At 47.2% G+C, this 57,671-nt stretch carries 53 protein-coding genes and 1 other RNA gene (1 of these 54 only partly in view); 34 read left to right on the forward strand and 20 right to left on the reverse strand.

Translation table 11 applies throughout. The features are described 5' to 3' along the window. Positions 1 to 4 precede the first annotated feature (4 nt). The 8 genes from ffs to RUMAL_RS06455 form a co-directional block, all read right to left on the reverse strand. An RNA gene (ffs, locus tag RUMAL_RS21250) (signal recognition particle sRNA small type) lies at positions 5 to 104 on the reverse strand. Between the two features lie 263 nt (positions 105 to 367). Next, complete coding sequence (locus RUMAL_RS06425) at positions 368 to 1,822, reverse strand: S1C family serine protease (RefSeq protein ID WP_013497954.1); 1,455 nt, start codon at positions 1,820 to 1,822, stop codon at positions 368 to 370. 572 nt (positions 1,823 to 2,394) lie between these two features. Beyond that, the gene (locus tag RUMAL_RS06430) at positions 2,395 to 3,504 is read right to left on the reverse strand and encodes a Ger(x)C family spore germination protein (RefSeq protein ID WP_013497955.1); all 1,110 of its coding nucleotides are present in this window, start codon (positions 3,502 to 3,504) and stop codon (positions 2,395 to 2,397) included. 1 nt (position 3,505) lies between these two features. Next, positions 3,506 to 4,573 (reverse strand): GerAB/ArcD/ProY family transporter, encoded by a 1,068-nt coding sequence (locus tag RUMAL_RS06435; RefSeq protein ID WP_013497956.1) that lies wholly within the window; start codon positions 4,571 to 4,573, stop codon positions 3,506 to 3,508. A gap of 67 nt (positions 4,574 to 4,640) precedes the next feature. After that, positions 4,641 to 6,110 carry a spore germination protein gene (locus tag RUMAL_RS06440; RefSeq protein ID WP_013497957.1) on the reverse strand — a complete coding sequence of 490 codons (1,470 nt, stop codon included), beginning with the start codon at positions 6,108 to 6,110 and terminating at the stop codon, positions 4,641 to 4,643. Positions 6,111 to 6,220: 110 nt separating this feature from the next. After that, on the reverse strand, positions 6,221 to 7,651 hold the full coding sequence (locus tag RUMAL_RS06445) for an NAD(P)(+) transhydrogenase (Re/Si-specific) subunit beta (RefSeq protein WP_013497706.1): 1,431 nt from the start codon (positions 7,649 to 7,651) through the stop codon (positions 6,221 to 6,223). After that, on the reverse strand, positions 7,648 to 7,956 hold the full coding sequence (locus RUMAL_RS06450) for an NAD(P) transhydrogenase subunit alpha part 2 (protein ID WP_013497705.1): 309 nt from the start codon (positions 7,954 to 7,956) through the stop codon (positions 7,648 to 7,650). The genes RUMAL_RS06445 and RUMAL_RS06450 overlap by 4 nt, the downstream gene beginning before the upstream one ends. A 58-nt stretch (positions 7,957 to 8,014) precedes the next feature. Next, complete coding sequence (locus tag RUMAL_RS06455; RefSeq protein WP_013497958.1) at positions 8,015 to 9,142, reverse strand: NAD(P) transhydrogenase subunit alpha; 1,128 nt, start codon at positions 9,140 to 9,142, stop codon at positions 8,015 to 8,017. A 253-nt stretch (positions 9,143 to 9,395) separates the two neighbouring features. On the opposite strand from RUMAL_RS06455, the gene RUMAL_RS06460 reads away from it, so the two are divergent. The 14 genes from RUMAL_RS06460 to RUMAL_RS06525 all read left to right on the forward strand — a co-directional run bounded on the left by RUMAL_RS06460 (position 9,396) and on the right by RUMAL_RS06525 (position 22,164). Next, positions 9,396 to 10,649: a hypothetical protein gene (locus RUMAL_RS06460; protein ID WP_013497959.1), complete on the forward strand. Its 1,254-nt coding sequence runs from the start codon at positions 9,396 to 9,398 to the stop codon at positions 10,647 to 10,649. A 23-nt stretch (positions 10,650 to 10,672) separates the two neighbouring features. After that, complete coding sequence (locus RUMAL_RS06465) at positions 10,673 to 11,527, forward strand: tetratricopeptide repeat protein (protein WP_013497960.1); 855 nt, start codon at positions 10,673 to 10,675, stop codon at positions 11,525 to 11,527. Beyond that, complete coding sequence (locus RUMAL_RS06470) at positions 11,527 to 12,012, forward strand: COG2426 family protein (RefSeq protein WP_013497961.1); 486 nt, start codon at positions 11,527 to 11,529, stop codon at positions 12,010 to 12,012. Before RUMAL_RS06465 ends, RUMAL_RS06470 begins: the two co-directional genes overlap by 1 nt. A gap of 112 nt (positions 12,013 to 12,124) precedes the next feature. Next, positions 12,125 to 12,475, forward strand: a complete 351-nt coding sequence (locus RUMAL_RS06475) for a hypothetical protein (RefSeq protein WP_013497962.1) — start codon at positions 12,125 to 12,127, stop codon at positions 12,473 to 12,475. 61 nt (positions 12,476 to 12,536) lie between these two features. After that, positions 12,537 to 13,409: a tRNA lysidine(34) synthetase gene (locus RUMAL_RS06480; RefSeq protein ID WP_013497963.1), complete on the forward strand. Its 873-nt coding sequence runs from the start codon at positions 12,537 to 12,539 to the stop codon at positions 13,407 to 13,409. A 215-nt stretch (positions 13,410 to 13,624) separates the two neighbouring features. Further along, positions 13,625 to 13,882, forward strand: a complete 258-nt coding sequence (locus RUMAL_RS06485; RefSeq protein WP_013497964.1) for a hypothetical protein — start codon at positions 13,625 to 13,627, stop codon at positions 13,880 to 13,882. Between the two features lie 787 nt (positions 13,883 to 14,669). Beyond that, positions 14,670 to 15,314 (forward strand): HAD family hydrolase, encoded by a 645-nt coding sequence (locus RUMAL_RS06490; RefSeq protein WP_013497965.1) that lies wholly within the window; start codon positions 14,670 to 14,672, stop codon positions 15,312 to 15,314. Between the two features lie 21 nt (positions 15,315 to 15,335). Further along, the gene (locus tag RUMAL_RS06495) at positions 15,336 to 17,018 is read left to right on the forward strand and encodes an AMP-binding protein (RefSeq protein WP_013497966.1); all 1,683 of its coding nucleotides are present in this window, start codon (positions 15,336 to 15,338) and stop codon (positions 17,016 to 17,018) included. Positions 17,019 to 17,170: 152 nt separating this feature from the next. Further along, a complete protein-coding gene (locus RUMAL_RS06500; RefSeq protein WP_028504334.1) occupies positions 17,171 to 17,803 on the forward strand; it encodes a MotA/TolQ/ExbB proton channel family protein in 633 nt (210 codons plus the stop codon). Continuing rightward, entirely contained in the window at positions 17,790 to 18,380 is a 591-nt protein-coding gene (locus RUMAL_RS06505; protein ID WP_013497967.1) for a hypothetical protein, read from the forward strand. Before RUMAL_RS06500 ends, RUMAL_RS06505 begins: the two co-directional genes overlap by 14 nt. 15 nt (positions 18,381 to 18,395) lie before the next feature. Then, positions 18,396 to 18,926 carry a hypothetical protein gene (locus tag RUMAL_RS06510; RefSeq protein ID WP_013497968.1) on the forward strand — a complete coding sequence of 177 codons (531 nt, stop codon included), beginning with the start codon at positions 18,396 to 18,398 and terminating at the stop codon, positions 18,924 to 18,926. Between the two features lie 3 nt (positions 18,927 to 18,929). After that, complete coding sequence (locus tag RUMAL_RS06515) at positions 18,930 to 19,778, forward strand: patatin-like phospholipase family protein (protein WP_013497969.1); 849 nt, start codon at positions 18,930 to 18,932, stop codon at positions 19,776 to 19,778. Positions 19,779 to 19,837: 59 nt separating this feature from the next. After that, positions 19,838 to 20,725 (forward strand): metallophosphoesterase, encoded by an 888-nt coding sequence (locus RUMAL_RS06520; RefSeq protein WP_013497970.1) that lies wholly within the window; start codon positions 19,838 to 19,840, stop codon positions 20,723 to 20,725. Between the two features lie 137 nt (positions 20,726 to 20,862). Then, entirely contained in the window at positions 20,863 to 22,164 is a 1,302-nt protein-coding gene (locus RUMAL_RS06525) for a M20/M25/M40 family metallo-hydrolase (protein ID WP_013497971.1), read from the forward strand. 311 nt (positions 22,165 to 22,475) lie between these two features. Here RUMAL_RS06525 and RUMAL_RS06530 read toward each other — a convergent pair whose 3' ends face one another. From RUMAL_RS06530 to RUMAL_RS20630, 3 genes are all read right to left on the reverse strand, one after another. Beyond that, a complete protein-coding gene (locus tag RUMAL_RS06530) occupies positions 22,476 to 24,212 on the reverse strand; it encodes a LacI family DNA-binding transcriptional regulator (protein ID WP_013497972.1) in 1,737 nt (578 codons plus the stop codon). A gap of 12 nt (positions 24,213 to 24,224) precedes the next feature. Then, positions 24,225 to 26,828, reverse strand: coding sequence for a bifunctional diguanylate cyclase/phosphodiesterase (locus RUMAL_RS06535; RefSeq protein ID WP_013497973.1), 2,604 nt, complete (start codon positions 26,826 to 26,828; stop codon positions 24,225 to 24,227). Between the two features lie 226 nt (positions 26,829 to 27,054). Further along, complete coding sequence (locus tag RUMAL_RS20630; RefSeq protein WP_013497974.1) at positions 27,055 to 30,402, reverse strand: EAL domain-containing protein; 3,348 nt, start codon at positions 30,400 to 30,402, stop codon at positions 27,055 to 27,057. Positions 30,403 to 30,910: 508 nt separating this feature from the next. On the opposite strand from RUMAL_RS20630, the gene RUMAL_RS21255 reads away from it, so the two are divergent. From RUMAL_RS21255 to RUMAL_RS06555, 3 genes are all read left to right on the forward strand, one after another. Beyond that, positions 30,911 to 32,680, forward strand: a complete 1,770-nt coding sequence (locus tag RUMAL_RS21255) for an aldo/keto reductase (RefSeq protein WP_013497975.1) — start codon at positions 30,911 to 30,913, stop codon at positions 32,678 to 32,680. 546 nt (positions 32,681 to 33,226) lie between these two features. Next, positions 33,227 to 33,421: a hypothetical protein gene (locus RUMAL_RS22040; protein ID WP_161635469.1), complete on the forward strand. Its 195-nt coding sequence runs from the start codon at positions 33,227 to 33,229 to the stop codon at positions 33,419 to 33,421. Between the two features lie 254 nt (positions 33,422 to 33,675). Continuing rightward, positions 33,676 to 34,665 carry a diaminopimelate dehydrogenase gene (locus tag RUMAL_RS06555; protein ID WP_013497976.1) on the forward strand — a complete coding sequence of 330 codons (990 nt, stop codon included), beginning with the start codon at positions 33,676 to 33,678 and terminating at the stop codon, positions 34,663 to 34,665. Positions 34,666 to 35,474: 809 nt separating this feature from the next. Here RUMAL_RS06555 and RUMAL_RS06560 read toward each other — a convergent pair. Further along, complete coding sequence (locus RUMAL_RS06560; protein ID WP_013497977.1) at positions 35,475 to 36,710, reverse strand: hypothetical protein; 1,236 nt, start codon at positions 36,708 to 36,710, stop codon at positions 35,475 to 35,477. An 86-nt stretch (positions 36,711 to 36,796) separates the two neighbouring features. Then, entirely contained in the window at positions 36,797 to 37,138 is a 342-nt protein-coding gene (locus tag RUMAL_RS06565) for a hypothetical protein (protein ID WP_013497978.1), read from the reverse strand. A gap of 364 nt (positions 37,139 to 37,502) precedes the next feature. Here RUMAL_RS06565 and RUMAL_RS06570 point away from each other — a divergent pair, with 364 nt between their 5' ends. The 11 genes from RUMAL_RS06570 to RUMAL_RS06615 all read left to right on the forward strand — a co-directional run bounded on the left by RUMAL_RS06570 (position 37,503) and on the right by RUMAL_RS06615 (position 45,057). Beyond that, positions 37,503 to 38,000: a terminase small subunit gene (locus RUMAL_RS06570; protein WP_013497979.1), complete on the forward strand. Its 498-nt coding sequence runs from the start codon at positions 37,503 to 37,505 to the stop codon at positions 37,998 to 38,000. 8 nt (positions 38,001 to 38,008) lie between these two features. Beyond that, the gene (locus RUMAL_RS22685; protein ID WP_013497980.1) at positions 38,009 to 38,134 is read left to right on the forward strand and encodes a hypothetical protein; all 126 of its coding nucleotides are present in this window, start codon (positions 38,009 to 38,011) and stop codon (positions 38,132 to 38,134) included. Continuing rightward, positions 38,085 to 39,314: a PBSX family phage terminase large subunit gene (locus RUMAL_RS06575; protein WP_013497981.1), complete on the forward strand. Its 1,230-nt coding sequence runs from the start codon at positions 38,085 to 38,087 to the stop codon at positions 39,312 to 39,314. Before RUMAL_RS22685 ends, RUMAL_RS06575 begins: the two co-directional genes overlap by 50 nt. Positions 39,315 to 39,332: 18 nt before the next feature. After that, positions 39,333 to 40,502 (forward strand): phage portal family protein, encoded by a 1,170-nt coding sequence (locus tag RUMAL_RS06580; protein WP_013497982.1) that lies wholly within the window; start codon positions 39,333 to 39,335, stop codon positions 40,500 to 40,502. Beyond that, the gene (locus RUMAL_RS06585; RefSeq protein ID WP_013497983.1) at positions 40,499 to 41,347 is read left to right on the forward strand and encodes a hypothetical protein; all 849 of its coding nucleotides are present in this window, start codon (positions 40,499 to 40,501) and stop codon (positions 41,345 to 41,347) included. The genes RUMAL_RS06580 and RUMAL_RS06585 overlap by 4 nt, the downstream gene beginning before the upstream one ends. A gap of 189 nt (positions 41,348 to 41,536) precedes the next feature. Then, positions 41,537 to 42,508 carry a phage major capsid protein gene (locus RUMAL_RS06590; RefSeq protein WP_013497984.1) on the forward strand — a complete coding sequence of 324 codons (972 nt, stop codon included), beginning with the start codon at positions 41,537 to 41,539 and terminating at the stop codon, positions 42,506 to 42,508. A gap of 67 nt (positions 42,509 to 42,575) precedes the next feature. Beyond that, positions 42,576 to 42,941 (forward strand): hypothetical protein, encoded by a 366-nt coding sequence (locus RUMAL_RS06595; RefSeq protein ID WP_013497985.1) that lies wholly within the window; start codon positions 42,576 to 42,578, stop codon positions 42,939 to 42,941. Between the two features lie 12 nt (positions 42,942 to 42,953). Then, positions 42,954 to 43,403: a hypothetical protein gene (locus tag RUMAL_RS06600; RefSeq protein WP_013497986.1), complete on the forward strand. Its 450-nt coding sequence runs from the start codon at positions 42,954 to 42,956 to the stop codon at positions 43,401 to 43,403. Beyond that, positions 43,403 to 43,765 carry a hypothetical protein gene (locus tag RUMAL_RS06605; RefSeq protein WP_013497987.1) on the forward strand — a complete coding sequence of 121 codons (363 nt, stop codon included), beginning with the start codon at positions 43,403 to 43,405 and terminating at the stop codon, positions 43,763 to 43,765. The genes RUMAL_RS06600 and RUMAL_RS06605 overlap by 1 nt, the downstream gene beginning before the upstream one ends. Before the next feature lie 21 nt (positions 43,766 to 43,786). Continuing rightward, positions 43,787 to 44,740, forward strand: a complete 954-nt coding sequence (locus RUMAL_RS06610; RefSeq protein ID WP_242837739.1) for a hypothetical protein — start codon at positions 43,787 to 43,789, stop codon at positions 44,738 to 44,740. After that, entirely contained in the window at positions 44,740 to 45,057 is a 318-nt protein-coding gene (locus tag RUMAL_RS06615; RefSeq protein ID WP_013497989.1) for a hypothetical protein, read from the forward strand. Before RUMAL_RS06610 ends, RUMAL_RS06615 begins: the two co-directional genes overlap by 1 nt. Before the next feature lie 272 nt (positions 45,058 to 45,329). On the opposite strand, the gene RUMAL_RS06620 is transcribed toward RUMAL_RS06615, so the two are convergent. From RUMAL_RS06620 to RUMAL_RS22690, 4 genes are all read right to left on the reverse strand, one after another. Next, a complete protein-coding gene (locus tag RUMAL_RS06620) occupies positions 45,330 to 46,727 on the reverse strand; it encodes a WG repeat-containing protein (protein ID WP_013497990.1) in 1,398 nt (465 codons plus the stop codon). Positions 46,728 to 47,089: 362 nt separating this feature from the next. After that, complete coding sequence (locus RUMAL_RS06625; protein ID WP_013497991.1) at positions 47,090 to 47,629, reverse strand: helix-turn-helix domain-containing protein; 540 nt, start codon at positions 47,627 to 47,629, stop codon at positions 47,090 to 47,092. 164 nt (positions 47,630 to 47,793) lie between these two features. Continuing rightward, complete coding sequence (locus RUMAL_RS06630; RefSeq protein ID WP_028504332.1) at positions 47,794 to 48,267, reverse strand: hypothetical protein; 474 nt, start codon at positions 48,265 to 48,267, stop codon at positions 47,794 to 47,796. Positions 48,268 to 48,674: 407 nt separating this feature from the next. Then, complete coding sequence (locus RUMAL_RS22690; RefSeq protein WP_272868101.1) at positions 48,675 to 48,806, reverse strand: hypothetical protein; 132 nt, start codon at positions 48,804 to 48,806, stop codon at positions 48,675 to 48,677. A gap of 230 nt (positions 48,807 to 49,036) precedes the next feature. On the opposite strand from RUMAL_RS22690, the gene RUMAL_RS06635 reads away from it, so the two are divergent. After that, positions 49,037 to 49,435 carry an Hpt domain-containing protein gene (locus tag RUMAL_RS06635; protein ID WP_013497993.1) on the forward strand — a complete coding sequence of 133 codons (399 nt, stop codon included), beginning with the start codon at positions 49,037 to 49,039 and terminating at the stop codon, positions 49,433 to 49,435. A 312-nt stretch (positions 49,436 to 49,747) separates the two neighbouring features. On the opposite strand, the gene RUMAL_RS06640 is transcribed toward RUMAL_RS06635, so the two are convergent. Together RUMAL_RS06640 and RUMAL_RS06645 are read right to left on the reverse strand one after the other, a co-directional pair. Further along, on the reverse strand, positions 49,748 to 50,512 hold the full coding sequence (locus RUMAL_RS06640; RefSeq protein ID WP_013497994.1) for a type III pantothenate kinase: 765 nt from the start codon (positions 50,510 to 50,512) through the stop codon (positions 49,748 to 49,750). Between the two features lie 112 nt (positions 50,513 to 50,624). Then, positions 50,625 to 51,251, reverse strand: a complete 627-nt coding sequence (locus tag RUMAL_RS06645) for an ECF transporter S component (protein ID WP_013497995.1) — start codon at positions 51,249 to 51,251, stop codon at positions 50,625 to 50,627. A 735-nt stretch (positions 51,252 to 51,986) separates the two neighbouring features. Here RUMAL_RS06645 and RUMAL_RS06650 point away from each other — a divergent pair. Beyond that, a complete protein-coding gene (locus RUMAL_RS06650) occupies positions 51,987 to 53,315 on the forward strand; it encodes a family 43 glycosylhydrolase (protein WP_013497996.1) in 1,329 nt (442 codons plus the stop codon). 423 nt (positions 53,316 to 53,738) lie between these two features. Next, positions 53,739 to 54,569: a CPBP family intramembrane glutamic endopeptidase gene (locus RUMAL_RS06655; protein ID WP_013497997.1), complete on the forward strand. Its 831-nt coding sequence runs from the start codon at positions 53,739 to 53,741 to the stop codon at positions 54,567 to 54,569. Positions 54,570 to 54,797: 228 nt separating this feature from the next. Here RUMAL_RS06655 and RUMAL_RS06660 read toward each other — a convergent pair whose 3' ends face one another. Continuing rightward, the gene (locus RUMAL_RS06660; RefSeq protein WP_013497998.1) at positions 54,798 to 55,262 is read right to left on the reverse strand and encodes a divergent PAP2 family protein; all 465 of its coding nucleotides are present in this window, start codon (positions 55,260 to 55,262) and stop codon (positions 54,798 to 54,800) included. Positions 55,263 to 55,475: 213 nt separating this feature from the next. On the opposite strand from RUMAL_RS06660, the gene RUMAL_RS06665 reads away from it, so the two are divergent. The 3 genes from RUMAL_RS06665 to RUMAL_RS06675 all read left to right on the forward strand — a co-directional run. Continuing rightward, entirely contained in the window at positions 55,476 to 56,231 is a 756-nt protein-coding gene (locus RUMAL_RS06665; protein WP_013497999.1) for an N-acetylmuramoyl-L-alanine amidase, read from the forward strand. A 206-nt stretch (positions 56,232 to 56,437) separates the two neighbouring features. Then, positions 56,438 to 57,535, forward strand: coding sequence for a serine hydrolase (locus tag RUMAL_RS06670; RefSeq protein ID WP_013498000.1), 1,098 nt, complete (start codon positions 56,438 to 56,440; stop codon positions 57,533 to 57,535). A gap of 62 nt (positions 57,536 to 57,597) precedes the next feature. Next, positions 57,598 to 57,671, forward strand: the beginning of a protein-coding gene (locus tag RUMAL_RS06675; protein WP_013498001.1) for a hypothetical protein. 1,369 nt of this gene lie beyond the right edge of the window; only the first 74 of its 1,443 coding nucleotides appear in the window; its start codon is at positions 57,598 to 57,600; its stop codon lies off the right edge, out of view.

Consider the following 57,671-nt stretch of genomic DNA (forward strand, 5'->3'; position numbering starts at 1 on the left):
TATAGGCGTGCAGGCGAAACTGTAACACACGAAACAAACCGCTTAATGCTGCTCGGTTCCCCGCCTGACATGGTTCACAGCGTTTCATTGTACAGGACCCGCACACCCATATCTCGGATCGAATCCACGTCCGGATATCTGTTTCTAGTCTTTTTCCGCCGAGGCTTTATATACTTCGTCGGAGTACTTGTATATTATACCACACTTCTTTAGAAATTGCAAGTGTTTTTGTGATTTTTTTTCAAAAATATTTTTTTCAGTCTTTAAATACTGTTATACACTAATAAAACAGCCGCGCACAAGGGGAGGGAGCGCGGCTGTATATATGGTGAAGTGTATTTGCAATAGTTTACTGCAGGCTGAATTATCAGCCGATACCGAAGTACTCAAAGGGGTCTATGCCGCCGAATTCGTCGCCGTAGCCGTACTGATAGTTTCCGCGGCCGTCCATGTTTCCACGTCCGTCCATGCTGCCCTGATCCTGAGTATCCTCGTTTTCTTCTTTTTCTTCCTCGGGCTTTGTCTCGTCAACTACTACACTGAGGGTCTTGTATTCGCCCTGTCTGTATACAGTTACATCGATAGTATCGCCCTTGGTGGTCTTTCTGATGGCAGCTACCATATCGGTAGAGGACTTTATCTCGGTATCGTTTATCTTGGTCACGATATCGTTCTCCTGAATGCCTGCCTCCTTAGCAGGGGAGTCGTCATTTACAACTCTTACCACAGCACCCTCGGGTATACCGTAGGACTGCATATCGCTGTTTACTGTCTCAACTGATACACCGATGTAAGGCTTAACAACATAGCCGTTCTCGATTATGCTGGTAACTATATCCTTTACAGTGTTTATAGGTATAGCAAATCCGATGTTGTCGATAGAAGCCTCAGTGCTTGAATTGCTTGAATATTTAGCGTTTGTAACGCCAACTACCTCACCGTACATATTGAACAGTGCACCGCCCGAGTTGCCGGAGTTTATAGCACAGTCAGTCTGTATCAGGTTCATCATAACTGAATTGGAGGTGGTTATCTGTCTGTCCATAGCACTTACTATGCCTGAGGTAAGTGTGAAAGTGAGTTCACCCAGAGGGTTGCCGATAGCTACTACGTTATCACCGACACTGAGGGCTTCGGAATCTCCGAGAGTAACAGTTTCAAGATCCTTTGCGTCTATCTTCAGCACTGCGATATCGTTGCTCTCGTCGCTTCCGACTATCTCAGCATCGTAGGAGGTGTTATCGTATGTAGTTACCTTTACCTTGTTAGCGCCTTCGATAACGTGGTGGTTGGTAACTATGTATCCGTCATCGGTGATAATAAAGCCCGAACCGCTTGCTGCGGCAGTGGTCTTGTAGCCGAAGTAGTTAGTGGTTATCTCAGTGGTTATGCCGACAGTTGAGTTTACGTTCTTCTTGTATACCTCAGAAGCGGTCAGCTGATTTCCGTCTGTCTTAACTGTCTGTAAAGAAACAGCCTTCTCACCTGATTCAGCAGTCTTGATAACAGCCTTGGCAGGTTCTGAACTGCTTTCTGTACTGCCTGATCTCTCGGTATCAGCCTTAACTGATTTTGACTGCGAAGAAGCAGCGTCATTTCCGAGATACTTGAGTGCCGCAAATGTGCCGCCTGTACCGAGTGCACCGCCCAGCAGGCTGAAGCTTATAGCAAGTGCTGCTATGCGGAGCTTGCTGTTGTTCTTCTCGCGGGGCACAGCCTGTACTGCAGGTGAAGTGTATCCTGCGGTGTTGTAAGTGCTCTCGCTGTTTATTTTTTCGTTATCGTTTGGTGTGTAAACATTTTTGTTTTCCATGTTATCCATAAGACATACTCCTTTATGATCCTGCGGTCATCGCCGCTGTTTGTTTTCTATGGTTATTAGTATATTTCATTAACTTTAAAACTACTTTAAGCTACAATGAAAATGATTTGAAAGAATCTGAAAGTATCTATCACATATCTTTCATTTTACCACTTAATGTGAAAGCTGTGTGAAGATGCTGTCACCCGATGATGAAAAACGCAGATACCTGTAATATTCTTTGTTTTTTAATAATTTTAAAGACTTTTCTTAATGCGGATATCACTGCATATATGCCGAAGTCTGATCCCGGATACCTGTGTGAATATTCTGTAAGCAGAAAAGTGATGCTTAATAATTCTTCATTTTAACTTCTTATATATACTATTAATAAGGAGATGCAGATATCAGCGTAAAAACGGTGCCCCGCACTTATCATGCAGGGCACCGTTTTTAAGGAAGTTTAGAAAAAATATATGAAGAAAAAATATGAAGCATTCTCTGTTGATGTTAATATAATAACCCTGCACTGTGAAATCTGTGTGATAGAATACAGAATAATATCAAAAATCACATAGCGATGTTTTTCTGCTTTATACCACCTTTACCGACACATTCACATATATATCCACAGCAGCCGTCAGTTCCCTGACATCGTACCTTAGCCGTATCCCGGGAAAACGCTGTCTTATAAGCTGAACTGTCCCGAAGATGTCATCACCTCTGCTAAACATTTCTTCCTGCAGACCGAAGCAGTTCCTTTCAAGTTCGTGTGCTGCAGCGGTACTTAGTCTGCGGCTCTGTTCCGGGTCAAGCTCGCGGTCGGGTCGTGCTGATACAGTTATATATGTGCGAAGTATCAGCCTGCCGCTTTCTATACTGATATTTCGCCGCCTTTTACAGCTGTCAAGCTCCGATGTGATATCTATCCCGTCTAGTTCAGTAACTATCGTTCCCTTTTCAGCCTTGCCCGAAAGCAGTGCCGCACAGAGAGCCTTGTCCTCATTGATGACAGTCATATCACCTTTTGAAAATACTGCCGTTCCTGCAAGTCTTACTGACTTTGACAGCGAAGGCTGTTCGTCACCGCTGTCCGTATCGGTAACAGCAAGCACAGGCATGACGGCACAGCCCTCGTCTGAAAGAAAGCTTTTCAGGTCACAGCGTATTGTACGCGAGTATTCAGCGGAAGTTTTCAACAGGCTGTACAGCGCCTCTGCAGAAGTCTCTTCCTCGGTCAGCTTCAGCTCCATAAGCTTCTCAGCCTTTCCCTCAGACATACACAACTCTGTAGAAGGGCTGATATGCGTGCTCCCCGTCGCAAATGCGAAAAGCTCATCGTGTTCTACTCCATTCAAGCCTTTTCCAAGACATATCAGCTGTAGGTGTCCAAAAAATAACTCTTTCCCTGTCTTGCTGCCTGCCGCAGCTATGGCTTCGCTGATAGTCCTGCCCTCGCTCACAGCCACAGCGATGTTTGCACCTGTAACATCAACTGCGGTATCCGAGCCCATTCCTGCAGGCTGAAATATCTGCAGTGATACCCTATATCCCTTTGCTGTGCGGTCTATGCCTATGGCATGAACTATCCCACGTCTGTCGATGCTTATGCTCCTGCCGTGTGATGACAGCAGTATGCAGCACATGACCGCTGCTATCAAAAGGTAGAAAAATCTGTCGGAAGTCATTGAGATCTTTTTCATATCATGCCTCCGTTCCCCTGTATGCGGTTTTCTGACCGAGCAGTATATAAGCAGGAAGTATCACCGCTAATATTATAATAGGTGTGATCAGACGATGTGAGTATACCACTTTTTCCCAGCCGTAGCAAAGCAGCAGCGGAAGTGCTGCAAGCGCAGGCAGGATACCGCATATCATAGCGCTTGGAGCTATCCCTGCCGACGGACGCAATAACCTTAAACATCGTGCGGCACAGTGTACAAGCACCGTCAGCTTCACAAGTCCCGTGATGACCCATATAAAAAGGAAAACAGCATCGCTGCGCTCTGTTATCAGGTTCTCTGACGAAGCCGCCAGGCTGAATACAGGCAGTTTCCACAGCATACCGAAATTCCCGAAGACAGCTGTTGTCATTCCGCTTATTGCCAATAGTACCGCGGCTTTTGCTGATATGAAGAACTTTGCTGTTTTCTGCGGATCGCCGGAAATATCACCGCATAAGAAACAGAAGATCACCAGGCATCCGCAGCGTGAACTTTCTGCCATTACTGCCTTTCGTATATCTTTTGCAAGACTTTCCGAAGCAAGGTCGAATCTTGTGATATCCATATCCTCTGCTGCCCCCATAGCGATGATCACCAGCATTATGATAACTCCTGCAAAGGCGATAAAAGCGGTGCGGCCAATGGCAGTGATCTCCAGCCTTGCGGAGCATACAGCAGCCAGTGCGATACACAGTACTATCATAAACCTTGGCATATTGGCAGAGAAGAAATAATCGGTAAAGTAAGCCAGATCTCCGATGACCCGGAAAGCATCATATAAAAAGTATAACATGAATGCCGCAGTCACTGTTATGCCGAAGTACTTGTTCCTTTCGTACGCAAGCCTGCACGGAGAACGTCCTGTACGGGCAGCGAGTTTTGCTGCAGGCACAAGCATCACAGCCTGCAGGGCAGTTGATATAACAGATCCTGTCATATAGATCAGACCGCCTGCTGTCCCGGGCGGAAAAATGGTCATTGTAGTGAAGCTTCTTGCGCACAGCAGTATGCATATAAGCGCTGAAGGGGATATCTTTTCTTTAGTCATAATCAGTCCGTTCTGTTGTACTTTTGGTTCTCTGTAAAGATTTTATTTGTCCTGAATATTGTACACACTATCTTCTTCCCGTTACAGTTGAATGTCGTTTCGCAAGCTCGCGGAAACCTGCACGTGAGAATATGTCGGTAATACCGTGAGGCTGCAAAGGCAGCAAGGGGGAAGTGTATGGGGCGTTGTACTGTTCAACTGCAGAGATATTGAACGAAAGGAGAGCGGCAGCAACAGCTATGCCGTAGAGTCCGCCCAGTCCGCCTGCCAGGATAAAAACCAGCCGCAGTACGGATATTGCAGGGTAAAGGGATGGCAGCACGAATGATGCCGTCGCAGTCATGCCGACGACTATCAGCAGCGGTTGGGATACCATGCCGCTTTTAACAGCTGCATCACCGATGATAAGTCCGCCCACGATGGATACAGCACCGCCTACTGACCGCGGCAGACGTACACCTGCCTCGCGCATTATCTCGAATAATACCATTAGCAGCAGCATTTCCACCGTAGGCGGATATGGGGTCGCTACCTCGGCTGCGGCAAGGTTGAGCAGCAGTTTCAGCGGGAATACTTCTGGGTGGAACATTACAAGGGCGGTATAAAGACCGGGCAGCAGCACTGCCAACAGAAATGATATATACTTTATCCACCTCGAAAATGCCGCATAATAAGGCTTTTCACAATAATCATCCATTGTTCTGAAATTATCCGCGAATACCGCAGGCAGCAGTATACAACCGGGCGTGCCGTCGATAATGACCAAAATTTTACCCTCGTTCAGGGCGGCACAGGCAGTGTCGGGACGTTCTGTCACTGTTACTGCAGGAAATACAGAACGGCTGTAGCTGTTATCAATAAAAGGCATAAGGTATCCTGCATTCAGGATAGTGTCCAATTCTATGGACAACAGTTTCTGCTTTATTTCTTCTGCGGTCTTCGGCTCTGCCCGACCATGGATATGTGCGATACATACATCGGTCTTTGAGAGTTTTCCGACCTGCATTATCTCAAAACGAAGATCGGCGGTTTTGAGCCTTCGCCTTACAAGGGACATATTAGTGCGCAATGTTTCGGTGAAGCTGTCACGGGCGCCGCTGATAGTCTGCTCGGTTTCGGGCGATGATACTGTACGCTTCTCAAATCCCTGTATCCCAAGGCAGACAGCCCGCGGCACGCTGTCGGTGAGTATCGCCGCAAATCCCGAAAACAGCAGTTCTGAAAGTGTGCCTATATCCGTGACGATCTGTCTGTCGGATGTCATCAGGCTTCGTTTCTCAAGAAAATCTGCTACCTCGGCGGCTGTTCGTTCTTCTTCGGAAAATTCTGTCATGGGCGCGTATACAAGTTCAGCCAAAAGCTGAGAAGAAGCCATGCCCTCCACTGATAATACGGCGCACTCGGTTTTGCCCATTGATATGGTGATCGTGTTAAGGTCGGCGGTGTTGCCAACTGCGTTCCTGATGAGTTCAAGGTTCGTATTAAGGTCTGTCCGAAGCAGCTCGCTGTGTATTTGTCCCTGATCTGGTATTTTCATATTCCGTGACACCTCTTTCATGTTAAGAAGTATTTCACGATTTTATAGGATTATTCACAGGCACAAAAAAAGAGGACAGCGAACTGTCCTCTTAAATGTACTGTATGATATTATTCCTCAAACTCACTGACCAGCTGAGCCACAGTATTCTTTGCATCACCGTAGATCATAACAGTGTTGTCATTTGTGAACAGCGGATTCTCAACACCCGAGAAACCTGTACCCTTGCCGCGCTTCAGCACGAAAACTGTCCTTGCCTCGTATGCGTTGATTATGGGCATACCGTAAAGAGGAGAGCTCTCATCGTTGATCGCAGAGGGATTTACAACGTCGTTTGCACCGATAACAATGGCAACATCGGTGTTTGACATCTGCGGATTCATCTCATCGGCAGTTTTCAGCTGCTCGTAAGGTACGTTTGCCTCCGCAAGAAGTACGTTCATGTGACCGGGCATACGTCCTGCAACAGGGTGGATAGCAAAGTTTACCTCAGCGCCGTTTGCCTCAAGCTTGTCGCAAAGCTCCTTGACTGCGTGCTGTGCCTGCGCAACTGCCATGCCGTAACCGGGGATGAATACTACACTGCTTGCAGCTTCAAGAATAAGATATGCATCTTCAACAGACATGGATTTCGGCTCTTTCTGCTCGCCTGCTGCACCCTTCTTGGCAGCACCGAAGCTGCTGAAAAGCAGTGCGTAAAGTGTTCTGTTCATAGCCTTGCACATGATGAGGGTCAGGATAAGTCCAGATGTACCTACCAGACAACCCGAAACTACCAGCACGGAGTTTGAAATGGAAAGTCCTGCGAATGCAGCTGCAAGTCCCGAGAATGCGTTCAGCAGTGAGATTATAACAGGCATATCGCCGCCGCCGATAGCAACTACCATGGTCAGACCGAGTATCAGGTATGCCGCTGTAACAATGATTATACCAATGTTTCCGAGTGATGCATCAACAACACCCGCGATGCTCAGCGAGTAGATAACTACTCCCACAAGACCAACGACTGCCAGCAGACCGTTTATTGCGTTCTTTGCAGGTATGGTCACGTTTTTCTTGAACATCTTGCCGCTCAGCTTTCCCCATGCAACTATGGAGCCTGTGAATGCTATCGCACCTATTGCTATGGTCAGACCAAGGGCTATTGATGAAAATATATTTATATTATCATCGGTCATGTACTGTGTCAATGCGACCAGTAAACTGGACAGTCCTCCGAAGCCGTTGAACAGTGCAACCAGCTGAGGCATACCTGTCATCTCGACCTTCTTTGCCCATACAGCACCTATGGCACCGCCGAGAACTATGGCTGCGACCACCCATACATAGGCGTTCTGCGCCGGACCGTAGGTTATCGTTGATGTCACCTGCTTTTCAAAAAGCACTGTAACTACTGCTATAAGCATACCCACCGAGGACATCAGATTGCCCTTTCTTGCGGTGTCTGCCTTACCAAGAAGCTTTATGCCTCTTATAAAAAGTACGGACGATATCATGTAGAATATTGTCGTACACACTGTGCGCAAAGTATCTGTATTCACTTCTTATCGTCCCCCTTTTTCTTAAACATTCCAAGCATCCTGTCTGTTACAAGATAACCTCCGATAACGTTTATGGTAGCCAGTACTATTGCTGCAAAACCGCAAATATTGCTTACCATACCGTCTGTGTGGAGCGCTACTGCTGTTGCAGATATGGCACCTACTATCGTTATGCCCGATATCGCATTTGTACCCGACATAAGGGGCGTATGCAGCTGTGAGGGGACTTTGGATATCAGCTCAACTCCCAAAAATCCGGCAATTACAAATACGAATACCAGGAGCAGAATTTCTCCTATCGCCATTTTTCTTTACCTCCATTAAAATTTAACGAAAACATTTTCGATCATACTATCGCAAATATTATTGACCCTTGAAACGCTCGTGGATGATCTTTCCGCCCTGTGTGAGCAAGCATCCGCGCATTATTTCGTCCTCAAGGTTAACAACGAGCTCCTTGCTCTCCTTGTTGTAGAAATGTGTCAGGAACGCATAGAAATTGCCCGAAAGCATTTTCGATGCATCGTATGGCACCTGTCTTTCCAGCATATCTCCGCACATTATGGTTACTCCGTTTTCGGTCACAACGTCCTCGAAAAGCTTTGAGCCTTCAACGTTTCCGCCCGTAGATACTGCCATATCCACAACGATAGCACCCTTCTTCATCCTGTCAAGAACATCCTTGCCGATAAGACGCGGAGCCTTTCTTCCGAAAACCTTTGCGGTGGTTATAACGATATCGCTTCTTTCGCATACCTTAGCCTGAGCTTCCTGCTGTTTAGCGATCTGCTCGGGGGTGAGTTCCTTAGCGTAACCCTGATCAGTCTGCCCCATCTCACCCAGGTCGATCTTAACAAACGACGCACCAAGGGACTTTACCTGCTCCTCAACTACAGGACGTGTATCGAAAGCATCAACTCTCGCGCCCAGTCTTTTAGCAGTTGCGATAGCCTGAAGACCTGCAACGCCGACACCGATTATGAAAACTCTTGCAGGCTGTATAGTACCCGAGGGTGTCACCATCATAGGCAGGATCTTCGGAAGTTTCGCTGCTGCATTAACTACAGCTGTATATCCTGCCAGTGAGGTCTGTGAAGACTGAACGTCCATTTTCTGGGCTAATGTGGTTCTTGGTATCATTTCCAGTGATACTGCCTGAACACACGACTTAGCGAAATCGTTTAACAGTTCCTTCTCATTGAAGGGGTCAAGATAGCTAAGATGCAGCGCACCCGAAGGTATACCTGCCGCAGACTCAGGCTTCATTATCCTCAGAATAATTTCGCTGCCCTCATATCCCGCTTCATTCGAGGATACAAGAACAGCGCCTGCCTTCTCATACGCCTCGTCATTGAAGCCGCTTTTTTCTCCCGCTCCGCGGGTTACTTTCACCTCATACCCCATGGATATGAGCCTTTTTATGTCGTCAGGTATGAGCGATACTCGTGTTTCGCGTTCATCCGTCTCCCGACATACCAGTATTTTCTTCATAATGACACTCCTTTCGGATTATTATAAAACTAATTTCAATATACCACATTTCCCTGTAAAAGTAAATATACCGCGGTGGATTTTTTTCTGAAAAAACTGTGTCGTCAGGTCATGGGTGACCATAGTATTCATAAGTTTTAATTTGAAACTTTGTTTTGGCTAAATTAACAAAAATTAAGTTCAGCTATTGTAAAATATGCAGATGTGTGATATACTAATATAGTATATGTGCCAGATAAACGGAGGATATAAAATGGATCTGAAGCGTATTTCAATATTCGGCATGCTTGCAGTGATGATGTGCTTTTCACTGGGCAGCTGTGGCGATAAAAAAGTCGGTGAGGGCAAAACCAAGATCAGTACGTCTGTAACAGATAAAAAGTCCAATAAAACGGACATAAATGCTCCTGATGAACCCGATCCCGAGGCACTGGGCAAGTCCCTGGAATTTATTGAGGACAGTGTCGATTATTCCGGACAGCTGAAACAGATAAATGAACAGACCGATGCTTTTCTTAATGCGGTCAAGGCAGGAGATATAAACGCTATTTGCGATCTTCTCGAACCTTCCAGCGCTTATTATAAGTTCTTTGATCGTCATAGGGAGTCTGCACAGCTCAGCAAGATCATGCAGACCGTGTTTGCCGATATGGTATGGACTCACTGGGCAGAAACGGATATGAACAATAAGAACTGGCTGCAAAGCGCATATTCCGAGCATGGAGTATATACCCGCAGCTATGTATGTGCAGGTATAAAGGAGATGCTCTTCTATGATGAATATTTCCTTTTGAATTTCGGCAAAGGCGATTCTGTCAATGCAAAATTCCGCATCGAAAGCGAAGCTGACAGCTATGAATGGATAGAGAAGACCCTTGCCATGATGCCGCTTCTGAAGAACAACTGGTCAATAAAATGTACACTTCCCGACAGCAATGGCAAGGTGCTTTTCAATATTGATGAGGATTTCATCTTTGATTATACCATGCTCATGTCCCTTGATGAGGTCAAGGATGAGAATATGGCTCAGACATACGCCAATAATCTGGCTGATGCAAGGGGAACGATAGAGGACGAAAATGCCACCTTTGACAACAGTCCCGAGCTCAGGGAAAATCTTGCGCAGATGATAAAGGAAAAGCGCTTTGAGGACGCATGGAAGTCCCTGAAAGATCTTGATGACGATGGCTTTTTCAAGGACAAAAAATTGTACAGCGACCTAGATAAAGACGGCAGGAAACGAGTAAAGGATTACATAGCAAAACATACATATTCCGTGGTTTGCGACCACTCCACACAGGTGTATGATGCCTCGCGCAGACGCCACATCTTCACTCAGATATACTATGAAGCCATACCCGACGATAATGAGGCGGAAATAGCTGACTGGCTTTCCGAAAATCATATCATGGAGGGCGGAGAAGCCGTATTCTTTGATATTACCAACGATAACAGGCTTGCGACTGCTCTTGGTGGATATTTCGACATAATCTCAAAACTGGGATAATTTTTGTACAGGAGGTCATCCGTATGAGGCTGATGAAGATTAGCCGCGCAAACAGTCTTATGGTAAATCTGCTCCACAGCGCTTCATACGCCATGGTCTGCGGTTATATCATAATGATGGTGATATGGCTCATATATGATATGCGCCTTTCGATCATACAGTGCTTCGATATATGGATACTTGCCATAATATCTATTTTTGTCGGGCTTGGTACAGTTTCCGCCTTCATAGACATAATGAAGAATGTGGAACTTGATGAACTTGCCCGTCACAGGCTCACAAAGGGCTATGATGATGAATATTACCGCAAGCTTGCAGAGTTTTCCCGCGTGAATGACAGCGGCAGCGGAACTGTATTCATGGCATCCATGTACCTCGAGGGAGGACGTTTTGAGGATTGCAGAGCAAAGCTCAGAGAGATAGATTTCAAAGAACTCACAGGCAGTGAGCAGGATGAGTATTTCAATGTATGCCTGTATTCCGCCATACTGGAGGGCAACAGGGAACTTGCAAACGATATCTACCGCAAGGCGCAGAGGTATTTTGACCGCGCCGTTATGGGCAAGCGCAGCGGTTTCATACTTCATACCCTCGGTATGCTCTGCCTGATGAACGGCAGGACAGAGAACGCTTTCAGGCTTTTTCAGTCTGCTATGCGTCAGAATGACGACGGACTTCAATGCGAATGCTGCATCGGCCTCGGAAAAGTTTACCTCATAAGCGGTGACAAGGCATCTGCAAAGGATATGTGCTATGCCGCAGCCGAACTTGTGGAAACAAGGGCTCAGGCAGTGCGCCTGAAAGAGCTTATGATAGAAGTCGAAGAGGCTTACGGAAGGCCGCACGATACAGATACTACTATTAAGGAGACTACATAATGCTTGTAAAATACGGTCATTTAATAACATTTTTTATTTCCATGGTACCTATCATCGAACTGAGGGGCGCGATACCCTTCGGCGTGTTGAAGTGCGAAGTGCCGTGGCAGCAGGCGGTAATAATTTCCATGATAGGCAATATGCTGCCTGTACCCTTCATATTCTTTTTTGCGAGAAAGGTGCTGGAGTGGGGCAAGGATAAACCCGTTATAGGCAAATTTTTTTCATGGTGCCTTGAAAAGGGACATCACGGCGGAGAAAAACTGAAAGCAAAGGCAGGCGAAAAGGGAATGTTCCTGGCGCTGATGCTCTTCGTTGGTATACCTCTCCCGGGTACGGGTGCATGGACGGGCACACTTGCTGCAAGTATGCTTGACCTCGATTTCAAAAAAAGCGTTATCGCAGTTATATGCGGTGTCCTGCTGGCAGCTGCTATAATAACAGTGCTGACTGTCATGGGCTTCAATATTTTTATCACAAAATAACAGGGCGAATTTATGGACAGCAGACCAAAGGATATATAATCAGATGATTTCGGAACAAAACAGTAAAATGACGTTCCGACAAAAATAAATAAAAGATCAGAGGGTGGAAGACATGGTATACAAAGACAGGGACATCTCTCCCGAAGCAAGAAAGTTTTACAGGATGCTGAAAGCCAGACCCGCACAGTTTCTTGGGTGCGAGTGCATAACTTTCCTGCGGACATATATGGACGGCATGGTGACAGCCGACAGACTTTTCAACGGCACTAAAAACATAATAATACCCTACGGTTTCACGGATTTCGTTGAGTGGTACTACGGCGACAATACCTGTCAGGACTGCTTTGAATGTGTGCTGAAAGCCGAGGTAGACGAAAAGAAAGCCCTCGATAAATGGTTCAGCCTGCTGGATGAATACCTCACAGCCCTGGGCTATGATCCCATTGAGATGATCCAACAATAACATTACTTTCAGCAGCCGCCTGAAAACAGGTAAGTCAATGAAAAATTAAAGGGGAATATTTATGGAAATACCAAACGACATCGAACTCTCGCTGATAAAAAAATTCAGGCAGAGTATATGGTCGAGATTTCTTAAAGGCATAAAGGACTATCAGCTCATACAGGAGGGCGATAAGATCGCTGTCTGTATCTCGGGCGGCAAGGATTCCATGATGATGGCTGTCTGTATGAAGCGTCTGCAAAGGTATTCAAAGGTACCCTTCGATGTTGAGTATATCGTCATGGATCCCGGGTATGCTCCCGCAAACAGGCAGAAGATCATCGACAACGCCGCAAAGCTGGAGATACCTATAAAGATATTTGAAACTAAGATATTCGATTCAGTGGTCAACGTAAAACAGAACCCCTGCTACCTCTGCGCCAGGATGCGCCGCGGATATCTCTATAAAAATGCTCAGGAACTTGGCTGCAATAAGATCGCACTTGGACACCATTTCGATGATGTGATCGAAACCATCCTCATGGGCATGCTTTACGGCTCTCAGGTCCAGACCATGATGCCCAAGATACACAGCGAGAATTTTGAGGGTATGCAGCTCATACGTCCCCTTTATATGGTGCGCGAAGAGGATATAATCAAATGGTGCGGATATAACGATCTGAAATTCATCCAGTGCGCCTGCCGCTTTACCGAGGAAAGGGAAGTGTACGATGACGGCAGCAGCAACTCCAAGCGTCAGGAGATCAAGGAACTGCTGAAAAAACTCCGCGAGATCAGCCCTGCCATAGATAAGAATATATTCAGGAGCGTTGAGAACGTCAACCTTCAGACCATTATCAGCTATCATATCGGTGACGAGTATCATCATTTCTTAGATGAATACGACAAGGGCAGAAGCGTCCGCGGTACGGTGGCAGGCAGCAGCGAGGAGTAATATCGTCGAATAAGAAAAATGCCGAAATATCGGACCTTTATGGTCTTCTTAAAGTCCGGTCAGGGCTTTCTGAAAATTGATTTGAAAAAATGTAAAAAAATATTAAACCACCTTTACTTAGTAATTCAGATGTGGTATAATTGTAAAAAGATTTGATTAAGAAGACCATAGTACAAAACATAGTTATAGTCTGTGTTCAGATTGGAGTGATAAATGTGTGGTTTTTTGGTAAAAAGAAGACAGAAAAGACTGAAAAGACTGACCCATATATCGAGATGTACTATAAGGTCAACGGCTGGTGTGATGAACATCCCAATGAAGTAATGGAGATCAGGAACTACGTTGCGATGATGGTCGCTCAGGGTATAAAGCCGACATCTGCACTAGTTGAAGAGGCTTGTGCTGACAGATGCATAGAACTGCCATTTCCTCATAAGGATCTGCTAAAGTACAGTAAGATCAGCTTTTACTGAAAAAATGCAAAATATAACGGGAGGTCAGATAGTATGACCTCCCGTTTTTTGCATAGTATTTGTGTGCAAGCGTTTTATACTTACATCTTTTTCCGAGCGCAAGCTGCTTATCGCGCCCGCAGTCCTGCAGCCTACCGGCTGCCGTGAAGTCATATTGCTATCACCTCTTTCCGTTATAAAGCTGCGGATGATCTCCGCGCATGGCTGGTCATCTCAGGTACTTATGCCGTGTACCCTATCTCAGCCCAAGGATATCTTATGCGGATAACGGTCGTGGATCGAGCGCTGTCGGGTGATCGGTCCGACAATGCCGCCGCTTCTCCGCTTTGTTTCCTTTCACCGAAAGTATAGCACGTATCACCCCCAAATGCAAGGGTTTTCGCCATATTTTAACCGCTTGTAGTCAAACTGGAAAACCTTGTATTCGTTTCGCAAGACTTTTATTAGAATATCATCACATTTCATCACATTATTATTAGATAAGTACAGCATTATGCACAAATGTATGATGTTTCATGTGATATGTATTGTCGTTCACGGGTTCTTATCGATCTGATTTTAATACCCGAACTTATTAACATAATACTGCGTTTATAATATTGTTATAGATCAGATAAGTTAATAGAATAGTAATATGGTAAACACAGAACTTTCATTATGAAAGAGTATAATAAGCTATGTAATTTTGACAGCTGTATAAAAACCAGATTATTGTATAAATTTCGTATGTTTGTAAGAAATTTTGATAACTGTAATATTTGATAAAAATCCAAGTAAGGAATGAAAGATGAAAAAGCTTTATATATTTGATCTTGACGGTACACTTGCCGACTCCCTGTGCGATCTGGCAGATTCCGTTAATATCGTGCTTGAGAGACATGGCTTCCCCACACATGATACGGAAAAATACAAGTACTTCGTCGGCAACGGCGCACTTAAACTTATTGAGCGTGCCCTCCCCGAAGATAAGCGCGATACTGATACGATAAAACTTATCCACGCTGAGTATTCAAAGGTCTATGCAGAAAGGATGCTTTGTAAAACAAAGCCCTATGACGGCATCAGGGAAGTGCTTGAAAAGCTGAAAGCCAAGGGCTGTCTGCTGGCAGTGGCTTCAAATAAACCCGATGACTGTACGGTTTATATAGTTGAAACACTGTTCGGCAAGGGTATGTTCCATACTGTCCACGGCAAGCGCGAGGGTGTCCCCACAAAACCCTCCCCCGATATTATGTATATGATTATGGAAGAACTCGGTGTCACCCCCGATGAATGTATCCACACGGGGGATTCAAATGTGGATGTGAATACCGCCCATAATGCAGGTATAGAATGTATCGGCTGTACATGGGGCTTTCGCACCGAAGAGGAACTTATCTCCGCAGGTGCCGACCATATAGCCCATATCCCCGAAGATATATTAAAATACTAAGAAATAACGGAGGCAAACAATATGTCTGGTATGAATGATTTTTATAAGCAGTTCGTCGATGAGGAAGTCGATGAGAACGGCACACTGAAAAAGTTCGAGCTGAAGCTGAAGGACGATTTCAATTTCGGCTACGATGTAATAGATGAACTGGCAAGGCTCTATCCCGAAAAGAAAATGCTCCACTGGATAAATGACCACGGCGGCGAAAGAGAGTTCACCTATGCCGAAATGAGCAGACTTTCAAATCAGTGCGCAAATATGATGCTGGCTCACGGTGTCAAAAAAGGCGATATGCTGCTGGCAGTCCTGAAAAGACACTATGAGTTCTGGATACTGGCTTACGGTCTTATAAAGATAGGATGTATACTTATCCCCGCCACCTCCCAGCTCATGCCCAAGGACTACGTATACCGCTTCAAAGCAGCAAATGTAAAGTATGTATGCGCGACTTATTTTGATGAAGTCGCAGACCGTATAGATACCGCCTGCAAGAAGTATACAGGCATAAAGGAGAAGTTCATCTGCCGCGGTAAGAAAGAGGGCTGGACTGACTTCATGGAGGAACTGTCCAAATATCCCGACACTCTTGAAAAGCAGGACATCAATAAAAATGACTATATGCTGGCATATTTCAGCTCAGGCACAACAGGTCAGCCCAAAATGGCTATCCACGCCAATGCCTATGCCGCAGGCTCCATAACTACCGCAAAGTACTGGCACCACGTCGATGAAACTTCCGTACACCTGACAGTTTCCGAATCCGGCTGGGCGAAATGTGCATGGGGCAAAATGTTCGGTCAGCTTATATGCGGTGCCGAGGAATTTATATATGATATGGACAGATTCCACCCCGATAAGATGCTGACGGTCCTCCAGGATTACAATATCTCTTCCTTCTGTGCACCTCCTACCATGTACAGGTTCTTTATAAAGGAAGGTCTTGGAAACTATGACCTTTCGGGTATAAAGTACAGCTGTATCGCAGGCGAGGCTCTCAATGCAGAGGTATTCAACCGCTGGAAGGAGTATACAGGTCTTGAACTTATGGAAGGCTTCGGTCAGACCGAGAGCGTTGTAATAGTAGCGAATTTCTACGGCATGAAGCCAAAGCCCGGTTCAATGGGCAAGCCATCCCCCCTCTATGATGTTGATATCATCCGCAAGGACGGCACCAGCTGCGATACAGGCGAAACAGGCGAAATAATCATCAGGGCTGAACGCGGCAAGCATCCCGCACTCTTCAAGGAATACTACGGCAACAAGGAACTTACCGACAACGCATGGCGCGGCGGCATCTACCATACAGGCGATACCGCTTACCGCGACGAGGACGGCTATTTCTGGTATGTGGGACGTACCGATGACCTTATCAAGGCATCCGGCTACCGTATAGGACCCTTCGAGATAGAAAGCATACTTATGGAGCATCCCGCTGTCAGGGAGGTAGCTGTCACAGCCGCCGATGATGAGATACGCGGCAAGGTGGTAAAGGCGACTATCGTCCTTTCCAACGGCTATACAGGCTCTCCCGAGCTTGTTAAGGAACTCCAGACTTATGTTAAGAAGTCCACAGCACCCTATAAGTATCCCCGTATCATCGAATTCGTAGATGATCTTCCCAAGACCGAAAGCGGCAAGATCCGCCGTGTTGAGATCAGGGACAACGATCACAGAAAGTATGAGGAAAGTCATTCATCTAAATAATGTATTTTATGAGCAGCGTATTTCCTACGCTGCTCTATTTGTATATATTCAACGTGAAAATATTGCGAAAATCCTTGCAATTTGTGGATAAATATGCTATTATATAGTATGTGGAAATATTCCGCAAATCGTATAATAAAGAGGACACCATCATGAAACTCATATCTGTTATATTTATGAACCTCTGGGGATATGATATCCTTATATTTCTTACGGCTGTATTCACCGCGATAGTATACCGCTATCTTAAAATGTCAGCGGATAAACTGTACAAAAAAATGCACCTTACGGTATTCGTTCCCGACGGTTCATCAAGGCATGAGGCTGATAAGGAGATATCAGGTCTGAGGGAGCAGGATATCGTCGCCATGAGAAACCACACGGGCAAGCTGTATTCACTGTTCGTGAACCTCACAGGCATATTCCCCCTGCTGGGCATACTCGGCACCGTTGTATCCCTGCTGGGTCTTGTGGCAGATAATACAAACGTCACAGGCAATTTCTACGGCGCACTCACCTCCACCTTCTGGGGTCTGGTGTTCGCTATAATATTCAAGTTCCTTGACGGCATAGTTTCCGCTAAGATAGAGGATAACGAAAAAAGCGTCGAGCTTTATCTATCAAGAAATTTCAGTAACAAGCAGAAGAAAAGCGGTAATGACGAGGCTGTAAAAAAGCCCGTGGTAATGGAAAAGTATTCGGGCAGCGGCAAGGGCAAAAAGGGTATTGCACTGCTGGATGAGATTTTCGGTATGCCCGAGGGTGATGAAGATGAGGAAAAATAAGGGCATCATCATTGAGCTGACCGCCCTGCTGGATGTTATCTTCATAATGCTCTTCTGGATGATGATGAACGTGCAGGAGGGAAGTGCAAAGGTAAAGGAAGATGCCGACAGCCGCATAGCCGAAGCTCAGGCTGAGGTGGTGCAGGTCAGGGAGGAAGCCGAAGAAAAGCTGGAAAGTATGAGAGAGCAGGCTGATATGGAGATACAAAGGGCTCGCAAGCTGGCAGAAGATATTGACAGTACCGCCGCCGCCAATCAGCAGGCGCTTGAAAACTTCGGTGACGGACTCATGCTTACCATAAATCTCAGGTATTCCCCCGGCGGTGAGCTGACCGTCACCAACGGAGATAACGTACTTTCAAGGTCAGCCGTCACTAACGAGGATGATGTTTATTCTGCCCTTTCAGCGGCGCTCAGAAAGGCAGATATAGGAACTGATGATGTGGTGCTGTGCGCATTCGTGTATGACGGCAGCCACGCACTTTTCCGCGATGTTTCAGGTATAACGGATGCAGTCGGAAGGCTCGGCAAAAGCTATAAGAACTTCTACTGCACCTATATAAATACTGCAAGATGACAGGAGGATAATACTATGAGTATAGAGAAAGAGGTCGAAAAAATGTACAGAGAAGATGCAGAAAAGCAAAAGAAGAATCAGAAAAAGAAGAAGAGCGGACGTGCAGCAACTATCATCGTTCTGATACTTATAGTTATACTGGCGCTCCTGCTTGCTAAGCTGCTGGGTCTGTTTGACGGCAGCGGCTTCGGTTTCGGCGGAAAAGGCAAGGATACCGAAGACGGCAGCGGTGTTCCCGACAGGGCAGTAACTGTATCCGCAGATGATGAAGAAAGCTCGGCAGCTGAGGTCACCAAGGTGTATGACAATATCAAGGTATCAGGCAGCACCTACCTCTATAAGGGCAGCGAGATAAGCCTTGAAGACCTTAAAGACACCTTCTCCATGGAGAAGATGAACAAGGATGTAGTCGCACTCATCGAGGATGACAACGCTACCCAGAACACTATGGAAGATCTTACCAATGCCTTCTCCGAAATGGGCAGAGAGTTCACCATAGAGGCTGCAGCAGCTGTAGAATCCGCACCCGAGTCAGCAGCACAGTGATATATGCTGGGACTTACTCTTGAGGGCGGCGCCAGCAGGACGATATACTCCTGCGGCATACTTGATGCGCTCCTCGAAAATGATATAATGGCAGACAGGATATTCGGTGTGTCCGCAGGTTCCGCATTCGGCGTAAGCTATGCCTCGCGTCAGCATGGCAGAAATTACAGGCTTGCAACAGAATTCATGCCCACCCCCGAGTATATGGGTGTAAAGCACCTCATAGACCCACGCAATAAAAGCTATTATAATCTCGATTATGACTATGACACTATACCCAACAAGCTGCTGCCTTATGATTATGAAGCCCTCGGCAGATACAAAGGGGAATTCTATGCCGTTGCCACCAATGTTGAAACCGGTAAGGCAGAATATCTCCGTGTCGATGAAAAGGACAGAAAATGGTACAAACTGCGTGCCAGCTGTGCCATGCCCCTGCTTTTCCCCGAGATTGAGATAGACGGCAAGCGCTATCTTGACGGCGGCATAGCTGACTCAATACCTTATAAAAAAGCACTGGAAACGGGCTGTGATAAGAATATAGTGATACTCACCCGCCCGAGAGATTACCGCAAGCACTCCGACAGCATGACAAAACTCTGTGCCGCGAGATACAGCAAATATCCCGCATTTGCCAAGGCTTTATCTACAAGGGCGGAGCGCTATAACAAGTGCGTCGATGAGATAATGGAACTTTCAAAACAGGGTAAGATATTCGTATTCACCCCAAAGACCACTTTCGGCGTTGAACGTATCGAGGGCGACCCCCATAAACTGAAAAAGCTCTACACCCACGGCTACAAACACGCACTGTGGGCTATGGATAAACTGAAAGCATATCTGAAAAAATAGCCTTTGCATTATCCGGTCGGGCCACTCACAAACATTAAGATCCATAGAAGAGGTAAAAAATGAAATGGAAAACTGCTCTGCTCGCGGCAGGATCGTTGTTTGCGGGCATTAACGCATTTCTTGGCAACAGACAGCTCATCGTTGAAAAAGAAGTTATGTACAGCCGCAAACTGCCCGCAGCTTTTGAAGGCATGAAGGTCATGCTCATATCAGACCTTCACCGTAAAAAATTCGGAAAGGACTACGGTATACTACTCGATTCCGTAAAGGCGGCTTCCCCCGATATCATCATATTCGCAGGCGACCTTTACAGCAAAAACGAGGAAGAACTGGGCGGCAAGGTAAAGCTTATGAAGGATCTGGATGCCATAGCCCCCGTGTACTATGCCCCGGGAAATCATGAACTCCACCGTATTGAGGTGTGGGATGCCATGTACCATAAGCTTAAAAGCACAGGCATAAACGTGCTCAGGAACGAGATGGCAGTTGTGTGCCGCGGCAGTGACAGGATAAATATCTACGGCATACAGATACCGCTGAAATACTTCATCAACAAGGACGGCACCTACTGCAGCCTGCCCGTACCCGACAGCAGTACTATATCGAGATACCTTGGCGAAAGCGATCCCGATCACTGCGATCTGCTCATAGGCCATAATCCCTTGTTCTTTGAAGCCTATGAACGCTGGGGCGCTGACTTCGTATTTTCGGGACACGTACACGGCGGTGTCATCCGTCTGCCCATAGCAGGCGGAATCCTTTCCCCCGAACGCAGATTTTTCCCGAAGTATACCAAGGGCATATACAGGCTTGGCAAGACCGTCATGGCAGTATCATCGGGGCTCGGTAAATTCAGGATAAATAATCCTTCCCAGATGATGCTTCTTACTCTTACAGGCAAAAAGCAGCCCTCAAAGCACAGCAAGGGCCATGCCTGGGATATCTGATATACAAAAGTATATCAGTCCAAAAAATATCACAGCTATCTCTTTGGCACACCACTTTATTTGCTTGTATAACGAAGTAAATCAGGTAATACTGTCATCGGGATGACCATACTAATGTTACAGAAAGGCGAACTATAATGGATAAGACACAGCTTGCCGCAGCTTTTGCGGAATACTTTGATAAACACATGGATGAGATCCTTTCCGACCTCGGAGAGATAATCGCCATAGAGAGTATAGCAGACGAAAACTCGGATGTACGTCCCTTCGGTGAAGGCTCTGCAAAGGCGCTGGCATGGGGCGAGGCTAAGCTGAAGTCCCTGGGTATGACGACTAAGAATTTTGATAACTACGCTGTCAGGGGCGATTTCAACACCGACGGCGAACCGGTGCTGGGCATACTGGCACATCTGGATACCGTACCCGTCAGCAGCAACTGGAGCTATTCTCCCTTTGAACTCACCCGTAAGGACGGCGTACTCTATGGCAGGGGCACGATAGACGACAAAGGCCCTGCTACCGCAGTTTTATGGGCTGTAAAGGCGATACGCGATATGGGTCTGCCCATGAAGAATTTCCGCGTGATATTCGGCGGCAACGAGGAAAACGGCTGTACTGATATGGAATACTACGAAAGCTGTGAAAAGTTCCCGCCTATGGTATTCACTCCCGACGGCTCATTCCCCGTACTCAACTGTGAAAAGGGCATGGTCCACATGACATTCTCCGCACCTTTTAAAGACAGCGAGATAGTATCCGTTGATGCAGGTATGGCTATAAACGCTATCCCCGACAGATGCACCGTTGCTTATAAAGACGGTACTTCATCTGTCACCGAGGGTCATTCCGCCCACGGCTCACGCCCCGAAAACGGCGATAATGCAGTTACAAAATTCCTCTCGGGCTATGTGGGAAATAACGCGCTCCTGCTGGGTCTTAAAAAGCTGTTCCCCCACGGCGAATTTGACGGCACTACCTGCGGACTGGGCTTTGAAGACAGCGTATCAGGCAAGATGACCTGCGCTCTCACTGTCCTTAAAACCAAGGAAGACAGACTTTGCGGCGGTATTGATATCCGTTTCCCCATTGACCGTTCCTATGACGAGATAAGCACTATCATCAAAGATGCAGTCTGCGGTATCGGCTTCGAGATAGATACCTGCGAGGGCATGGAACCCCACTACGTCGATGAAAACAGCGATTTCGTTCAGGCACTCCTCAGAGTTTACGAAAGAGTAAAAGGCGAAAAAGGCTCCTGTATCGCAGAGGGCGGTATAACCTATGTCCATAATACCCCCGGCGCCGTAGCCTTCGGTGCAGAGTTCCCCTGGGAGAATAATAATATGCACGGCGATGATGAACATATCTCCATGGATACTTTCAGACTAAACCTGAATATGTACGCCAACGCCATCACCGAACTCTGCCTCATCGACTGACAGTAATATAAACCCGCAGGATCTCACACGGGTGTTAATACAGAATATTTGCGGTAACTACTGGAGGAAACCTTTCTGAAGAAAGGTTATCCTCCAGACCTCTTTCCAAAGACTTCTATTTCTATTTGGCAGGGGCAGACATTCTCTCGAAGAACAGAGAATGTCTGCTTTTTGCTGTGCTATAAAAGTATAGCTGCCCCTGACAAATAGAGTTAAAAGTTTTCGGAAAGGAGTTTGAGGGAAACCCTTTTTCAAAAGGGTTTCCCTCAATAATTATCACAAACGCTCTATATCGGCACCCGTGTAAGATCCTACGGGCTGTTTTCTTTCAGTGCTAGGCTCATGCCGAGTTCCAGGGCGATAAACTCGCCGTTTTCGCAGATCTCGTCGCTTATCTCGCACATCAGCAGACCGTATGCTCTGCTGCCGCATAGTATGGGGAAGGTGATATACCCGTTACTTTTGACTGAAAGCTCGTTGCGGAGAAAAATATCTGCTGTTCTGCATTTCTGTCTGTCCTCCGAAAGCATATAGAGGTCTCCCGAGCGCATAATGCATTTGAGGTAGATATACTCCGGAAAAGTAGGATTATTTTCGCCGTCGAGATCCAGAGGCTTATCAAAAATATACACCGCGGCATTTGGGAGTCCCAGCTTGTCAAAGCTTCTGAATATGCTGTCACAGCCGTTTCCGCCCACAGCAGACACAATGAACTCCTGTAGTTTTATGCGGCTGTAAGTGTGTTCCCGTTCTCGGGATATCAGTGCTTTGGCCTGTGTAACTATGGCTCTGTCCTTCATGCGTGAGAACAGTCTGTTTATCAGTGTCGAGGCTGATTGTGAGTGCGATGCATTGTTTATGCCGATCTGAACTCTGCCTATGCTTGCTATCAGCTTGTTTGAGTCAGTATACTGCATAGCACCCTTATCAAAGAACTTGTCTATCATCCTGCACAGCTCGTCATAGGTCTCAAGGCTCATATACCTGTGCTTGCATGATATCAGCATAGGCGACATGAATTCAAAGAACAGCCTTTTCAGGTCAACGTTCTCCGTGTCTATGGATTCCAGTCTGTACCTGTAGAAGCAGTCATTGAACATTCTGTATATGAAAGAAGTCTCTGCTTTGGTCAGTTCAATGGTGTTGTAGTCGTACATCTCGTATGGCATCGAGGCTCTGCCGAAAAGCCTTGTGGGTACGGTGTCCGATCTTACCTCGTTACCCTCCATCATTTCCAGCAGCAGTTCAAGTGCCCTTCGTCCCAGTGATATCTTGTCCGCACCCACCGAAGACAGGGGCGGGTCAAGGTTGCTGGACATACGTGTATTATCAAAGCCGAATACCATCACGTCCGAGCCTATCTTTTTATCGCGTGCTTTCAGTACTTTGTAAAGTCCCTTAGCCGAAGAATCGTTAACACAGAATATCGCCTGCACATCAGGGTTCCTGTCCAGCAGTCTTTCGGCAGCCTCCACGGAATTCTCTGTCATATCCGAAGGTTCAAACTGATCCTCGCTGTATTGCAGTCTGTAGTCCTTCAGGCATTTTATGAATATCTGTTTTCTTGCTCGGGCGTCCTTGTTGTCATCTCTGCCCCCGAGCATACATATCTTGGTCAGCCCCTGAGCGTTTGCGATATATTCTATCGCCTCGCGTATGCCGCTTTCGTTGTCGTAGTTCACCGTGATAACGTTTTTCAGGTCTGATGCGACCAGCACCACAGGCACCTTTTTTATCTTGGACATAAAGCTCTCGTACAGTCCGGGAGTGTTCTTGTCCCTTTCGTTTACACTTCCGAGGTGTATCACAAAACCGTCTATATCGCAGCGCTCGCTAAGACTGAATATCTTGTTTACTACAGTCTTGTGTCTGTGCAGATTTTCTTCATCTTTGCCGTCATCGTGTTTTCCGGGCAGCACTATAAGCCTTATCTTCCTGTTTGAAGGTATGGCGTTGGCTAAACTCTTTACCAGCTCTCTTGAAAAATCACTGCTGACATCCTCAAGCATCATGCAGATTATCTTTTCGTTCTTTTTAATGTTCTTCATTGTTCTACCCCGCTATAATTCGGGACCGGGTCTTGAGAACAGATATCCCTGTGAGAGATCTATGCCGTATCTCAGCAGCAGATCCTGTATCTCCTGATTTTCAACAAACTCCGCAACGATACGGAATTTGTGACTGCTCAGCTTTTTCCAGTCCGCGATCAGCGCTATAAGATTGGCGCACTGTTCGTCCACTGTGCATTTGCGTACTATTGATCCGTCTATCTTCAGATAGTCTGAATGTATATTCGCGATATGCTGCAGGTTTGAAAATCCGCTGCCGAAATCGTCTATGGATATCTCGCCCCCCAGATCGTGTATCATGTCAACAAATGTCACAAGGGTGTTGTAGTCATCTATGTCCTCATTTTCCAGCAGCTCGAATACGAAGTTTTCGGGGTGCTTCACCGTCGTGAGGAAATCGTATATGTAGTCCACTATCTCGTGGTTCTTCACATCCCTCATACCAAGGTTTATGCTTACGCTCTTATCCGTTATATCCCTGAATTTGTTAAACACCTTGGTTATCATTATCTTTGAGAGTGAATCGTACAGCAGTCCGTAGGCTCTCGCCACTTCTAGGAAGCTTCCTGGATAGTATATTTTGCCGTTCTCATCCTCCAGCCTCATCAGCGATTCGTAGTGATGTATGGTGTTGGTGGTGTTGTCGTATATACCCTGGAAATACGGTATCACCTTGTCATGGGTAATGGCATAGTTTATAACGTTCACCATATGATAGTGCTCAAGTATGCTCTCCTTGTCAGGGATACTTGTATTCGCATTCATCACGCTGAACTGTATGTTCTTGCCTGTCATCATCAGCCTTGCCGCATGATAAGCCTGCTCTATATTCTCTGCGGTGCAGGCATCTACCACGCAGAACAGGGGTACTATGGCTATGTACTCCTCGTTGTTCTCAAAAAGCTCTCGCTGAAGATTTTCCATATCGCTTACAAAATCAGGCAGTGAGAACATATATGACGGAGCACCTATAGCTATCTCCCAGTCTTTGATGTGGTATATCTTGTACCCCTTCATCTTGGTATAGGTCATGCATTTAGTCAGGTACTTTTTGTAAGTAAGATCTATTATACCCTTTGAGAATACCGTGTTCATGGCATAGGTGCCCGTAACATCGACTATGCATATACGGTCTGAACCCTTCAGCTTCATGTCCATGCTCAGCGCAGCCACGTTCGGCAGTTCTTCCGTATCCGAATATAGCAGATCCATCTCACAGTCATGTACAAAGGCTTTTATCGAGTCAGCTGCCGAAGCTTCCTCCTTGGCAAGCAGCCTTTTTTCGGCTTCGTACAGATAATTCAGCAGCTTCCTGTTGTCAGCCACAAGTGTTTCAGTGTGTGAGAATGCATAAGGGTTGTAATGCTGCGATGCAGGTGCTTCACCCATGACCGATACCACGAATGAGCAGTTTGCGAATGTGTTCCTGCCGTTCACATGGGCTATCTGCCCCTCGGTTATACATCCGCACATATTTGAGTTCTCATAGGCTGAAAGCTCCCATTTTACGCAGTTTGAGTATATCATGGAACGTGCTGTGCAGGAGTAGCCGAATATGGTTTCTGCTTTCTCGAAGTTCTCTATCCGCCTGAACAGTGAGCGGTTATCGGCTATTACCTTTCTGTCGTATATGAAGGCACGTCTCAGTTTTTTGCCTGCTATCACATTGTGGTTCGCACAGATAAGCTCGCGCTTTGCAGTGTAGTCCCTGTCGGGAGCCTGTTCACGAAGAGTCCGCACTATAGGCTCATCAGGATCGAATAAGTCCTCAAGGCTCTCATTGTCCGAATATTTTACAAATATCGGTATATCGTTGGTGTCTGAATATACATAAGGGAAAAGGTTGCTGAGCTCGGGTCTGTTGAGAAGCTCGTTGCCTATACCCAGACGGTAAGCCTCAGCCGCATCGTGACCGTCTGTTGAAAGTATGCATGAAAGGAAAGTATCTGTTATAGTCAGCTCGTCCCCTATCGCCTGAGCACCCGTAGCGTATGAGGTAAAGCTCTCCAGGTTCTTTCCGCTTATGGATGCTACTATCATGCCCTTGTTCATCCAGCCTGTTTCATTGAATACAAAGCCCGTATCAGGGAACTTTTTCACGCTTACATCCGAGGTGTTTGCAAGTCCGCCGGTCATCTGCACCCCGGGGTAATATATGTTGCTCTTTTCCACAAAGTTGTAAGCACCAAGATACTTCCGCGTAAGGAAGGTCAGCAGCAGCTTTGTATCATCCTCTATCACCGTGTCCCTGACGCACCTGCACAGCTTGTCTGTGGTCATGGGCATACCGTTTTTCTCGAAGGTAGGCAGCATAGCTGTTTTTATACTGCCCTCCGACAGCTGTGTTACGGATATGACACACTGGTTCTTTATCAGTCTGCCCCAGCATATCACAGCAGATGTACTGGTGCCGAAGATATGCGCACCCGGCACTTTTTTCGCGATGAATCTTGCCAGGTCTACAGCCTCATCTTCAAGGTGGATAGCTGTGTGTATCCTTATGAGGATATCTCCGTCTGCAGGGTCCAGCATAAGCTGCTGAAACGCCTCAGCAAGACGTGCTTTGGAAATATATTGGAAATTCCACGTTAACATAAGATTACCTCTTGCAAATATGAATTGATGTACCGCTATATATCTGTTGTATAGCTGTACTATACATTATATTGTACAATAAATACATAACAAAATCAATGCTTTGCCATAAAATAATATAAAATTCGATATATTCACTAAATTTAATATTAAAACTATGTTAATATTTAAGTGCTGCTCATTGGTATGTCTGCTAAAATAGATCCCCTATATATTTAGCCGGTATTTATCCGATACTGCTTTCTCTTATTATCTCGCTGCCGTTTACCGTAAATCTTCCCAGACCGTTTATTATGCTGAAATTCTTCTCATTTGCGTGGCAGTCCTTTCCGGTGTTGTTGCGCACGTCCCACCTTGAATCACAGCGGTTCATGCGTATGAAGGTATCATCGGAATATCCGCCCACAGCCAGTGAATCCACACCCGACATCGTCATTTTCAGTACCGTGGAGGTCAGCTCACAGTTTGTGGAGCCGCGCAGCGCACCTATACCCGTCAGTGATATGCCGCTCATATCTATATCCATGCTTGATATATCCACAGATACGTGAGTGTTCTCGCCCCTGACTGTGCCTATGCCCACTATATCCGAGCCGTCGCACTGTGCCCTGAACGAGCATTTGGTTATGGATGCCTTTGTATTGCCCGTTACCGAGCCTATAGCAGCACCCTCATTGGTATTGAGGTCTATGATGATATTGCAGCTGTCTATCAGCACATTGGCATCTCCCGTCAGTGAGCCTATGCATACTGCCTTGCTGCTGTTTGAACTGAGCAGGAACTGTCCGCTGAATATCCTGACCTTTCCGCCCGTGCCGCCGCCTATGCACACTCCTGTGCTGCCGTGACCCTTTATCTCTATTGTGCCGCTGTGTTCAAATATCAGCTCGCCCGAGGTCTTGTCAGGCATATTGCCAATACCGCAGAATTCCTTGGAGTTGAGCACTATAACAAGATTGCCGTCACCCTCTACCGTCAGCCGTGATGTGGGTGCTGCGGTTATGCCCGAATTTCTCAGCACGTTATCGCCCGAAAGCACCAGCGTAACATCCGCACCCTCACCGATATCTATGCACTGGAAATTCTTGTCACCCAGCAGGGATATATTTTCAAGGGTTATCCTGCCCTTGTATCCCGGCTCTACGGTTATATGCACGTTGGAGTTCAGTCCCGGTGCGCCGTATACCGTGATATCCTTGTATATCATCTCGCCCCTGCCCACAACTATCTCGCTGAAGTTCTCCTTTATCAGTGCCGAAAGAGATACTCTGTTTGTCTTGCCTGCGATGTATTTCTGCACCACTACTCCCGATGTGAATTCATAGTGGTACTCCGATATCTCGCGCCTTACATTCTCGCTTATCTCGGGTATAAGATCGCTTTCGGGCTTGCCTGTGTAGAAGCCCTGTATCAGATCCGCACCCAGCATTATGGCAGTCCTGAGCTCCTCTGCGGTCTCAACGCCCTCAGCCAGTGCTCTTATGCCGTTATCGTGACAGAAGCTTATCATTTCCTTTACGAAGTGCTGCTTCTGGGGTTTTATCTGTATCTCGCTTATGAGGGTCCTGTCTATCTTTACATAGTCAGGCATATACCTCAGCAGATTACTTACGTTTGAATACCCTGTGCCGTAGTCATCGACGGCTATCTTGGTCTTGTGCCGCTTAAGTATGGACTTCATTCTTTCCAGCTCGTCATCACCCATCTCGGCTTCCTCGGTAAGCTCTACAACTACCGTATCCGTCAGCAGATCAAGGTACTCCTCCACCTTGGCAAGGTCATCATCAGCGAGCTGTACACCGGGTATGCTGTTTATGAATATCTTAGCGCCGTTGAGCTTGTCAGCCTTGTTCTTTACTATCTCCAGCACGTTCATAAATGTGGATCTTTCTATATCCACCAGCCTGTTCTGCATATCCGCATACCTTACTATAGCCAGCGGAGGTATGCTCCTTTCCGCGTCGGAGCGCATAAGGACTTCGTAGGAGAATACCGAGCCGTCAACGGTGTTGACTATGGGCTGGAATTTGTACTTGAAAAGGTTGCCGTCGAGGATACGTGTCACCAGCTCGTAGTCCGCCTTCTCATCGGGATCAAGGGTGTCGTATGCAAAACTAAGTGCCGAGAATTTACTGCTCTTCAGGGCATTGAGCTGTTCCTGTATGCGGTTGGTTTCCAGATATCTCCTGAGTGATTCCAGACCCTTGGATACCAGCCTTATCCACTCACGGTATACCTTGTCATAGCTTCGTGCTTCGTCACCGTATTCCACAGCGGCGTAGCCGAAGCAGTTGTTCTCACAGAATACGGGCGTGAAGAATACAGCCCTGGGTTTTTCATGTTCGTCCAGCAGGTCCGGAAGCAGCAGCCGGCTGTCAAAGGATATGTCCAGTCCTGCTATGCCGTCCTTGTGGCTCTTGTTGAACCTTACGGCGTATATCATCTTATCGGGGTAGCCGTCGTTGCCGAAGTGTACATCGCTGCTCTTGCCCATGTATCTCCACATATCGCCTATGCACAGGTGGAAGCTCTCAGCGCCCAGCTGGAAAGCATAGGAGTATACCATGCCCGTAAATCCTGCCAGGTCTGTCTGGGATATGATATCATCAGCCATAGCATTGTTCACCGATGCAAAGCCCTCACGGGATATGACAGTGTCCCAGCTTTTTCTCTGCAGGCTGAGCTCGGGGTCATCATTCTCCTTGTGACAGCAGCCGCAGCTCTCACCGATGAATATCTGAGGTGCCGCATAGAAGGGCTGAGTTTCCCGTCCTTCGAGCTTGTCAGCCATATATCCTGCCGCATAGCAGCCCAGCTCCTTTGCAGGTATCACAGCCGAAGTCACAGGCTTCGGGGATGAACGTCCCTCAAATGTGGAGTCATAGCTGATGACCGCTATCTCATCGGGTACTGATATGCCCCTTTCCTCTAATGCCTGACACAGTCCTATCGCCATACAGTCGTTTGCGCATATCACCGCATCGGGGAGCTTCTTGTCGCCTGCGGTCAGCAGGTCAGCACATACCTCACCGCTGAGGTACCAGAAATCTCCGTATATGATCCTGTCCTCGGGCAGCGAGAGCCCGCGTTTTTCCAGCGCACTGCGTACCGCGTGAAGTCGCAGCTGTGAGTGCTCATGCCACTTCTTGCCGCAGAGGAATGCTATGTCAGCAGCACCGTGTACCGACACAAGATGCTCTACCAGAGCATCTATGGGCTCGCAGCAGTCGGTGTATACACTGGGAAAGTACCTGCTTTTGGTTTCTACCATGAGTACAGGCTTGTGGAAGTTCTCGTGCAGCCATTCCTCCAGACGGTCAGCGGCACCTGCGGTCTGTATGCTGTCAGCCAGTACGACAGCCCCGTCGAAATGCTCCGCCCTCATCAGCGTGAATATATTTGATTCGCCCTTTTCACGCGATGCGGTGTCCTGATATTTATGGTACATAGCAAACACACAGGTATCCATATCGAGCGCAAAAGCGTTCTCCAGGAATCCTGTTATAAATCTGCTCTGATAGGCTTCGTCTGCTTGTCCGACGAATAAAGCGATACGTTTTTTGCTGTTGATCATTGTGAAAACCTCTGTTCGACGGCCTTATAATATGCCGTTGTAAATATTCACTATAAATTATAACACAAAAGTATATATTTTTCAATATAATTTAAGAAAAAATTTCTTTCGGACGGCAAAATTTAGATGAAATAACAAATTAGAAACATTTGAAATAGCAAAATAACGGAACTTACGTCTTGATATTTTCTGACTATCCCTTTGGCACATCACCGCAAAGTGCTAAAAACACGGGAATATCGTGTTGCAGTTATCCTTGCCCCGCCGCAGACGGGGTTAGGTTGACCGCCGGGTATTTCATGTTCCGGTATAATACTAATTAATTTGTTGTGTCATCGGGATAACCATATAATCTTTTGCAGAGGGAGATCATCGGCATTTATGGTATGATATTTACTATCAAGCGCAATATATGCGTTGACCCTTTGTAGGATATGTGCTATACTGTTTACAGTTTCTGACAGCGGATATCACGGGTCAGCCGATCAACAGACGAGGAGATGACGGCATGAATGATAACAAAGTAAAATGGGGCATTATGGGCACAGCAGGTATAGCATCGTGGGGGACTATCCCGGGGATGCTGAAGGCGGATAGTTGTGAGCTGTATGCCATAGCAGGCAGGAGCCTTGAAAAAGCCGAAGCCTTCAGGGAAAGATTCGGATTCAAAAAGGCGTATAAGGGCTATGAGGCTCTGCTTGAAGACCCCGAGGTGGAGGTTGTATATGTTCCGCTGCCTAACGATATCCACAGCGAGTGGGTGATAAAGGCGCTTAAAGCCCGTAAACACGTGATCTGCGAAAAGCCGATGGCTATGAATGAGATGGAGCTTCGCAGTATGTTCGCGGCGGCAAGGGAGAACGGCGTGCTGCTCATGGAGGCTTTTGCGTATCTCCACAGTCCGTACATCGCAAGGCTGAAAGAGATCGTATCATCGGGGGAGATAGGGGATATAGACTATATTGATACTGCCTTCCTTACGCAGGGCTATTCCGACGATTTCAGGCTCCGCAAGGAACAGGGCGGCGGCGGTATATATGACCTGGGCTGCTACTGCACCTCTATGATACTTTCCCTCGTAGATTCACCTATGGAGTACATAAAGGCTGATGCCGAGCTTGACGGCACTGGTGTTGACCACATGGCTTCTGTTATGGTGAGGTTTGAAAACGGTGTCAGGGCTTCTTTCAATGCAGGAATGATACTGGGTACAGATACCTCCGACAGATACGACAGGCTGTTTATACACGGCTCAAAGGGGTATATCCGTTCCGATGTGGAGTATAACGGTGAGGGGGAGCTCTCCTTTACCGTGACCGTCAAGGGCGAAGACGGCAGCAGGAACTCACGCACCGAAAAAGTCAGCGCAGGCTCTAACTACGCCCTTGAATTCCGGCAGATGAATGAGTGCATAAGGGGCAAGGCAGCGCCCTATATCACCGAGGAATTCTCTGTAAGGAATATGCGCCTGCTTGACAGCATACTTGATGCGGTGGGCTACGGCTCGTACCTATCAACGGAAAAAGGCGGTGTACAGACTATCCTGGATGCCCTTGAGGCAGGATACCGCTATATAGATACAGCAGCCTTCTACGGCAACGAGGAACAGATAGGTGAAGCCATAGCAGTATCGGGCATTGACCGTGATGATATATTCCTCTGCAGCAAGGTGTGGCGCGATGACCTTGGCAGGGAAAAGACCCTGAGATCATTTGAGGATTCATGCCGCAGACTGAGAACGGATCATCTGGATATGTACCTTATACACTGGCCAAAGAACAGCCCCGATGACAAGGACTGGATCGATAAGGTGAGGGCGTCATGGAGGGCTATGGAGGAACTGTATGAGCAGGGAAGGATAAAGGTGATAGGATTATCGAACTTCCTGCCACACCATATAAGACCTCTCCTGCAGACCGCCAGGATTCGTCCCATGGTAGATCAGCTGGAACTCCACGCGGGGTATATGCAGGAGTATGCCCTTGCATATCTCGGCAAAGAGGGCATACTCCCTCAGGCATGGAGCCCTCTCGGCAGAGCGAAGCTGCTGGATGACAGCAGGATATCTGCCATAGCCGAAAAGTACGGCTGTACCAATGCCGCACTATTATTAAGGTACCTTAACCAGCGTGGCATACCTGTTATACCGAAGGCATCCACAAAGGAGAGGATGAGGGAAAACCTTGATATCTTCGGGTTCAGGATATCCGATGATGATATGTCATACCTCTCCTGCCTGCCCTGCAGCGGCTGGTCGGGAGAACATCCCGATCTCTGATACATCCCTTTGCAGATACGGCAAGCCCCCTGTGGTACTTACGGTACCGCAGAGGGCTTGTCGGTTTTTTGTCGGTCTATTTTAACAAGGGGGATATAGCGGAAAATGTTATCAGTCAGTACTGCTGTGAACCCGATGCTGTATGTGCTGTAGGGTCAGACATTCGCAATTTTTGACTGTCTATACTTTCAGTATATCAAAATTACGAAACTTAACAAGCTGATTTTTGCTGAGTGAATGTATGCATTTACCGAATATTGCTAAACGCTTGGAATTGTTATAAAATTTACACTTGAAAAACCCGATGTTCAGGGCTTTCAGAAATGTGAGTCAAATATTGTAAATGTTTTAGACACAAAAATCGCAATTAATGGCACTTAACAAATTCGCAATAAACTCAAACGTTTTCGTTTACATATGGTTCAAACAGTGCTTATAAAATCCCCGTCAATATTGAATATCTGTGACAAAATACCCGTTAAGATATTTTATGAGGAGCTATGGGTCTGAACCTGCGGCGTATAATAAGAATTGTATAGGATATGTATGATAGAAAAGATCAGCTGCCAAAACATCACAGCGGCATTGTCGGGAGAACATCAATGGGAAAGTGCTGAAAATATGGCTTCGCGGCAGGGGCTGAAACCATGCGGAGGTGATCTGCCGCATAAGATATTGATGACAGGCCATTTACCGATTGTTGTCATTGATAGAGAATATGTATGCTGTATGTTGAGCTGAGGATGAATACTGCATTCTGCATAAATTTACAGTTGTCCTGAATACTGCCGGCATGAATGATGAAGGTCATGTCCCTGCAAAAAGCCGACTTTTTGCCTGAAATATCCTCATGCATCAGAACAATGGAAATGTCTGAATATTATGGTAAAAATCACGAAATGAAACAGTGCTTTAACAAACTTCGCTATTGACGTTTTTGAAAAATTGTGGTATAATAATTGCATGATTTTTATTTACTGAAAGGAATGATATACATGAGCAATATTCGTATAGGTATAGTCGGCTACGGCAACCTCGGCAGAGGTGTTGAACTGGCAATAAGACAGAATCCCGACACCGAGCTGGCTGCTGTATTCACAAGAAGAGATCCCTCTTCACTGAAAATACTCACTGAGGGCGTAGGTGTATACTCAGTTAATGATGTGGCTGATTTCAAGGACAAGATAGACGTACTTATCCTCTGCGGCGGCAGTGCTACCGATCTGCCTGTGCAGACACCCAAGTTCGCTGAGCTGTTCAACGTTATCGACAGCTTTGATACTCACGCAAGGATCCCCGAGCACTTCGCAAACGTTGATGCTGCTGCAAAGAAGGGCGGCAACGTAAGCGTTATATCCGTGGGCTGGGATCCCGGTATGTTCTCCGTACAGAGACTTTACGGCAGCTGCATACTCCCCGAGGGCAAGGATTACACCTTCTGGGGCAAGGGCGTATCTCAGGGACATTCAGACGCTATCAGAAGAGTTGAGGGCGTTGCTGACGGCAAGCAGTACACTGTACCCGTACAGGCAGCTGTTGACGCAGTAAGAAACGGCGAAGACCCCGAGCTGACCACAAGACAGAAGCATACAAGAGAGTGCTTCGTTGTTGCTGAGGAGGGCGCTGACAAGGCTAAGATAGAGGAAACTATCAAGACCATGCCCAACTACTTCTCCGACTATGACACCACTGTAAACTTCATATCTCAGGAGGAGCTGAACAAGAACCACAGCGGTATACCTCACGGCGGCTTCGTATTCAGAAGCGGCAAGACTGGTGTTAACGGCGAGACCCGTCACATCATCGAGTACAGCCTGAAGCTGGGCTCCAACCCTGAGTTTACTTCCAGCATACTCGTAGCTTATGCAAGAGCTGCTGTAAGACTTCAGAAGGAAGGCGCAGCAGGCTGCAAGACAGTATTCGATATCGCACCTGCATACCTCTCTCCCAAGAGCGGCGAGGAACTGAGAGCATCAATGCTCTGATGCATTTAGTACAATAAAGCGGACTGCTTTGGCACAGTGCTCATAAAATATATGATTTAAAACGGAGGATGACCTTTCACGAGAAGGGTCGTCCTCTTTTTTTGTAAGCTAAACTGATGATCGGGAATGTGCCTTTTTATGGGGGTATCATTAATGATGATAATGGATAGTTGTTTCTAACAGTCCGCTGATTTGTACTTGTTTGTGATCTGATGAAAGCGGTGAGCATCAATGCTCTGATGCATTTAGTACAATAAAGCGGACTGCTTTGGCAGCGTGCTCATAAAATTTATGATATAAAACGGAGGATGACCTTTCGCGAGAAGGGTCATCCTCTTTTTTGTAAGCAAGGCTTATGATCGGGAATGTGCCTTTTTATGGGGTCATTATTAATGATGATAATGGATGGCGGCGTTTAACAGTCCGCTGATTTGTACTTGTTTATAGTCTGGTGAAAGCGGTGAGCATTAATGCTCTGATGCGTTTAGTACAATAAAGCGGACTGCTTTATGCGGTGCTCATAAAATTTATGATATAAAACGAAGGATGTCCTTTCACAAGAAGGGTCATCCTCTTTCTTTGTAAGCAAGGCTTATGAACGGAAATGTGCCTTTTTATGGGGGTATCATTAATGATGATAATGGATGACGGCGTTTAACAGTCCGTTGATTTGTACTTGTTTATGGTCTGATGAAAGCGGTGAGCATCACTGCTCTGATGCATTTAGTACAATAAAGCGGACTGCTTTGGCAGCGTGCTCATAAAGGTCATTTATGAGCATTTGCTTGTAGCAGTCCGTTATTTTGTACTTATTTCTTGCCGTTCGGGAATATCTTATCGGGGCATATGGACATCATGTGGGCGATGGCAGGTTTACAATCATCCCACAGTCCGCAGCCGTCGTCGCTGCCGCTGGATTTCCATGCGAAAACACCCAGATAGCCGTTATTATAGGCGGTCTCGTAGACATTGGAGATATCGTAGCCGTCCTTGCCCTTGGCGGGAAGTTCACCTATGACCACGGGCTTGGAGGTATCGAACTTATACTCCTCGGGGGTCTTATCGTACATAACGCCCCAGTTGGGTATCATCCAGTCATACCAGTGAGTTGACCAGAAATCCACGTAGGCAAGTGACTTATCGTACTTGCCGATATCAAGGCTCTGCAGCTCGGTATCGGAGATGACGTTGCCGTTGAGCTGTTCGGAGTTATACTTTATCATACCCATGCCAACGGTGACGAGGACATCGGAATTGGCGTGTATAGCGGCGCAGGCTTTTGCGTAGTACTGCTCAAGGTCTATCCAGTTGAGCTTGCCGCACTCCTTGTTCTCGATTATCCAGTCGGGCTCGTTGCAGAGGTCTATGCTCCAGAGGTAGTCGCAGGCATCGTAGCGCTTTACAAGTGGTACTATATAGTTATCCACGTAGGCATCGGTCTTTTCGGGGGACTGTACCAGCTGCCGCCATGCTTCGTAGTTCTGGTTGGAATCTTTGAAGTGGTCAAAAGATTGTACAGTTGCCATTACGTATATCTGATATTCCTCAGCCAGCATGAAAAGGCTGTCAAGGTCTTCCCAGTGGGCGGTAGTAGCACCCGAGAAATCGCCTTCGGGGGATATGACCATACCCACATCGCCGTTGCAGGATATCCATATACGGCAGGCGTTTACGCCCTCGTTATGGAGCTTTTCAAAGTGCTCCTGCCAGAAGGGGAAGCTGAAGCCGCCGCCGAAGTCGTTCCACTTGTCCCAGGGGGTGTTTACACCGTTGAACCATATCTCCTTATTGCCTGCCATGAACTTGTTTTCTGCGATAGTGACTCTGGCAGAGCCGTCACATTTTGTTGTGAAGGGTTCAGCAGGGAGTGCCGCAGGGTCAGCGGAGTCGCTGTCGGCTTTGTTATCAGCGGTGCTTTCGGTCTTCTGAGCTGATTTGCTGTCGGCAGACTTCTTGCTTTCGGCGGTATCGGTGCCGCTGCAGGAAGCCATTCCAAATGTGAGTGCGCAGGCGCATACCAGCGCGATGGTTTGTCTGAACTTCATTAAATACCATAACCTTTCTTTTTTACCCTGTTTGGATCATCAGGGAATAAATTTGTACACTTGCGGTGCTCTGTGCAAGATGAGCGTTATTTTGCGGTGTACCATTCCTGATTCCAGTTCTTCCTATCCCTCTCCACATTGAGTTTTGCGCGCATCTGCTTTATCTTATAGTCCAGCTCACTGACCAGCTTACTGACTGCGGCGGCATTATAGCCGATGACCCTTGCTGCACGCAGCGGTGTATTCCTGTATGGTTCGGGGAGGGAATAACTCTTGTTCCATGATTTGAGTTTCCAGCATTCTTCCAGGGCTTTCAGTTCGGCATTCATATTTGAAAGCAGCCGCAGGACATCCCGTGTTTCATAGCCGCTGCCCCGTTCCTCATGCAGATCATCCACGCCTGCGGGAAGGTCTTTGGGATTAAACATAAGCACACTCCTTTCTGTGGGATCAAGGTAATAAATACGAGTCGGAACTATGTGGATAATATACATAATCCCTGCTTTTATGAAGTAAAATTCTGTACTTTACCTCAGTATAATTATAGCACAATGAGTTGTGTTTTTCAATGGGTAAAAATATATTTTGATAATTTAGCCTATTAATATTTGTATAAGAGAATGTTGTGAGTAGTGCATATATGGTGAGGGTCAGATTTGGGTAAACAACTGTTTTTTGTTTTAACTCGGACATATTTCTGCAAAAGTTGTACAAAAACGTACAACTTTTGGGGGGTAAAAGGGTGATAGTGAAAGGGCTTTCGTGAGGAAGCAAAGAAAAGGAGGAAATATTATGCAGATAACACCAACTAAATTTGCGAAGATGTTCGTGAGGACAAGAAACGGTTCGGAGAGTGCGGTGAGGCTTGGAGCAGGACCCGAGGAGGCTAAGGCGCTTGAAGCGGATATGCTGGCGAGAAAGTCCGTAAGACGTGCGATACGCAAGCTGGACAGTGAGGATGAACAGAACCTGTGTTATGTGAAGACGGGGCTATCGCGCCTTGCTTTCGGGAGCATAAACGATGCGGCGGCTCTGCTTTTTGCGGAGGAACCTACGAGGGAACAGGTGCTTTCGGCTGACCTTTTCAATGTTGCGGAGATAAAGAAGGTCAAGGGGGGCGGTGTTGAGATGAAATTTTATGACAGGCAGAAGGCTCTGGAGAAACTGGTGGAGCTTGACCCTGAGCTGAGGGAGGTATCGGCGGCGCAGGAGTTTCTGAATGCGGTATATGCAGGTTCCCACGATATAGGGGATATGACGGAGGAAAAGGGTGATGATGAAGATGAGTAAGCTATGGGATGAAGTATGCGCAGACAGGTGCGGAAGATACGGATATCAAGGGGGGCGGTGCGGTTGAGCAGGAAGCGGTGTCTGATGTTTTCACCGAAGCAGAGGTTTCTGTTCAAGTGGTGGGCGAACCCTGAGTACCGACGGTACGACGGGATAATCTGCGACGGTGCGGTGAGGTCGGGAAAGACAAGCTGTATGGCGCTGAGTTTTCTGATGTGGTCTATGGGGCGGTTCGAGGGGAATAATTTCGGGCTGTGCGGTAAGACCATAATCGGGCTGAGGAGAAATCTTGTGACGGAACTGCTGAAATGGGCGGAGAAGCTGGGTTTCACGGTGACGGAGAATGTATCGAAGAACTACATGGATGTGGATTTTGCCGGAAAGAGGAACAGGTACTACCTTTTCGGCGGAAGGGATGAAGCATCGTCGGCGCTGATACAGGGTGTCACGCTGGCTGGGATACTTCTGGACGAAACTGCGCTTATGCCGCGGAGCTTTGTGGAGCAGGCGGTGGCGAGGTGTTCGGTGAGGGGTTCGAAGCTGTGGTTCAACTGCAACCCCGACAATCCCTATCACTGGTTCAAGCGTGAATGGATAGACAAAGCGGCGGAGAAAAATCTGCTGTACATACATTTTGAGCTGAAGGACAACCCCTCGCTGAGCGAGGAAGTGAAAAGGCGTTACGAAAGGCTTTATTCGGGTGCGTTTTACGAGAGGTTCGTTCTGGGGCGGTGGAGTGCGGCTGAGGGACTTATCTATCCCATGTTTGACGAGAAAAAATATGTGTGCGATAAAGCACCCGATGATTGCGAAAGGTTCGCGGTGAGCTGTGACTACGGGACAGTCAATCCGAGCAGTTTCGGGCTTTGGGGACTGAAGGACGACATATGGTACAGGATAGGGGAGTACTACTACGACTCGGCTAAAGAGGGCAGCAGGAGGACGGACGAGGAACACTATGACGCGCTGGAAGAACTGGCGGGGGACAGGGATATAGACTATGTGGTGTGTGATCCCTCGGCGGCATCTTTCATACAGTGCATACGCAGACATGGGAAATTCCGTGTGATACAGGCGAAGAACGATGTGGTGACGGGTATACGCAGGACACAGGACATGATACGCGGCGGACGGCTGATGATATGCAGGGGTTGCGAGGACATACTCCGTGAGTTTACCATGTACCGCTGGGAGGAAGAAAGCGGCAGAGACCGTCCCATAAAGGAGAACGATCATGCTATGGACGATATGAGGTACTTTGTGTGTTCGGCAGAGGAAGATACGGGCGGCGGATTCGCGGCGATATCGGTATGATGAAAGGAGAGGCTTGGATTGAAGTTATTCGGGAAGAAGGAAAGGGAAGAAAAATCCTACGAAAGGCAGTGCTTTTCGGCTGAGGCAGGGGACAGCATATTCCGTCTGGCGGCGGACGAGGGCTGTCTTGAAGGGGGGATATATGACGGGCTGAGGGCTATGGTGCCTGTGATAGATGCCTGTTTCGGGAAGATAATACGTCTGGTGGGAGATTTCAGGGTAAAGGCGAGAGATGAGAGGTATTCTGACGAACTGGAAAGATTCTGTCGTGAAGTGACGGTGGGGATATCGGGAAAAAGCCTGAACACCTTCGCGGATATGTACCTTGACAGTCTGCTGACCTACGGCAGGGCTGTGGGCAGGATAGTGACGGACATGGACACTATGACGGTCAGGGGGCTTGTGGTGGGGGACAGCAGTCTTTTCAGGGTGAAGCAGGGGAAAGGTGAGATGGACAGGGAGTTCTGTTTTTACGGGGGCGGTGAGGTGAAGAAGATACCCGAGCCCGACAAGCTTCTGTACACGACACTGAACCCCAGTCCCAAGCATCCTGACGGAGTATCGGTACTGCGGGGACTGCCTGCAATAAGCAGTGTACTTATGAGGATATACCAGTGCATAGGGCAGAACTTCGACAGGGTGGGTAATGTGAGGTACGCGGTGGCTTACAAGCCTGCGGAGGACGGTACGGACAAGAGGTACGCACGAGAGAGGGCGCAGGAGATAGCGGCGGCATGGGCGGACGGTATGCAGAGCGCCAAGAACGGTATCGTCAAGGATTTTATAACCGTGGGTGATGTGGATATAAAGGTCATCGGGGCGGAAAATCAGCTTATCGACACGGAGGTGCCTGTGCGACAGCTTCTGGAACAGCTGATATCAAAGCTTTCGGTACCGCCTTTTCTGCTGGGGCTGAACTGGTCTACCACGGAGAGGATGAGCAGTCAGCAGGCGGATATACTCACAAGTGAACTGGAGTATTACAGGCGTTTGCTTGAGCCTGTACTCAGGGATATATGCGATGCTTTTCTGATGACCTGCGGTACGGACTGCGGTGTGGACATCGAATGGGGGAACATAAATCTTCAGGACGAAGAAGCGCTGGCGAGGTCAAGGCTTTACAATGCGCAGGCGAGGAAGATAGAGCTGGAAAATGAAGAAGCCGAAGAAAGGAGAAACGGGAAATGAGCGGTGAGAGTATAGGCATAACAGAGGAAGTTATGGAGAAGATAAACGGTTACGCGGTGGGGGAGCTGAAAAGCGAGCAGGTGTACTGTTTCAGCGTACTGCTTTGCGACAACGATGTGGACAGGGACTATGAGAGGTTCTCTGACGAAGCACTGGACAGGCTGGCTGTGATGTTCAAGGGCAGGACGGGGATATTCGACCATGACCACAGAAGCAGGGGTCAGACGGCGAGGATATACGACACGGAAGTGAGGTCTTACCCTGACAGAAAGACTATGGACGGCAGGGATTACAGGGCGCTGATAGGCTTTGCCTACATGGTGAGGACGGAGGATAACAAGTCGCTGATAGCGGAGATAGAGGGGGGCATAAAGAAAGAGGTATCGGTGGGGTGTTCGGTGGCGAAGCGGATATGCTCGGTATGCGGTGCGGACGGTGCCAAGGGGGGCTGTAACCATATCAAGGGGCGAAGCTACGGCGGAAAGCTCTGTTATGTGGAACTTGATGAACCTCTGGACGCTTACGAGTGGAGCTTTGTGGCGGTGCCTGCACAGAGGGCGGCAGGAGTGACTAAGGTCTACGGTGAGAGGGAAGTTAACGCGGAGATAGAAAGGCTCAGGGCGGCGCAGGAGAGTTTCTGTGAAGACCTGAGAGGGGATATCATCAGGCTGGGGTGCTTTGTGAAGAATGCGGACATGGGTGAGGTGGACAAGCTTGATGTGTTCGCCTTGCTGGAGCTGAAAAAGAAGCTGTCACGTCAGCTGAGAGAGGAAGCCGTCACGGAGAGGGCGGCAGGTATAGCGGCTGCGGAGGACGATGAGAGTATGAAGGCTTTCAGGGTTTAGGAGATAACAAAAATAAGGGAATAATTTTGGACATATAACGACAGCGGGAGTGTCAGCCGACAGCGGGACTGAGGGTCTTATGGGGCATTAGCGGTGAGGACACGGGTGCAGTCGCAGTAAGAAATGAACGCGCCCTGTATCTGTCGGGGGTGCGGGATAAGATGACGGCAGAGGAAAACGGAGGTAATTATGTACGACAATATCAGACTTGAAAGATCACTTTACAACATCACAGGCAAGAGCTTTACACAGGCACTCACGGAGCTTGACCCCGATGAGGGCTACAAGGGTACTGAGCTTGGGGGGCTGGATGCATTTGAAAGACAGCTGAAGCGCTTCGGCATAAAGGTATCGGGGGCGGACAGCGACATGGTGGAGAAGTTCTTCGTAACGGCGCAGTCGGCGGTGCTTTTCCCGGAATACGTCAGGAGGATGATAAAGAAGGGCGTTGACAAGGTGAGCATAGCTGAGAGCGTATGCGGAGCGGTATCACGGACTGACGGCATGGATTTCAGGGGATTCACCATAACCCACACGGGCAGCAACCCTGTACCTCAGGGTACGGCACTGCCTTCCACCACGGTGGTGCTTGACAGTACACCCAGCGATATAAAGAAATTCGCGAGGATGCTGAAATGCTCATACGAATCGGTGAGAAAGCAGAGACTGGAGGCTTTCGGCATAGTACTCAGGGACATAGGTGCATCGGTGGGCAGAGCCCTCAACAGCTATATATGCACCACACTTATAACAGGTGTTACACCGTCCTCGATAGAGGGTGACGAGATAACCTATGAGGACATAGCTAAATTCTGGAGCGATATGACAGATCACGATATGGACGTTATGGTGTGCAGTCCTGCGATAATGGCTGAGATACTTGCACTGCCTGAGATGAAGTTCTGCATCGGTGACTTTATGACAAGCGGCAGGATAAAGACACCCTACGGTGTGACGCTGGTGAAGTGTTCGCAGATGCCTGCAAACAAGGTACTGGGCGTTGACAGCACTGCGGCGGCTGAGCTGATACTCGGCAGTGATGTGACAGTGGACAGCGACAAGCTGATAAGCACGCAGATGAACGAGATAAGCTGTTCACTGCTGGCAGGTGTTACAAAGGTATGCGGTGACGCGGTGGGTGTACTGCTGACGGGTATATGACAGGAAGTATTTTTGAAAAGGGGCGGTCTTCGGACTGCCTCGCCCTACGGGGCGGAAAGGAGGACTTATGCTCGACTTTGACAGAGTGCTGCTGTACTTTCAGCAGTTGAGCGGCTGCAGGGCTGAAAAGACAGATGAAGCCGCGGTGCTGGTGATGTCGGCTATGAAGTCGGTGGAGGACAGCATTGATGAGGAAAGGATGAGATACGATGCTGTGCCTGCCTGCGAATATGCGGCTGCCTGCACAGCGGTATACGACTATGTATGCCGCGAGGCAGGACGTGAACAGAACGCGGTGACAGCATCGGGGAGTGCTGATATCAACAGGGATCTCAGCCACAGGATAAAGGCGGCGGAAAAGCTGAAAGATCAGGCTATGGCGAGGATAGAATGGCTGATGCCCGAGGGCGGATTCATATTCAGGACGATGTGAGGAGGAATAAATATGTGCAGGATACTTACGGACAGCCTTGGGCTGACGGGGATAAAGTCGGCGCTGAATGAGGTGCTGGAAAATGCAGGATTTACGGCTTTGGAGGAATATACTGACATTGTACTCACGGATATAGAGGGGTGCAGTGCTGTGTGGGCACTGGAGGACATAAAGCTGACGGATGCAGGCAGACGCATAGACTCGGGGGATGCGGCTGTGCTGGGAGAGATAGGGTTCAGGGTGAAGCTTATGGGTAAAACGGGAATGTTCGGAGATCATATCACCTTTGATGACAGATGCTCGGAGGCGTGTGCAGGTGCCGCTATGATACGAAACTACGGTAGTGTCAGTGTGACGCTGGGGGCTGTAAAGAATGATACGCAGATATGGCGGCTGGTGCGTGAGATGAGGGTAGTATTCGGGGTAAGCATGAAGCAGACCCATGAGGGGAGCGCGGTGTGATGGCATTTGAGATAGCGCCGCCTGTCAGGCATACCCTTACGGTCAGCGGACATACCCTTTATCCCGATATACTGGATATATCAAGACGGGATACCGATGTTGAGCACATTAAGGTCGGGGGAGGTATAATACACAGGACGAACGGTTCCCTTGGGCTGGAGATACTGGCGGCAGGCAGGTTCTCACCCGATGAGCGCGGTGCGGTGCAGGGAGTTATTGAGAGCTTTGTATCTGACGTACAGACCATAACGGCGGACGGCAGGAACTACGGAGGCATGATACTTCTTGAAGGGGTGCTGGCTGAAAAGGCAGGTGAGTCAGGGGGAACTTACAGGCTGAGATTCAGCGGATATGAGATATGATCACAGTATAAGGAGGAGAGCATGATGCACTGTTATGTAACGCTGGGAGTAAAAAACGGAGACAGGGTGGTGATGAAGGGGCTGGATGAGTGTACGGCATTCGTATACGAAAAGGCGCTGTATGTGCCGTACACAAGGTTCAGCGGTACTTTTTATGAGGACGGTGAGCCTGATATATCCGCGGAGGACGTGGTGAGCGTAAGGGTGTGGATAGGCAGCAGCGAGATACATCACGGTCTGGCGGATGAGATAAGGATAGAGCATACAGGCAGGGGTCACAGCATAAGGGTGTATTCAAGAGGGTACACTCTGCTGCTGGCACAGAACCAGCCTTATCCCAGGATAAACAGCAACGTTACGCTGAAAACTCTGTGCGAGGACAATCTTTCATCCCCGTATATAAGCTATGAAGACCCTACGCCTGAGGTGGGCAATATATATGTAAACGAGGGTTCTACAGTATGGGAGGCGGCTATAGCCTACTGCATCAAAGCCAGTGGGTATTTCCCGTTCATAAAGGGGAAGAACATGGTGAGGATGACAGCAGGTACACAGAGGACGGTGGACTATTCGGGGGCGGTGATGCTCAGTCAGGTGAGTATGCTTGACAGCAGATATCTGCTGTCGGATGTGTACATGAAGGAACTGGGAGACACGTATCCATACGAAGCCCATGACCCTGCGGCGGCTGAAATGGGTATAGTCCGCACAAGGTACTATCCGCTGGATATGCAGTGGCTATATGATCCGCAGGTGGGGCTTCAGCACAGGCTGGACTATTCTAACAAGGGAGTGAGGAAAATGGGTATAAAATACCTTGGCTGGCTTGGTGAGGATATTATGGACAAGGCTCATGGTGCGGACATGATCGAAGGAAAGAATATAAACTATATAAAGGCTGAGGGCAGCAGAAAAGGCATCACAACAACTGTGTTGTGCTATGATGACAGATACGGTCAGAAGGAGGTGCGCTGATGCTGATAGCTGTAAATGACTGCGGAAGGGTATCTCTGCCGCGGGGGAATGTGCTGGGTCATACCGATGAGAACAGGCTGAGGGTGCACAGGATCATCCACCCGAAGTTTGAAAACGCTTACTATAACCTGATACTCGAATCGGGCGGTGTACAGAAGGTGCTGCAGATAGTTGACGGTACAGTGACGGTGGAAAGATCTGCAATTGCCGCGGCAGGTGAGGTAAATGCTCAGTTCCGCGCAGTGGTTATGGACGGCGTTGAAGTTTGCGTGTTCAGATCGGATATATTCAAACTCAAAGTTCTCCCGTCCCTTTAGGCAGATAAGTAATAAAGCCCGAACGTCAGGCGGGTGATTCCCCAAACCCCGAAAACTTCTATTTCTTTTGGGCAGTGGGCAGCTTATTTATATAAATAAAAACAAAAGGCAGGGGGTAGCTATGATCGCAAACATAGCTACCCTCTGCACAAAAGAGTTAAAAGTCTGTTTGGAACTGCAAAGGCAAAGCTTTTGCAGACGGATCTGTTGGATAACTTTTCTTCAGAAAAGTTATCCAACGATAAATAATATAACGTTCTATATTTTGGTTATTAATATGGCGCTTCGATGTTGGGGTCGGTATAATCGGGGGCGGGAGTTACTACTGGATCCTGGATGCCGGGATCGGGGGTGTTGGGATCGTATGGATCGACGTTGCCGCCCTGATCGGAAATATCGGTATCAATAATGCCGGGGTCGGTATTATCGGGGATACCGGTATCTATAACTGAGGGGTCGCTCCAGGTGGTATCACTTGTCACGGGGTTGCCGTTTGCATCGGTGACGATATCAGCCCAGTCGGTAGATCCTGCCTGACTGGTTGAAGCTTCGGTAGTAGTCCAGTAGACTGTACCTGAGGTAGTGGTAGTCAACTGAGAAGATGAATCATCCTTGGGACGTTCCTCCTCGATGATATCGCCTACCTGTATAACGCCCCAGAAGTCATTCTGTTTTACCCATGCTCTGCCGTTGTTTATGGGACGTGCCTGAGAGAACTCACCTGCACGTACTACCTGTTCGCCTGAGAAATCGTAGTAGCTGTAATAGCCGTCTTTGTAAACGGGCACATAGTCATCACAGAAAAGGTATGGGTGAACAACGTTGGGGTCATCGGTCATCATGCCGTTGTATGCGTTGGGGTCGCCGTCGCAGATGAAATCAATAACGGTATTGCCGTCGGCATCGAGGTAGCCCCACTTGTCCTCCTCGTTCCTGAAAGCGATGAGGGTAGAGCCTGCGCCCTTGTATAAAGGAGCGTAGCTGGCGGTATATATCATCTCGGTAAGGAGCTCACCGTTTTTGGCAAGACCGCATAAAGCATCCTCGGGAACGGAAACTTCAGGATTGCCGTAGTCATCCATTTCCACATTTGCCTCAGTAACGGCTACTGCCTTTTTGCCTGTATACTCAGTAACATTTTTGCTTCCGAGTTTGCCCTCGAATACCTTCTGTGACTTTATATCAAGGTAGTAAACAGGGGTGGTGTAATCGGTGTGGGCAGGATAAGAGGTCACCTTTTTATCCTTATCCAGAGTGCAGTACTCGTATTCATTGTTGCGTTCATCGATTATGTTCACAAGTACTATCTCACCGCAGGGGCAAATATAGTAGTCATCGTAGGCAGGCTTTACCACGTAGTTGCCTGCGTAGTCGATAAGACCGTACTTGCTGTTATACCTGACAACTGAGTAGTTGAGGTATGTACGGTTATCGGCAGTATCGGGGTCTATCCTGCTGGCATCGAATGAGATTATATTATCAGCCTGTATAGACGGCTTTATCAGCCAGCTGTATATCTGTTCGGTATCGTTATTTTCGGTGATGTTGAAGTTGTAGGTGTTTGACATATCGTCGCTGCCGCTGTTTTTGGTTGAACCCGGGAAAGTGCAGCCTGTGAATATCAATGCTGATGCTGCCGCAGCTATGGCACTGCGAAATAATTTGTTCATTTTATATCCTCCTAACGTTCTGTACACGGGTAATATATATCTGTGCGCAGATCGCCGCCTTTGATTATCAAAGGCGACTGTCCATATTTATGTATTTCATAATAAAACATCCACATTTAATTATATACCATTACACCATTTATGTCAATATTTCGGGGGCGGTATGCAAGATGAAATTTTTATCACATTATGGATAGATTTTAAGGTTTTTTGCACAAATGACTTTTGTAAAACAAAATACGGTCATCACGGTAGCTTACCGCGCTATACCCCCTTTGATGAGGGGGATGACATTCAACAGAATATCCCTACAACAAAAAAAGGACGCTGCCGCGTGAGTGCGGTAACGTCCGTAATATCTGTCAGGTCATTTTTCTGCGTATCTCACATACCCTGCCGATGATGCGAAGACCAAGTTCGGCGGAGTCCTTGCGTGGGTCGGAGAACTCACGGAAATACACCCTGTCGGGAGTACCCTCTTTAACAACGGCATAGAGTCCTGCTGTGCTTATCTCATCTATACTTACAAGCAGATAATCACCGAACATTACGAACGGACGGTTCTTATCATCGCGGCATATATAGAAACGGTAGCTGCCGTGTTCGGTATTGGCATATTCCTCGCCCCACTGATTGGAGGGGTCATCGGCACTGAAAACGGGCACCTTATGGATATCGTTATCATTGCTGCTGCTGCCTGTGCTTTCGTATCCCAGCAGTGCGCCCTTGGTAGTGCCCAGCGCCTGTGCGAGTATGGAAAGCTTATCCTCACGGGGCTTGAATTTACCCGAAAGATACTGACTTATAAATGATTTTGAAATACCAGTACGCTTGCTGAGCTCAGCCTGAGTGAGGGAGCGTTCAGCCATGGCGGTACGGAGATTTTCAGCAAATGAACTCATATTTCTGTACCCCCTTATATATTTATGTTCAGAAAATCTTATCAGATATATTATACCATATTATGAAAAAAAGGTCAAGTAGATAATTGCTTAATATTAACCGATCATTTAACAAAAAAGCAGTATAGTCGTGGGGCTATACTGCTATGGTTTCAGGGGTGGTGTCAGGGTATCCAGGAAATCTCAAATTTGTAAAGTCCTTCTTCATTATCGATTCCGAAAACATATCCGCTGTCATACTTAGGTGTTTTCTCGGATACGATTGTATAATGATAGCCTGCATCATCATAATTAGGTTCACCACTGTTTGCTACCAGTGAATCATAGGTGAGTGAACGGTCGAAAGCAAACTCAAATTCCTGTGGAATATCACGGACACCGTTAACGAGTACTGCGTGCAGACGTACTTCAATCCTTGCAAGTGTACAATCTCTCAGTTTTATTGAAGCTCCATTGGGAGTTATAAAGTACAAATCTACTAATACATACTGATCTGAACTTTTTAATCTATAAATAGCGCACCCATAAGGGAACTGACCTCTGAAATGGTCATCAAACTGAGCATCAAAATTCATACCTGCGTGTGAAAAATCGCTGGTCTCATCTAATTCAGCGCCTGCATCGAGAAAATCCTGCAAGGTTGATACACCGACAGTCATAAGCTTGCCGTTATACTTGAAGCTTCTGTTATCAAGGTCGGCGTACTTATCGCTGAGTTCGGTGTGAACGACAGGTTCGGGTTCGGTAGTTGTGGTGGTAGTTGCCTCGGTGACAGGTGGGAGTGTGGTTACTGAAGTAGTCGTTTCCTCAGTGACGGGGGCAGTGGTGTCCTGTGTGGTTATTTCCTCAGTGAGAGCGTGCTCGGTAGCGGCAGTTGTTGTGGTATCTGCCTTACTTTCGGTAGAAGTCTTTGTGTCAGCATAGCCGCGATGACTGCGGCTGTAAGTATTTTTATCTTCATTGAAGTTCGTTCCTTTCGATTAAATAATAGTCGCGGTTAAGCGACATTTAACAGTGTGAATTATATCACCAAAAACTGTCAAAGTCAATCGTTGTACGGCAGTATCATAGCTTTATCCAGTATTTTGTGGATATCGTACAGGTTCTTGTTTATAGTGCTTATCATTTTTTGCGGCTGATTTCCGTTTATTGCGGTCAGAGGCTGATATGTCTGCAAAATTGAGATCTGAGATGATTACAAAATTAAACGAAAAGTTAATTAGCAAGATTGTTAAGTTAATATTAGTTAATGGTATAAATTTTTGTGGGCGGTGGTATAATATATAAATAGTGTGATTAAAATAGCCCGGCAATTGTACATTTTACAGAAATATTAATAAACTATTGAAATATATGAACTTATAGTGTATAATATAATAAGATAGATATCAGAAGGAGGTGCTTTCAATGACAGAAAATGATATGCAGGAGCTTATAAAATGTGGTATTGACTATCGTGACGGACTGGAAAAGTTCATGGACGAGGAAAAACTGTATTGCGGTCTGCTGGTGAATTTTCTGACAGAGAACACTTTCGATGAAGCTGAGAGGTGCATGAAGAGCGGTGACGATGAGGGTGTCATGCGTGCTGTGCATTCTATGAAATCTGTAACGGGCACGCTTTCGATGTATGAACTTTATACACTCTGCTATGATACGGTGGATGCCCTGCGCGGCGGCGACAGGGAGAGTGCGCTTGACAGTTTCGGCAGGGCTTATGAACTCTACAAGCGGACGATAGAGTGTATAAAACGTGTAATAGTTGACGGCGGTCTGGAGTATGATAAGATACAGGATGATGTGTGATGTCATCATGCGGATAAAATGCCGGTGCTGCTGATCGCTGTATTATTTTTAGCAGATAGAAAGAGCGTATGCATGAGATTTTGCATACGCTCGGTTTTTATTTATCATGGTCATCCCTTTAACATACCATTACAAAGTGCTTATAACAATGAATCATCGTGTTACCGCCGAGTATTTCCGGTTCTGATATTACACCAAATTAATTGGTGTGTAAACGGGATGATCAGATTATTTATTGTTGCATTCTGATGAGATGTCGCTGTCACTAAAAGTCAGCTTTGATGCTTAGCGGTTTAGTGGTAGTTGGTATCGTCAGATATTCTTGTTATAAATAACGTTCAGACCTTTGAGCAGCAGGTCATCATCGAGGATGATATCTCTGCGGCAGAGGGGGACTACTGTTCCTGCCAGTCCGCCTGTGGCTATTACTGTGCATTTCTGTCCCAGTTCTTCCTCGATGCGCTCTATCATGCCGTCTATCGCACCTGCATTGGAGTACATGAGTCCGCTTTTAAGGCAGTCAACTGTATTGGTGCCTATAACGTGCTTTGGCTTTTCAAAGGCGAATTTCGGGAGCTGTGCGGTACGGGATATCAGTGCTTCGGAGGATACCGCCATACCTGTTACTATCATTCCGCCGAGGTAGCGCTTTTTCTCGTCGATGACGGAGAGGGTGGTGGCTGTGCCCATGTCTATTATTATCATGGGGGCAGGGTACTCATTGATACCTGCCACTGCATCCACAACTAAGTCACTGCCCAGCTGTGCGGGGTTATCTATGACTATTGAAAGCCCTGTTTTCAGCCCGGGGCCAATGACCATGGATTTAACGCCTATCAGCTTGCGTACAGCCGCGGAAAAAGTCGCGGTTATGGTGGGTACGACGGAAGATATAATAGCGCCGTCTATCTTATCGGGGTGGATATCGTGCATCTCCATGGCGGTCTTGATATTTGCGGCATATTCAAGGTCGGTAGCGAGCTGATTTGTGTATATCCTCTCGCGGAAAAGTATATTGTCATTCTCGATACAGCCGAGAACTATATTTGTATTGCCTACGTCTATTGCTAAAAGCATTGGTATGCCTCCTTGTTATCATTTATAAAGCGGTTCTGCCATAAACATTTTAGCACAAATGTAAAGATAAGTCAACATAAAAAAGGACGGCTCAGTGCCGTCCTTTGATATATCAGTGTGCTGATGCTTTTTTCTTGGGTGTGCTGATAAATCCTGCTTTTGAAAGTGCAAGCGCAACGGCTGAAGTAATAACTGTGCAGGATATCCACTCGATAGCCACATTCAGTGTAACAACAGCTATTATGAACAGCACAAGGTTCTGATGACCCTCCATGCCCTTTACAGTTTCGGAATCACCGAACATCATCAGCAGTGTGCTCATGAAGAATATGGTGTTCAGAAATGCAACGCTGAAACCTGTGATGCCGCCGGATATGGGCGCGGGTACCTTTATGGTCTTCAGAACTTGGGCGATAGTACCTGCGAGAAGTCCTACAAGAATTCTGGGGACTACACAGAGTATCACAGTTCTGACAGCGCTTATACTAACGAGTGGTGCCAAAAACGCACCAGGGGTTGTAAAAGCAGCGATAGCACTGGTTATGCCGAAAGAAAGTCCTGCCAGTGCACCGCCCTTGGGTCCCAGTGCGAAAGCTGCAATGCTTACGGGGATAGTGACGAGTGCAATTTTAAGAGTAGCTGTTTGGATATAGCCTAAGGGGCTAAGACCCATAATGAATATGATAGCGGTCATGACACCCATGAGTACCAGATTATTAGTCTTGTTTGTTCTTTTCATATTGATTTCCTCCTTGTTAATATCCCGCTATGTGGGGCGGGTACATTACAAACGGGTGAAGGCTCTTCCTTTCACCGATGATATTATAGCACATATCCCCCGAAAAAGCTACTGTTTTTAGTGCGATATTCTTTACGAATTTTGATGACGGGGCGGTTACAGCCTTGTGCATATTGTCGGTGGAGGTGGTTGAAATTTCAGGCAGGATGTGGTATTATATGAGAAACGGTCACTGCTAAAGCCCCTTGACCGTAGTGAACAAAAAATAAGCTTAGTAAATATGGCAAACAGTGACCCGCGGCGCGTTGGTGCGAGAGTGAACACAGCACAAACTGATGATTAGGGAGTTTTTAATTCAGACTAAAAGTAAGCAAACACCACAGCAAGGCAATAAGCACGCAGTCGACACTGTCACTGCTCAGTCGACGCTGTCACTGCTAAAGCCCCTTGACCGTAGTGAACAAAAAATAAGTTTAGTAAATCTGGCAAACAGCGACCCGCGGCGCGTTGGTGCGAGAGTGAACGCAGCACAAACTGATGATTCGGGAGTTTTTAATTCAGACTAAAAGTAAGCAAACACCACAGCAAGGCAAGAGCCTGAGCACCCCTTGACCGTAGTGAGAGAGCGAGGAACGAGCGAACGAACGCAGGTCAAGCCCCTCAAGGGTGCGAAGGTCTTGCCGCGCAGAGGGGGTATGGGGGACTTCGTCCCCCATTTAGATAGGAGGAATAAATATGGCTAATCCGATACTGCCTTTATGGGAATATATTCCCGATGGAGAACCGAGAATTTTCGGGGACAGAGTGTATCTTTACGGGTCGCATGACAGGGCGGCTTGTGATAAGTTTTGCGACTACAAGCTGAAAGTGTGGTCGGCATCACTTGATGATCTTAACAAATGGGTGTGTCACGGTGACAGTTTCAGGACTAAGGACGGCGGTGAACGTCCTGCGGATACAGACTGGACGAGGGACGAGTGCTATGCACCCGATGTTATCGAAAAGGACGGAAAGTACTATCTGTATTCGTATATATTCGGATCTAAGGGGGCTGTGGGAGTATCCGACAAGCCCGAGGGACCTTTTAAGGCGCTGGGACAGTATATCTACGGTGAAGATGTTGAAGTCGGGGACGACGGCATATTCAACGATGCGGGTGTGCTTGTTGACGATGACGGTAAGGTTTATGTGTACTACGGCTTTGAGGGTTCCCACATGAACGAACTCGACCCTGCGGATATGAGGACTGTAATAAAGGGAAGCTATATGCACCCTGTTATGCCCGATACTCAGGATATACCCGAGGAGCGGAGATTTTATGAGGCAAGTTCACCGAGGAAGATAAATGGGCGGTACTATCTTATATATTCGCCCCGAATGGGCAGCAGGCTTGCTTATGCAATAAGCGATTCACCGAAGGGACCTTTTGAGTACAAGGGGTACATCATCGACAACGGCGTTGACTATCCTGAGGGCAACAATCACGGTTCGGTGGCTTGCATAAAAGGTCAGTGGTATGTTTTCTATCACAGGATGACCAACAATACCATTATGTCCCGACGTGCCTGTGTGGAGAAGATAGAGATACTCGAAGACGGCACTATACCGCCTGTTGAGATGACTTCGCTGGGATTTGAGGAATCGCTTGATCCGTATAAAATAGTACCTGCGGAGATAGCCTGCGTGCTTAAAGGCGGATGCTTCATCACGGAGAAGGATATATTCACGAGGGTGATAACGAACATCATGGACGGTGCTGTGTTCGGATACAAGTATTTTGATTTTGGCGAGGACTACACGGGGGACAGTATGACTATTGCCATGAAGGTGCGCGGCATGGGAGTTAACTGCAGGGTGAAAGTACTTCTGGACAGTGAGGACGGCGAAGAGATAGGCGAACTGGCTGTCGGTACGGCGGACGGAGTATACAGGTGCAAGGTGAAGAATGTTACAGGAAGGCACGCACTGTATTTCAAGGCATACCACGGTGTTGAGGGCTGGATCAAGCCGCAGTTCGACGGCAGGTGTATGTTTGAGGCAGAGAGTTTTTGCGTGATGAAGTAGGGAGCGGATTTAATTCATAATTGTTGGCAGGAAGATAACGCAGCTGTACTGAGGATAAGAATGCCAAGGAGAGGAGCTTTTGGCGCAAGCCTTTCGCGAAAGGCTTGCGGGGAGCCACAGTCAGCTTAGCTGACTGTTAGGGGCGGAGTCCCTCAATAACCGAAGCATAAAACCAAAATGCAAAGCGAACTACCCGCCCGCCAAAAGGTCGGCGCTGATATAGAAGTTTTTCGCTGTAGTATTTTTGATGTCAGGTCAGAAGTACTACGGCGTTTGTATTGACAACACTTCGATGTTATGATATAATTGCTACTACACAAATTGAGATGAATATTGGAACTTTATATTTCAGTTCTGCCGAGGGAGAAATGTTAAAGTTTTTAGCAATTTATCCCTGAAGATACAGCGAGAAAGGTAAAACAAGTGAAAAATTACAATAAACAGACCGTAGCGCAGATCAGGAAACCGATAGTTCAGGCAGCGATCATAATGCTGGTGTTCTATGCGATAGAGATACCAATGGTGCATTTCAATGTATTTCCCGATGTAAACACGCTTTATATAGCAGACACTATAATAAGAGTAGCAGGCGGAACTGCCGGACTGATACTTTTGAATGGGTATTCCAAACGCGGCGAGAGTAAATGTACGCTGAAGCAGCTATTCACAAATAGGATTTCAGGAAAGACATGGCTTATCATGATCCCACAGATTATCTATATTTTGCTTCCTTTCCTGAATATATTTAATGCAACCGTTTTTACAACAAGATATATTGTAACGCTCAGCATATTGATCGTTCAGCAGTTTGCAACCGGGTTCTATGAAGAAAGCGTTCAGAGAGGACTCATGATGAACGGTCTTATCAAACTTAATATAAGCACAGTAAAAAGAAGGCTGTTCACTGTTTTGGTTACAGGTCTGTTCTTCGGTCTGGGACATGCTCCCAACATCGCTTTTGGCGACAATCCTCTGATCCAGGTTCCGTCTGCAATGTGTATTGGAATGTTTTGGGCGGCGGTATATTTGCTGTCAGATAATCTGCTTCTCGTAATGCTTCTGCACGCTTTCACCGACAGCACGTTCAGGATCGTCCACGGATTGTTCGGTTATGCTCGCGAAGGCTTTCTTTATCAGGCAATTGAGTGTTCGAGAGATATCATAGAGTATGTGATACTGCCTGCTTTGGCGATCTGTATCTGCATATGGTTTGATAAGCTCAAGAATAATGCCCCTGAGGGCAGGTCAACTTAAAATGATAAATCGGAAGATAATATACAAATCATGGTAATGAAGATCCGAATTTGAGATCCACAAATTCAGATCTATATTAGCGCCGAAAAAATCACAATGCCCCTTAGTGTTATGAAACACTAAGGGGCAAAACTTCTATATGGGTATCTTTTTAAATAAAGGCGCGGCAATAATTATACGGATGCAGAAAGAGCGTGGACATCAGATCTGTCCACGCTCTGAGTTTTTTTATTTCAGGAAGATGTTATACACTATTATGGCATTGATGATGCCCATGAGACTGCCTGCAACTACCTGTGAATGGGTGTGTCCCACGAATTCCTTCAGTTTGACCTCGGGCATTTTTTCTGAGGTCAGCAGTTCGAGGGTCTTTTGTATCTCGTTGAGGACGGTGGTCTGTTTTCCTGTTTCAAGGCGGACACCGCTTGCATCGTGGCAGACTACTACTGCAACTATGCCTGCTATGGCGAATTCTACGGAATCAAAGCCTTCTACAAGACCTATGCAGGTGGCAAGTGAAGTGACTGTGGCGGAGTGTCCGCTGGGCATACCGCCGTCACCGAAAAGGCGGGTGATATCAAATTTTTTATTGACGATGGCATGGATCATGGTCTTCAGCACCTGAGCCTCAGCCCATGATGCTATGGCGGTTATTACAAAAACGTTTGATAGTAAGTCGGTAAAGTATTTCATAAGTATCATCCTTCAAAAAAATCTTTATTTAGTATACCATTTATCAGCTGATAATTCAATTGGAGATTCCTATATTTCGATCAGAAAAGTTTGAAAAGTTTTTGTGTATATTTTTGAGGTATTATATCCCTGAAAAACATATCATAACAGTCGGCAGCCATATTTTTTTATATCCGGCATATAATCAAGTAAACAACATCGGGAGGTACTTATATGGACATATCAAGGAAAAAGAGGATAATTATCAGCTGCGGGGCATTTGCAGTAATATGCGGATCATTATGGGCAGGAGATATCCTTGGGGCTGCGGCACAGGAAAGAGTGACAGGGGCATCGGCAGATAGAGGTATGGAACGTCCGCAGGTGGTGCTTGACCCGGGACACGGCGGTGCAGACGGTGGCTGTGTATCGGTGAATGGTGCGGCTGAAAAGGGGATAAACCTGGATATCGCGCTTACGGAACGGGATATGCTGGAGATAATGGGATATGAGGTGACTATGACCAGGGAGGATGACCGTTCGATATACGATGAGGGTACAGAAGGGCTTTCAAAGCAGAAGCAGTCGGATATGAAAAACAGGCTGGCACTTTTTGACAGCTGCGGCGGAATTGCTTTATCAATACATCAGAACCAGTTCACGGACAGCAGATACAGCGGAGCGCAGGTGTTCTATTCACGGAGAAACAGCGAGGGCGGCAGATTGGCAGAGGCGGTGCAGCGGCAGTTCGTTTCCCTTTTGCAGCCCGATAACGAAAGGGAGACAAAGGCGGTGGATGACGAGCTTTATCTGCTTGACAAAACTGAAACACCTGCGGTGATGGTGGAATGCGGATTTCTTTCAAACCCCGAAGAAGCGGCAAAGCTGGAGGATGCAGGATACCGTAAGAAGGTCGCTTTTGCCATAATGTCGGGGGTGATGGAGTACCGAAGCGGTATGGCGGCTGAAAGCACAGAGGCAGGGGGATAGTACACTGAGATATATGCTGTCCTGAAATGTCAGAAATTGTCGGAATATGCTTTACTTTTTTAGAAATCTATGGTATAATATTTTTATATAGCTTTTGAGGTGTCTCTTTTGCATATCGATATAGCGACTATGACTGAGGTACATAGCCTCATATTTTAACAATGCCGTATAACTTTCATAAAGCGGCATATTAAGGCAGGTTATTTATGTATATCAAAAGGATAGGCGCGGCTGCCTGCGGGTATATGCTGGCGTTTGTGCTGGCTGGATGCGGTACGGCTGTAAATGTTGATACGGCACAGAGCAAAAATGATAAGGATATATCATCGGCGGCGGAGACCTCTGTGCAGATAATATCGGAGGCTGAGCCTGAGGTACTGACCCCTGTTGCGGTCGAGGATACTGAAAGCAAGCAGGAAGACAGTTCGTCCGAAGCACCAAAAAAGCCCAGGAAAGCTGAGGAATGCACCGTGGGCGGAGGCTACGGCTTTACGGTGAGCGATATAGATATGGTGTATTCAAACGATGAGCTGGAGAAGTGCTTTGACAGGCTGCAGGAGATATGCAACGAGTCATACTTCCCGCTATCGTTTTCATACAAGAATATGGATACGGGTGCATATATAGGTTACAGGCAGTACGATCAGTACATGACCTGCAGCTGCGTTAAAGCGCCCTATGTGAAATCACTGCTGGCTAAGGGCATAGACCTTAAAGAGAAGATACCGCTGAGCACCAAGTGGGAAGGTGACTATGAGGGCATCGTGAATGAGGAGTACGGCAAGGAATTCACGGCGAAGAAACTTATAGAGTACACAATTCTGGACAGTGATAATACAGCCTATCAGCTTTTATGCCTGAGATACGGCGCAGGGGATTTCAATAATCATCAGTATGAGATAGGTTCAAACTATACTCTGGGGTACAATGCGGAGTGGATATTCACCTTCTGCAATACGGATGATATGATGAAGGATTATGAGGACATATACCGTTTTGCGAAGAAGGACAAGAACGGCAAGTGGCTCATAAAGCTTATGAAGAATGCAAAGCTGAACATACAGATAGGTGCGGCGCTGGGGGACAAGTACACGGTGGCGCAGAAGTACGGTTCGGACTATCAGGAGGAAGCTTTCAACGACTGTGCCATAGTTTATGCGGATTCCCCTTTTGTACTTTGCATAATGACAAAGCAGTATCCCGAAACGGAGGAGAGCTGCAAGGTGTTCAAGGATCTGGCGGTGGTGTTTGATGATATCAATTCACTGATAGCGAAGGCACCTGAAAATGAAGAGAAGGAATGATGAAGGCAAGTAACTTCATCAGTTGAAATATATACCACGGACTGGTGGAATGGAGGATTTTTATGAACGAATACAAGGTATATTCGGTCCACATGGGAAAGGCTAAATGTGCTTTGGATCTGGGTGACGGTTCGGA

It is taken from the genome of Ruminococcus albus 7 = DSM 20455 (assembly GCF_000179635.2).
GTDB classification, from domain to species: domain Bacteria; phylum Bacillota; class Clostridia; order Oscillospirales; family Ruminococcaceae; genus Hominimerdicola; species Hominimerdicola alba.

What these genes read in the sequence shown, in the direction of transcription:
- RUMAL_RS06465 (WP_013497960.1), top strand. Translation starts at nt 10,673, where the DNA reads ATGAGGCTGATGAAGATTAGCCGCGCAAACAGTCTTATGGTAAATCTG.
- RUMAL_RS06495 (WP_013497966.1), top strand. Translation starts at nt 15,336, where the DNA reads ATGTCTGGTATGAATGATTTTTATAAGCAGTTCGTCGATGAGGAAGTC.
- RUMAL_RS06575 (WP_013497981.1), top strand. Translation starts at nt 38,085, where the DNA reads ATGTTTTCACCGAAGCAGAGGTTTCTGTTCAAGTGGTGGGCGAACCCT.
- RUMAL_RS06505 (WP_013497967.1), top strand. Translation starts at nt 17,790, where the DNA reads ATGAGGAAAAATAAGGGCATCATCATTGAGCTGACCGCCCTGCTGGAT.
- RUMAL_RS21255 (WP_013497975.1), top strand. Translation starts at nt 30,911, where the DNA reads ATGAATGATAACAAAGTAAAATGGGGCATTATGGGCACAGCAGGTATA.
- RUMAL_RS06565 (WP_013497978.1), bottom strand. Translation starts at nt 37,138, where the DNA reads ATGTTTAATCCCAAAGACCTTCCCGCAGGCGTGGATGATCTGCATGAG.
- RUMAL_RS06595 (WP_013497985.1), top strand. Translation starts at nt 42,576, where the DNA reads ATGCTCGACTTTGACAGAGTGCTGCTGTACTTTCAGCAGTTGAGCGGC.
- RUMAL_RS06610 (WP_242837739.1), top strand. Translation starts at nt 43,787, where the DNA reads ATGATGCACTGTTATGTAACGCTGGGAGTAAAAAACGGAGACAGGGTG.
- RUMAL_RS06650 (WP_013497996.1), top strand. Translation starts at nt 51,987, where the DNA reads ATGGCTAATCCGATACTGCCTTTATGGGAATATATTCCCGATGGAGAA.
- RUMAL_RS06635 (WP_013497993.1), top strand. Translation starts at nt 49,037, where the DNA reads ATGACAGAAAATGATATGCAGGAGCTTATAAAATGTGGTATTGACTAT.
- RUMAL_RS20630 (WP_013497974.1), bottom strand. Translation starts at nt 30,402, where the DNA reads ATGATCAACAGCAAAAAACGTATCGCTTTATTCGTCGGACAAGCAGAC.
- RUMAL_RS06450 (WP_013497705.1), bottom strand. Translation starts at nt 7,956, where the DNA reads ATGGCGATAGGAGAAATTCTGCTCCTGGTATTCGTATTTGTAATTGCC.
- RUMAL_RS06640 (WP_013497994.1), bottom strand. Translation starts at nt 50,512, where the DNA reads ATGCTTTTAGCAATAGACGTAGGCAATACAAATATAGTTCTCGGCTGT.
- RUMAL_RS22685 (WP_013497980.1), top strand. Translation starts at nt 38,009, where the DNA reads ATGAAGTATGCGCAGACAGGTGCGGAAGATACGGATATCAAGGGGGGC.
- RUMAL_RS06555 (WP_013497976.1), top strand. Translation starts at nt 33,676, where the DNA reads ATGAGCAATATTCGTATAGGTATAGTCGGCTACGGCAACCTCGGCAGA.
- RUMAL_RS06590 (WP_013497984.1), top strand. Translation starts at nt 41,537, where the DNA reads ATGTACGACAATATCAGACTTGAAAGATCACTTTACAACATCACAGGC.
- RUMAL_RS06645 (WP_013497995.1), bottom strand. Translation starts at nt 51,251, where the DNA reads ATGAAAAGAACAAACAAGACTAATAATCTGGTACTCATGGGTGTCATG.
- RUMAL_RS06605 (WP_013497987.1), top strand. Translation starts at nt 43,403, where the DNA reads ATGGCATTTGAGATAGCGCCGCCTGTCAGGCATACCCTTACGGTCAGC.
- RUMAL_RS06585 (WP_013497983.1), top strand. Translation starts at nt 40,499, where the DNA reads ATGAGCGGTGAGAGTATAGGCATAACAGAGGAAGTTATGGAGAAGATA.
- RUMAL_RS06460 (WP_013497959.1), top strand. Translation starts at nt 9,396, where the DNA reads ATGGATCTGAAGCGTATTTCAATATTCGGCATGCTTGCAGTGATGATG.
- RUMAL_RS06625 (WP_013497991.1), bottom strand. Translation starts at nt 47,629, where the DNA reads ATGAGTTCATTTGCTGAAAATCTCCGTACCGCCATGGCTGAACGCTCC.
- RUMAL_RS06500 (WP_028504334.1), top strand. Translation starts at nt 17,171, where the DNA reads ATGAAACTCATATCTGTTATATTTATGAACCTCTGGGGATATGATATC.
- RUMAL_RS06520 (WP_013497970.1), top strand. Translation starts at nt 19,838, where the DNA reads ATGAAATGGAAAACTGCTCTGCTCGCGGCAGGATCGTTGTTTGCGGGC.
- RUMAL_RS06510 (WP_013497968.1), top strand. Translation starts at nt 18,396, where the DNA reads ATGAGTATAGAGAAAGAGGTCGAAAAAATGTACAGAGAAGATGCAGAA.
- RUMAL_RS06660 (WP_013497998.1), bottom strand. Translation starts at nt 55,262, where the DNA reads ATGAAATACTTTACCGACTTACTATCAAACGTTTTTGTAATAACCGCC.
- RUMAL_RS06480 (WP_013497963.1), top strand. Translation starts at nt 12,537, where the DNA reads ATGGAAATACCAAACGACATCGAACTCTCGCTGATAAAAAAATTCAGG.
- RUMAL_RS06665 (WP_013497999.1), top strand. Translation starts at nt 55,476, where the DNA reads ATGGACATATCAAGGAAAAAGAGGATAATTATCAGCTGCGGGGCATTT.
- RUMAL_RS06490 (WP_013497965.1), top strand. Translation starts at nt 14,670, where the DNA reads ATGAAAAAGCTTTATATATTTGATCTTGACGGTACACTTGCCGACTCC.
- RUMAL_RS06455 (WP_013497958.1), bottom strand. Translation starts at nt 9,142, where the DNA reads ATGAAGAAAATACTGGTATGTCGGGAGACGGATGAACGCGAAACACGA.
- RUMAL_RS06600 (WP_013497986.1), top strand. Translation starts at nt 42,954, where the DNA reads ATGTGCAGGATACTTACGGACAGCCTTGGGCTGACGGGGATAAAGTCG.
- RUMAL_RS06620 (WP_013497990.1), bottom strand. Translation starts at nt 46,727, where the DNA reads ATGAACAAATTATTTCGCAGTGCCATAGCTGCGGCAGCATCAGCATTG.
- RUMAL_RS06430 (WP_013497955.1), bottom strand. Translation starts at nt 3,504, where the DNA reads ATGAAAAAGATCTCAATGACTTCCGACAGATTTTTCTACCTTTTGATA.
- RUMAL_RS06435 (WP_013497956.1), bottom strand. Translation starts at nt 4,573, where the DNA reads ATGACTAAAGAAAAGATATCCCCTTCAGCGCTTATATGCATACTGCTG.
- RUMAL_RS06425 (WP_013497954.1), bottom strand. Translation starts at nt 1,822, where the DNA reads ATGGATAACATGGAAAACAAAAATGTTTACACACCAAACGATAACGAA.
- RUMAL_RS06525 (WP_013497971.1), top strand. Translation starts at nt 20,863, where the DNA reads ATGGATAAGACACAGCTTGCCGCAGCTTTTGCGGAATACTTTGATAAA.
- RUMAL_RS06570 (WP_013497979.1), top strand. Translation starts at nt 37,503, where the DNA reads ATGCAGATAACACCAACTAAATTTGCGAAGATGTTCGTGAGGACAAGA.
- RUMAL_RS06440 (WP_013497957.1), bottom strand. Translation starts at nt 6,110, where the DNA reads ATGAAAATACCAGATCAGGGACAAATACACAGCGAGCTGCTTCGGACA.
- RUMAL_RS06670 (WP_013498000.1), top strand. Translation starts at nt 56,438, where the DNA reads ATGTATATCAAAAGGATAGGCGCGGCTGCCTGCGGGTATATGCTGGCG.
- RUMAL_RS22040 (WP_161635469.1), top strand. Translation starts at nt 33,227, where the DNA reads ATGATAGAAAAGATCAGCTGCCAAAACATCACAGCGGCATTGTCGGGA.
- RUMAL_RS06515 (WP_013497969.1), top strand. Translation starts at nt 18,930, where the DNA reads ATGCTGGGACTTACTCTTGAGGGCGGCGCCAGCAGGACGATATACTCC.
- RUMAL_RS06475 (WP_013497962.1), top strand. Translation starts at nt 12,125, where the DNA reads ATGGTATACAAAGACAGGGACATCTCTCCCGAAGCAAGAAAGTTTTAC.
- RUMAL_RS06535 (WP_013497973.1), bottom strand. Translation starts at nt 26,828, where the DNA reads ATGTTAACGTGGAATTTCCAATATATTTCCAAAGCACGTCTTGCTGAG.
- RUMAL_RS06560 (WP_013497977.1), bottom strand. Translation starts at nt 36,710, where the DNA reads ATGAAGTTCAGACAAACCATCGCGCTGGTATGCGCCTGCGCACTCACA.
- RUMAL_RS06470 (WP_013497961.1), top strand. Translation starts at nt 11,527, where the DNA reads ATGCTTGTAAAATACGGTCATTTAATAACATTTTTTATTTCCATGGTA.
- RUMAL_RS06530 (WP_013497972.1), bottom strand. Translation starts at nt 24,212, where the DNA reads ATGAAGAACATTAAAAAGAACGAAAAGATAATCTGCATGATGCTTGAG.
- RUMAL_RS06615 (WP_013497989.1), top strand. Translation starts at nt 44,740, where the DNA reads ATGCTGATAGCTGTAAATGACTGCGGAAGGGTATCTCTGCCGCGGGGG.